This is a genomic window from Eoetvoesiella caeni (genome assembly GCF_003315175.1).
GTDB lineage: Bacteria > Pseudomonadota > Gammaproteobacteria > Burkholderiales > Burkholderiaceae_B > Eoetvoesia > Eoetvoesia caeni.
This window is the reverse complement of record NZ_QNRQ01000013.1, coordinates 1-56411: the sequence shown is the minus strand read 5'-3', so window position 1 is coordinate 56411 and position 56411 is coordinate 1. Positions and strand designations below refer to the sequence as shown.

Annotated in this window: 56 protein-coding genes and 1 riboswitch; of the genes, 26 read left to right on the top strand and 30 right to left on the bottom strand. The window is 60.0% G+C overall.

Translation table 11 applies throughout. From position 1 onward, the window contains the following. Window positions 1-120: 120 nt before the first annotated feature. Window positions 121-1263, bottom strand: coding sequence for an FAD-dependent monooxygenase (locus DFR37_RS18510; RefSeq protein ID WP_113934664.1), 1143 nt, complete (start codon window positions 1261-1263; stop codon window positions 121-123). 118 nt (window positions 1264-1381) lie between these two features. Between DFR37_RS18510 and DFR37_RS18505 the strand changes: the two genes are divergently transcribed. Then, entirely contained in the window at window positions 1382-2323 is a 942-nt protein-coding gene (locus DFR37_RS18505) for a LysR family transcriptional regulator (protein ID WP_113934663.1), read from the top strand. 64 nt (window positions 2324-2387) lie between these two features. Here the strand turns inward: DFR37_RS18505 and DFR37_RS18500 are convergent, their stop codons facing one another. The 14 genes from DFR37_RS18500 to DFR37_RS18435 form a co-directional block, all read right to left on the bottom strand. After that, entirely contained in the window at window positions 2388-3560 is a 1173-nt protein-coding gene (locus DFR37_RS18500) for an ABC transporter substrate-binding protein (protein ID WP_113934662.1), read from the bottom strand. 101 nt (window positions 3561-3661) lie between these two features. Continuing rightward, complete coding sequence (locus DFR37_RS18495; protein ID WP_113934661.1) at window positions 3662-4600, bottom strand: fumarylacetoacetate hydrolase family protein; 939 nt, start codon at window positions 4598-4600, stop codon at window positions 3662-3664. 65 nt (window positions 4601-4665) lie between these two features. Continuing rightward, entirely contained in the window at window positions 4666-5043 is a 378-nt protein-coding gene (locus DFR37_RS18490) for a YciI family protein (RefSeq protein WP_113934660.1), read from the bottom strand. 1 nt (window position 5044) lies between these two features. Next, window positions 5045-5965 carry a VOC family protein gene (locus tag DFR37_RS18485; RefSeq protein WP_113934659.1) on the bottom strand — a complete coding sequence of 307 codons (921 nt, stop codon included), beginning with the start codon at window positions 5963-5965 and terminating at the stop codon, window positions 5045-5047. 106 nt (window positions 5966-6071) lie between these two features. Then, entirely contained in the window at window positions 6072-6956 is an 885-nt protein-coding gene (locus DFR37_RS18480) for an NAD(P)-dependent oxidoreductase (protein WP_113934658.1), read from the bottom strand. A 184-nt stretch (window positions 6957-7140) separates the two neighbouring features. Beyond that, the gene (locus DFR37_RS18475; RefSeq protein WP_242341896.1) at window positions 7141-8007 is read right to left on the bottom strand and encodes a LysR family transcriptional regulator; all 867 of its coding nucleotides are present in this window, start codon (window positions 8005-8007) and stop codon (window positions 7141-7143) included. Between the two features lie 81 nt (window positions 8008-8088). Further along, window positions 8089-8805, bottom strand: coding sequence for an ABC transporter ATP-binding protein (locus DFR37_RS18470; protein WP_113934657.1), 717 nt, complete (start codon window positions 8803-8805; stop codon window positions 8089-8091). Between the two features lie 10 nt (window positions 8806-8815). Then, window positions 8816-9571, bottom strand: coding sequence for an ABC transporter ATP-binding protein (locus DFR37_RS18465; protein WP_113934656.1), 756 nt, complete (start codon window positions 9569-9571; stop codon window positions 8816-8818). Beyond that, entirely contained in the window at window positions 9568-10566 is a 999-nt protein-coding gene (locus tag DFR37_RS18460; protein WP_113934655.1) for a branched-chain amino acid ABC transporter permease, read from the bottom strand. Before DFR37_RS18460 ends, DFR37_RS18465 begins: the two co-directional genes overlap by 4 nt. Next, window positions 10566-11486 (bottom strand): branched-chain amino acid ABC transporter permease, encoded by a 921-nt coding sequence (locus DFR37_RS18455; RefSeq protein ID WP_113934654.1) that lies wholly within the window; start codon window positions 11484-11486, stop codon window positions 10566-10568. Before DFR37_RS18455 ends, DFR37_RS18460 begins: the two co-directional genes overlap by 1 nt. 382 nt (window positions 11487-11868) lie before the next feature. Next, the gene (locus tag DFR37_RS18450) at window positions 11869-12189 is read right to left on the bottom strand and encodes a non-heme iron oxygenase ferredoxin subunit (RefSeq protein WP_113934653.1); all 321 of its coding nucleotides are present in this window, start codon (window positions 12187-12189) and stop codon (window positions 11869-11871) included. A gap of 19 nt (window positions 12190-12208) precedes the next feature. Continuing rightward, complete coding sequence (locus DFR37_RS18445; RefSeq protein ID WP_113934652.1) at window positions 12209-12679, bottom strand: aromatic-ring-hydroxylating dioxygenase subunit beta; 471 nt, start codon at window positions 12677-12679, stop codon at window positions 12209-12211. Between the two features lie 4 nt (window positions 12680-12683). Beyond that, entirely contained in the window at window positions 12684-13946 is a 1263-nt protein-coding gene (locus DFR37_RS18440; protein WP_113934651.1) for an aromatic ring-hydroxylating dioxygenase subunit alpha, read from the bottom strand. A 48-nt stretch (window positions 13947-13994) separates the two neighbouring features. Continuing rightward, entirely contained in the window at window positions 13995-14981 is a 987-nt protein-coding gene (locus tag DFR37_RS18435; RefSeq protein WP_113934650.1) for a 2Fe-2S iron-sulfur cluster-binding protein, read from the bottom strand. A gap of 254 nt (window positions 14982-15235) precedes the next feature. On the opposite strand from DFR37_RS18435, the gene DFR37_RS18430 reads away from it, so the two are divergent. After that, on the top strand, window positions 15236-16147 hold the full coding sequence (locus DFR37_RS18430) for a LysR family transcriptional regulator (protein WP_113934649.1): 912 nt from the start codon (window positions 15236-15238) through the stop codon (window positions 16145-16147). 773 nt (window positions 16148-16920) lie between these two features. On the opposite strand, the gene DFR37_RS18420 is transcribed toward DFR37_RS18430, so the two are convergent. Genes DFR37_RS18420 through apaG form a run of 4 tightly spaced genes read right to left on the bottom strand, consistent with a single transcriptional unit; the run spans window position 16921 to window position 20648 of the window. Further along, window positions 16921-17760: a DsbC family protein gene (locus DFR37_RS18420; RefSeq protein WP_242341895.1), complete on the bottom strand. Its 840-nt coding sequence runs from the start codon at window positions 17758-17760 to the stop codon at window positions 16921-16923. A 27-nt stretch (window positions 17761-17787) separates the two neighbouring features. Next, a complete protein-coding gene (locus DFR37_RS18415) occupies window positions 17788-18960 on the bottom strand; it encodes an FAD-dependent monooxygenase (protein ID WP_113934732.1) in 1173 nt (390 codons plus the stop codon). Continuing rightward, the gene (mltA, locus tag DFR37_RS18410; protein ID WP_113934647.1) at window positions 18957-20243 is read right to left on the bottom strand and encodes a murein transglycosylase A; all 1287 of its coding nucleotides are present in this window, start codon (window positions 20241-20243) and stop codon (window positions 18957-18959) included. Before mltA ends, DFR37_RS18415 begins: the two co-directional genes overlap by 4 nt. A gap of 30 nt (window positions 20244-20273) precedes the next feature. Next, window positions 20274-20648, bottom strand: a complete 375-nt coding sequence (apaG, locus tag DFR37_RS18405) for a Co2+/Mg2+ efflux protein ApaG (protein WP_113934646.1) — start codon at window positions 20646-20648, stop codon at window positions 20274-20276. 83 nt (window positions 20649-20731) lie between these two features. Between apaG and rpe the strand changes: the two genes are divergently transcribed. The 11 genes from rpe (at window position 20732) to DFR37_RS18350 (ending at window position 31891) form a co-directional block, all read left to right on the top strand. After that, window positions 20732-21433 (top strand): ribulose-phosphate 3-epimerase, encoded by a 702-nt coding sequence (rpe, locus tag DFR37_RS18400; protein WP_113934645.1) that lies wholly within the window; start codon window positions 20732-20734, stop codon window positions 21431-21433. Window positions 21434-21514: 81 nt separating this feature from the next. Beyond that, window positions 21515-22201, top strand: coding sequence for a phosphoglycolate phosphatase (locus DFR37_RS18395; RefSeq protein ID WP_113934644.1), 687 nt, complete (start codon window positions 21515-21517; stop codon window positions 22199-22201). Between the two features lie 253 nt (window positions 22202-22454). Continuing rightward, window positions 22455-23978 carry an anthranilate synthase component I gene (trpE, locus tag DFR37_RS18390; protein ID WP_113934643.1) on the top strand — a complete coding sequence of 508 codons (1524 nt, stop codon included), beginning with the start codon at window positions 22455-22457 and terminating at the stop codon, window positions 23976-23978. 122 nt (window positions 23979-24100) lie between these two features. After that, on the top strand, window positions 24101-24664 hold the full coding sequence (locus DFR37_RS18385) for an anthranilate synthase component II (RefSeq protein WP_113934642.1): 564 nt from the start codon (window positions 24101-24103) through the stop codon (window positions 24662-24664). Window positions 24665-24682: 18 nt separating this feature from the next. Further along, a complete protein-coding gene (gene trpD, locus DFR37_RS18380) occupies window positions 24683-25720 on the top strand; it encodes an anthranilate phosphoribosyltransferase (protein ID WP_113934641.1) in 1038 nt (345 codons plus the stop codon). Beyond that, window positions 25717-26505, top strand: coding sequence for an indole-3-glycerol phosphate synthase TrpC (gene trpC, locus DFR37_RS18375; protein WP_113934640.1), 789 nt, complete (start codon window positions 25717-25719; stop codon window positions 26503-26505). Before trpD ends, trpC begins: the two co-directional genes overlap by 4 nt. A 13-nt stretch (window positions 26506-26518) precedes the next feature. Then, the gene (locus DFR37_RS18370; protein WP_113934639.1) at window positions 26519-26974 is read left to right on the top strand and encodes an HIT family protein; all 456 of its coding nucleotides are present in this window, start codon (window positions 26519-26521) and stop codon (window positions 26972-26974) included. Between the two features lie 35 nt (window positions 26975-27009). Beyond that, window positions 27010-27759, top strand: a complete 750-nt coding sequence (locus DFR37_RS18365; RefSeq protein WP_113934638.1) for a uracil-DNA glycosylase — start codon at window positions 27010-27012, stop codon at window positions 27757-27759. Window positions 27760-28068: 309 nt separating this feature from the next. Then, window positions 28069-29862 (top strand): DEAD/DEAH box helicase, encoded by a 1794-nt coding sequence (locus DFR37_RS18360; RefSeq protein ID WP_113934637.1) that lies wholly within the window; start codon window positions 28069-28071, stop codon window positions 29860-29862. Between the two features lie 271 nt (window positions 29863-30133). Next, complete coding sequence (locus tag DFR37_RS18355) at window positions 30134-30352, top strand: hypothetical protein (protein WP_242341894.1); 219 nt, start codon at window positions 30134-30136, stop codon at window positions 30350-30352. Between the two features lie 171 nt (window positions 30353-30523). Continuing rightward, window positions 30524-31891: a class I SAM-dependent methyltransferase gene (locus DFR37_RS18350; protein WP_113934730.1), complete on the top strand. Its 1368-nt coding sequence runs from the start codon at window positions 30524-30526 to the stop codon at window positions 31889-31891. Between the two features lie 51 nt (window positions 31892-31942). Here the strand turns inward: DFR37_RS18350 and DFR37_RS18345 are convergent, their stop codons facing one another. Together DFR37_RS18345 and DFR37_RS18340 are read right to left on the bottom strand one after the other, a co-directional pair. After that, window positions 31943-32362: a type II toxin-antitoxin system VapC family toxin gene (locus tag DFR37_RS18345; RefSeq protein WP_113934636.1), complete on the bottom strand. Its 420-nt coding sequence runs from the start codon at window positions 32360-32362 to the stop codon at window positions 31943-31945. Beyond that, the gene (locus DFR37_RS18340) at window positions 32359-32607 is read right to left on the bottom strand and encodes a FitA-like ribbon-helix-helix domain-containing protein (protein WP_113934635.1); all 249 of its coding nucleotides are present in this window, start codon (window positions 32605-32607) and stop codon (window positions 32359-32361) included. Before DFR37_RS18340 ends, DFR37_RS18345 begins: the two co-directional genes overlap by 4 nt. A 128-nt stretch (window positions 32608-32735) precedes the next feature. Here DFR37_RS18340 and DFR37_RS18335 point away from each other — a divergent pair, with 128 nt between their 5' ends. Beyond that, window positions 32736-33668: a DMT family transporter gene (locus DFR37_RS18335; protein ID WP_113934634.1), complete on the top strand. Its 933-nt coding sequence runs from the start codon at window positions 32736-32738 to the stop codon at window positions 33666-33668. Here the strand turns inward: DFR37_RS18335 and DFR37_RS18330 are convergent. Then, the gene (locus tag DFR37_RS18330; RefSeq protein WP_242341893.1) at window positions 33665-34354 is read right to left on the bottom strand and encodes a TetR/AcrR family transcriptional regulator; all 690 of its coding nucleotides are present in this window, start codon (window positions 34352-34354) and stop codon (window positions 33665-33667) included. The genes DFR37_RS18335 and DFR37_RS18330 overlap by 4 nt on opposite strands. A gap of 316 nt (window positions 34355-34670) precedes the next feature. On the opposite strand from DFR37_RS18330, the gene mhpA reads away from it, so the two are divergent. From mhpA to DFR37_RS18300, 6 genes are all read left to right on the top strand, one after another. Continuing rightward, window positions 34671-36275 carry a bifunctional 3-(3-hydroxy-phenyl)propionate/3-hydroxycinnamic acid hydroxylase MhpA gene (gene mhpA / locus DFR37_RS18325; protein WP_113934632.1) on the top strand — a complete coding sequence of 535 codons (1605 nt, stop codon included), beginning with the start codon at window positions 34671-34673 and terminating at the stop codon, window positions 36273-36275. Window positions 36276-36387: 112 nt separating this feature from the next. Beyond that, window positions 36388-37680, top strand: coding sequence for an ABC transporter substrate-binding protein (locus tag DFR37_RS18320; protein ID WP_113934729.1), 1293 nt, complete (start codon window positions 36388-36390; stop codon window positions 37678-37680). Between the two features lie 53 nt (window positions 37681-37733). Next, window positions 37734-38456 carry an ABC transporter ATP-binding protein gene (locus DFR37_RS18315; RefSeq protein ID WP_113934631.1) on the top strand — a complete coding sequence of 241 codons (723 nt, stop codon included), beginning with the start codon at window positions 37734-37736 and terminating at the stop codon, window positions 38454-38456. Between the two features lies 1 nt (window position 38457). Continuing rightward, entirely contained in the window at window positions 38458-39174 is a 717-nt protein-coding gene (locus DFR37_RS18310; protein ID WP_113934630.1) for an ABC transporter ATP-binding protein, read from the top strand. Next, window positions 39167-40033, top strand: coding sequence for a branched-chain amino acid ABC transporter permease (locus DFR37_RS18305; protein WP_113934629.1), 867 nt, complete (start codon window positions 39167-39169; stop codon window positions 40031-40033). Before DFR37_RS18310 ends, DFR37_RS18305 begins: the two co-directional genes overlap by 8 nt. Further along, window positions 40033-41091 (top strand): branched-chain amino acid ABC transporter permease, encoded by a 1059-nt coding sequence (locus DFR37_RS18300; protein ID WP_113934628.1) that lies wholly within the window; start codon window positions 40033-40035, stop codon window positions 41089-41091. The genes DFR37_RS18305 and DFR37_RS18300 overlap by 1 nt, the downstream gene beginning before the upstream one ends. On the opposite strand, the gene DFR37_RS18295 is transcribed toward DFR37_RS18300, so the two are convergent. Beyond that, the gene (locus tag DFR37_RS18295; RefSeq protein WP_113934728.1) at window positions 41039-42169 is read right to left on the bottom strand and encodes a tRNA nucleotidyltransferase/poly(A) polymerase-related protein; all 1131 of its coding nucleotides are present in this window, start codon (window positions 42167-42169) and stop codon (window positions 41039-41041) included. The two genes, DFR37_RS18300 and DFR37_RS18295, sit on opposite strands and share 53 nt — an antisense overlap. 18 nt (window positions 42170-42187) lie before the next feature. Then, complete coding sequence (locus DFR37_RS18290; RefSeq protein WP_113934627.1) at window positions 42188-44311, bottom strand: lytic transglycosylase domain-containing protein; 2124 nt, start codon at window positions 44309-44311, stop codon at window positions 42188-42190. Window positions 44312-44332: 21 nt separating this feature from the next. Between DFR37_RS18290 and DFR37_RS18285 the strand changes: the two genes are divergently transcribed. Next, a complete protein-coding gene (locus DFR37_RS18285; RefSeq protein WP_113934626.1) occupies window positions 44333-44965 on the top strand; it encodes a 5-formyltetrahydrofolate cyclo-ligase in 633 nt (210 codons plus the stop codon). 348 nt (window positions 44966-45313) lie between these two features. Here the strand turns inward: DFR37_RS18285 and metF are convergent, their stop codons facing one another. The 5 genes from metF to metK all read right to left on the bottom strand — a co-directional run bounded on the left by metF (window position 45314) and on the right by metK (window position 49859). Further along, complete coding sequence (gene metF / locus DFR37_RS18280; protein ID WP_113934625.1) at window positions 45314-46159, bottom strand: methylenetetrahydrofolate reductase [NAD(P)H]; 846 nt, start codon at window positions 46157-46159, stop codon at window positions 45314-45316. Continuing rightward, window positions 46160-46495 (bottom strand): phage holin family protein, encoded by a 336-nt coding sequence (locus tag DFR37_RS18275; RefSeq protein ID WP_113934624.1) that lies wholly within the window; start codon window positions 46493-46495, stop codon window positions 46160-46162. 83 nt (window positions 46496-46578) lie between these two features. Beyond that, complete coding sequence (gene ahcY, locus DFR37_RS18270; protein ID WP_113934623.1) at window positions 46579-47994, bottom strand: adenosylhomocysteinase; 1416 nt, start codon at window positions 47992-47994, stop codon at window positions 46579-46581. A gap of 69 nt (window positions 47995-48063) precedes the next feature. Further along, window positions 48064-48157: riboswitch (S-adenosyl-L-homocysteine riboswitch) on the bottom strand. Window positions 48158-48304: 147 nt separating this feature from the next. Next, a complete protein-coding gene (locus DFR37_RS18265) occupies window positions 48305-48517 on the bottom strand; it encodes a DUF1289 domain-containing protein (protein ID WP_113934622.1) in 213 nt (70 codons plus the stop codon). A gap of 178 nt (window positions 48518-48695) precedes the next feature. Continuing rightward, window positions 48696-49859, bottom strand: a complete 1164-nt coding sequence (gene metK / locus DFR37_RS18260; RefSeq protein WP_113934621.1) for a methionine adenosyltransferase — start codon at window positions 49857-49859, stop codon at window positions 48696-48698. A 360-nt stretch (window positions 49860-50219) separates the two neighbouring features. Here metK and DFR37_RS18255 point away from each other — a divergent pair, with 360 nt between their 5' ends. The 5 genes from DFR37_RS18255 to xerC all read left to right on the top strand — a co-directional run bounded on the left by DFR37_RS18255 (window position 50220) and on the right by xerC (window position 55201). Continuing rightward, window positions 50220-51089 carry a lysophospholipid acyltransferase family protein gene (locus DFR37_RS18255; protein ID WP_113934620.1) on the top strand — a complete coding sequence of 290 codons (870 nt, stop codon included), beginning with the start codon at window positions 50220-50222 and terminating at the stop codon, window positions 51087-51089. Further along, window positions 51076-51966 carry a lysophospholipid acyltransferase family protein gene (locus tag DFR37_RS18250; protein ID WP_113934619.1) on the top strand — a complete coding sequence of 297 codons (891 nt, stop codon included), beginning with the start codon at window positions 51076-51078 and terminating at the stop codon, window positions 51964-51966. Before DFR37_RS18255 ends, DFR37_RS18250 begins: the two co-directional genes overlap by 14 nt. A gap of 569 nt (window positions 51967-52535) precedes the next feature. Beyond that, window positions 52536-53429 (top strand): diaminopimelate epimerase, encoded by an 894-nt coding sequence (dapF, locus tag DFR37_RS18245; RefSeq protein ID WP_113934618.1) that lies wholly within the window; start codon window positions 52536-52538, stop codon window positions 53427-53429. Then, a complete protein-coding gene (locus DFR37_RS18240) occupies window positions 53426-54115 on the top strand; it encodes a DUF484 family protein (RefSeq protein ID WP_113934617.1) in 690 nt (229 codons plus the stop codon). Before dapF ends, DFR37_RS18240 begins: the two co-directional genes overlap by 4 nt. 138 nt (window positions 54116-54253) lie before the next feature. Then, window positions 54254-55201, top strand: coding sequence for a tyrosine recombinase XerC (gene xerC / locus DFR37_RS18235; protein WP_242341902.1), 948 nt, complete (start codon window positions 54254-54256; stop codon window positions 55199-55201). 36 nt (window positions 55202-55237) lie between these two features. Here the strand turns inward: xerC and DFR37_RS18230 are convergent, their stop codons facing one another. Then, window positions 55238-56251, bottom strand: coding sequence for a metal ABC transporter substrate-binding protein (locus DFR37_RS18230; protein ID WP_113934615.1), 1014 nt, complete (start codon window positions 56249-56251; stop codon window positions 55238-55240). Window positions 56252-56411 lie beyond the last annotated feature (160 nt).

Here is a 56411-nt window from a genome sequence, read left to right as displayed (position 1 = left end):
GGTCTGCCGCATAGCGGTCAGCAAATAGTTCAACATCATCGTAGCGGCCTGGGCGCCAACTGAATAATACGCTCAGGCTATATGCGTTATTCATTTTTCGATGTGCCAGGCACACCGCTTTTACTTCGCCGCTTCCGGGTGCAGGGCCTCGTATGCGGCGGCAAGACCGGGGTCCCGCTTGCGCATTTCCGCATGGTCGACCCTGCCCGTACGCGTCATATAACTATAGGCGAACTCCACCGGACTTAGCTTTGGAACGAGTTCGTCCATTTTTTCGTACCACTCAATGCTGGTATTGGCCGCCTGCCATATTTTTTTCATGGGCGGAAGACGCATTTCCTGGAATCGCTGCAGCGCGGCTGGAATATCGCCGCCCTTCTCTTTGAATGCCTTGAACAGCGCCACGGCATCTTCCATGGCAAGCCGGGTGCCCGAGCCGATGGAAAAATGCGCCGTGCGCAGCGCATCGCCAAGCAATACGACATTGCCGTTGCTCCAGCGCTCGTTCCAGATCACCGGGAAATTGCGCCAATAGGAATGGTTGCTGATGATCGGATGGCCTTCCAGGTCTTTGGCGAACACCTCTTCGCAATACTTGACGGTATCTTCGGGGCTCATGGTCTCGAAGCCGGCGCGTTTCCATGTTGCCTCTTCGACTTCCACCAGAAAGGTGCTCATGTCGGGCTTATAGCGGTAATGGTGGGCGCAGAATACGCCGGCGCCGGTTTCGCGAAAGGTAAGGGTCAGGCTGTTGAACGCTTTGGTGGTGCCGTACCAAATGAATTTATTGGGCCGCCAGTCGGTGGTGGTGCCGAATGCCGCTTCGTTTTCGGTGCGTATCCAGGAAGCCGCGCCGTTCGCGCCCACGACCAAGTCCGCCGCGCCAAGCTGCTCCAGGCTATTGATTTCAGTATCGAAGACTATGTTGACGCCCAGTTGCTCGACATAGGCATACAGCAGGGTCAATAGCTCGAGCCGGCCAATAGAGGCAAAACCATTGCCCGCAATCGGAATCCTGGTGTCGTTATGGACGATGGTGATCTCGGGCCAGTTTTCCAGGTGCGGATTCAAGTACTCGTACAACGCTTCGTCGTCGCCCTTCAGGAATTCCAGCGCGCGATCCGAAAACACCACTCCGAAACCCCAGGTGGCGCCGCGCGGATTGCGTTCATACAAGGTAATCTCATGGCTGGGATCAAGCTGCTTCATCAGCGCCGCAAAATACAGTCCGCCTGGACCGGCTCCAACAATCTTTATCTTCATTACCTTGTCTCGCTTGCGTGTAAATTAGAAAGCCACACGTAATGATAGGCGACCGGCGGTTATATGGATAATGTTCACATGATATAGTCGCTATTCATATTTTGTTTAATCGTTCGCCATGGATCTACGCTTACTTGAATATATGCTGCGAGTCGCCGAGCTTGGCAGCATCAACAAAGCCGCCGTCGATCTGCACTTGTCGCAACCGACCTTGTCGCGCCATATCGTTGCGCTAGAGCACGAAATGGGCACGAAGCTTTTTACCCGCAACCAAGGCGGCGTTACCCTGACCGAGCCGGGCAAGCTTTTGGCCGACAGGGCGCGCCCCTTGCTGCGCCAGCATGCCATCCTGAAAGAACAGGTGGGCGAAATGGCCGCGGGCCAATTGGCGATCGGGGTGCCGCCTTCCTGGCAACGGGTGTTTACCTCGCCGTTTGTAAAGACCCTGGTGGCGCAGTACCCCGAAATCAAATTAAGGGTGCACGAAGGCGTCAGCAATATCCTGCGCGACCATCTGCTGGCGGGGATCCTGGATTTATGCGTCATCCCGTTCGACCCCTCGCCGCCAACCGGATTCCGGCAAACGCCGCTGGTGCGGGAACCGCTGATTCTCATGGGCTGCGCCGACAAGAACCTGAATTCGTCGCAGGCCATCCCGCTTTCGTATCTGAACGGCGAAAAACTGGTTCTGCCGGGCCGCCCCAATGTTCTTAGCTCGCAAGTTGAACATATGCTCAAGCGCAAGGGCATGGTCTTCAAAGTGGCCGTGGAAACAGACACCCTGGGGCTATGCCTGGACTTGGCCAGGGAAGGCATCGGCTACACCATCATGCCGGCATGCACGCTGCACGACCACGCCCACATTACCGACACCATGAGCTGGGCCCCCATTCAAGGCCTGTACCTGACCTGGGCGCTGAACGAAAGCCTGGCCCGGTCTCATTCGCAGGCGGTGCACGAGGGCCGCAAAGTAGCCCTCAAGACCCTGGCCGCCTCGCTCGAAGCCAAAGTCTGGTTTGGCGCGGAAGGCATGAGCGGGCTTTTGCACGCAAGCGACTAAGCAAAAGCCCCACCCCAAAATGGGCAGAGCCGGCCCGAAACACGCCGGCCGGGCCGGCTTCATTTCAAGACATCGTGCACTTGGCCGCGTGCGGGTCGGCGTAATCCTTCAGCACGTTGGGCGCGACCATTTCGAATGCAATGGCTCCGTCAGCGTCCTTGGCTATGCGAAAGATATGATAGCTTTGCACCGGGTAGTTGTTGTTGCCGAAACGGAAGTCGCCGCGCACAGAGTCGAACTTGGCATTCTTTATAGCCTTGGACAAGGCCTTGCGGTCCGAGACATCGCCTTTCAGGGAAGCCACGGCGGCGTCCAGCAAAATGGCCGCGTCATAACTGAATGCGGCATAGGCCGAGGGCGAGCGCTTGTACTTCTCTTTGAAGGCGGCTACAAACTGCTTCGACTGCGGGTTGGTCATGCCCGGCGTCCAGGTATCGCCGGCGATGGCTCCGACCGCGGCATCGCCCATGGCGTCGGCCGACCCGCCCTCGATGGAGTTGGCCGAATAAAGCGGAAACTTGTCGCTAAGCCCCGCCTGCTTGTACTGGCGCACAAAACCCACGGCCAGCGCCCCGGGGTAGAACATAAAAACGGCTTCGGGCTTGGACGCGCTGACCTGGGTCAGCTCGGCCGAAAAGTCCAGCTGGCTTAGCGGCGTATATAGCTCGTTGACGATTTCACCTTTATAGAACTGCTTGAGCCCCGCAATCTTGTCCTTGCCGCCCACAAAATTGGGGGTCAAGGTACTGATGCGCTTGATTCCCTTGTCGTTCAAGTATTTGCCCACGGCTTCGGCCGGCATATCGCTTTGCCAGGAAGTAATGAACAAATTCGGCTTGCACAGCGCGCCGGCGGTTGGCGAAGGCCCCGCAACAGTGCCAATGAACGACACGTCCGTCGCGGCGATTTTGGGTTGCAAAGACATCAACACATTCGCAAACGTCAGCCCCACCACCACATCCACGTCTTCGCGCTCGACCAATTTGGAAAGCCCGCTTTGCGCAGCTTCGGGCTTTTGCTGGTCGTCCTCCGCAAAGAGCACGGCCTTGGCGCCGCCCAGCTTGCCCGAAAGCTGCTCCAGGGCCAGCTTGAATCCATCCAGCTGGTCCTGGCCGACCGCGGCCGAGGGGCCCGACAGCGTGCCAAGAAAGCCGACTTTGACATCGGCCGCCGCCAAGGACGGCAGCGCCGCCATCAACGCCAGCGTCATTGCTCCGAATCCAATTTCCTTTTTCATTGTCTTCCTCTTTTTGTGTGATTGATGAAACAAGCCTCCGCCTCCGCCTTGCCGGCCCCAAAACCCGCCTGGGCCGGCGCGCGGCCTACCGCCGCGGGACGTCAAACAATTCTGGTTTCAAGCTGCCCCAGTCCGTGTATGCCCACCCGCATGACATCGCCGCGCTTCAGGAATATGCCCGACTCCATGCCCACCCCCGCCGGCGTCCCCGTCAACAGAACATCGCCCGGCAGTAGATCCAGCCTATGGCTTAAATAGCTGATCTGGTCCGCCACACTGTATAAATGGTTGCTGGTATTGGAGTCCTGCTTGACTTCGCCGTTCAGCCAAAGCCTGATGCCAAGGTTCTCCGGCGAATCGACAAACTCGGCAGGCGTAATGAACGGCCCCATCGGGCATGCCCCGGTAAAGCACTTGTGGCCTATCCAGTCGAAACGGAAGGGCGAGCTTTCATCGACCTGGTCGCGCTTCAGGTTGTCGCGCGCCGACAGATCGTTCGCGCAGGAGTAGCCCGCGACGTAGTCGAGCGCATCGGCCACGGCTACCCGCGCGGCACGCCGGCCGATAACGACGGCCAGTTCGGCTTCCCAGTCCAGCATATGCGTGTGCGCCGGCATCGGAACATCTTGCTTGTGGCCGGCCAGCGTGGCCTGCCCGGCCTTGATGAAATGCCAGGGTTGCACACCCTCGGCCTTGGGATCCAGCACCAGCTTCATATTGAATGCGCGGCTCATGGCTTCGACGTGGTCGCGATAATTCGCTCCTGCCGCGTAAATGACGCCGCAACGCGTCAGTGGCGCCAGAAAGCGCATGTCGTCCGCAACCAGCGTCTGGACCGCAGCGTTCTGCGCAACGTCCTTGGCCAACTGACGCAACACAGTGCTTGCCTCGTCCCAGTCGCGCAGCAAGTCGTCGACGCACAGCCATTGCGCCCGTTCCGGCGGCAACAAGCGGCGCAGGTCGTACATGGCCTCGCCAACCAGAATCCCCGGGCGCGCAGTGCCCCCGGGTTCACAATACGTGAACACTTGATACTTCATCGGTGATATTTCCTGAGTAGTTGCGCCCTGCCCTGTCAGTACCGCAGTACTAACCGGGCGGAACACTATCGAAGCACATATGACTGGTCGGAAAAGCGCACTGACAAGGTCATGCCACCTTCCATCAGCACCCATTTTTTAATCTCGGCCGTATAGACGCCATGGCGAATGAAAGGGTCGTCGGCCAGGATTTTGCGCACCTGCGCTTCGGAGCTGGCCCGAAAAATGGACATCCCCCCCAAGGCGCCCGGCACCCCGCCCGCGGCGACGAACGGGCCGGAGGCGAACAGCTCGCCGCGCTGTTCGCACTGCGTGGCCCACTTGAGATGGTCGGCGAGATTTTCCGAGAACCCCGAAAGGTCGGCAGGTATGCGCAAGGCCACGAACAAGGGCTTGCCCAGCATTTTGACCATCATGGCCTGTGCATTGGCTGGCAGACTCATGTCAGGGCTCCTCGAAATTGACGACGAAATCTTCCGGAGGCGGGGTCGTTGCCCAGACCATCACAACTTTTTCCGGCGGCACGTTCAAGGGCACCCAATCGCTGTCGTCCTCGGGTATCACGTCGATGTCCCAGAAGTATTCGGCCATGCTGCCCCAGGGGTCGCGTATGTAGTGGAAGTAGTTCGAACCGCCTATGTGGCGCCCCAGTCCGAAGCCGTCCTTGTAGCCGGCGCGCAAAAGCGTCTGGGCTCCGATCTCGATCTCGTCGAGGTCGGCCACTTCGAAACTGATATGGTGCAAGCCGGTATGCGAGCTTTTGGCAAACGCCACCAGATGATGGTCGCCGCCGGCCGACCCATGCAGAAATGCCAGAATATCCATGCACCGGTCGGACATCCGCAAGCCAAGAACGTTGGTATAGAACTCCACCGAAGCATTGACGTCGGGCGAGAACTTGATCAAATGCCCAAGGCGCAGCGGCACCGCTTTCTTATTGACACTGCTGGGATCGCAGGCCCGCCCGACCCGCCGATAGCGGCCATGCGCATTGATTTCCGAAGGCAGAACGTCAGAGACCGGCGCCGGCTCGGCAATTTGTACATTTATCCAGTCGCCGTGCGGGTCCTGGAACCAGATGCCGCCAAACGGCACATCGAACGGCGCGGCAACCACCGGCACGGCGGCCTTTTCCAGGCGACGCTTAAGTTCGGCCATGCCTGTTTCATTGGTGCCGAACGCGGCGTAGGCAAGCTTTTTCTTTTCGCCTTGCATCAGCCGCACCTGGTCCTGGTCGCGCCCTGGGCAACGGAACACAAGGTCGCGCCCCGAGGCGACGGCATGAAGCCCGAACAATTCGTAGAAGGCGCGCCCCACTTCCAGATCGGGGACTATAAGGCCAATATGCAGGAGTGAACGTATCATAAAACCCTTCTTGATCTTGAGTAAAAGAACTGTGTCGGCCGCAATGGATGGGCGCTACACCTTTGAACGCGGGCAGGCCGGCTGGCAAACCAGATGGCCTGCCCGTTCAAGGCCTGGAGCCGGCTTCGATCAGCTTGATCACCGCCGCAATATCTTCGTCGCCCATGCCGCTGGCAAGCGCCCGCTCGAAATACGGCGAGGCCGTTGAAAACAAAGGCGTTGCGCAGCCGAGTTCGTCGGCCATTTCCCGGCCCAGATGAAGATATTTTTCCAGCGTGCTGAATGGGCCCGGCGCGGGAGAGAACGCACGCGAGGCCATCATGGGCGCACGCACGCCGAACATGGCCGAACCGCCCGCGCCCTTTTGTATGACTTCCGCAACCAGCGCCGGATCGAAGCCCGCCTTCGCTCCCATGTTCATGGCCTCGGCCGCGGCGAGCGTGTGAATGGCCAGCAGGTAGTTGGCTATCAGCTTCATGGATACGGCCTTGCCGTACTCGCCCAAATGAAACAAGTTGGGGCTGATGGCCTGCAATATGGACGTACAGGCGCTTAATACCGTTGGGTCGCCGCCGACGTACACGGCGGCCTTGCGGTTGGCCACCATGGGCGGCGAACCGCTTATTTCGGCCTCTAGTACTTTTGCGCCCAGGGCGGCGATTTTTGCGGCCTGCTCGAGCTTGAAGGCCTTTCGGTAAGTGCCCATTTCCACAACGATATGCCGCGGCCCCAGCGCTTTGCGCATGCCGTTGTCGCCTTCCAGCACCTGTTGCGAAGCGGTCTCGGACGGCAAGCACAGGAGTATGACATCGGCCTCTTGCACCACCGCCTCGGGCGATTCCAGGGGGTTGCCGCCCAGCCGCGCGAACTCTTCAAGATCGTGCCGCCGGTAGCCCACTACCCGAAATCCGGCCTGGAGCAAATTGGCCGCAACGGGAATGCCCAATTGCCCAATACCTATAAGCCCCACTATCTGGCTCTGTTCGGCCACACTGCCTCCTTATGTCTTTTGTATTTTTTCTTATTCTATCGGCGGCGACACCTTTAAACTATGGCAATTCATTAATAGCAATGTATTAATAGAATTAATACTTGGCGCATTCGGATGCGCCTGCCGATGCTGGCGCCTGGGCGGGCGCGCTATGCGCCGGCAACGCCGTCGCACGCCGCAACAATCAGTTCACGCAGCCAGATATTGGCGGGGTCGCGATGAAAGCGATCATGCCAGTACAAGGGATCTCGAATGGCGGCAGTTCAAGCGGAATGGGCTTGATGATAAGGGGATAGTGTTCGGACAGGGTCTGGGCCAGGTCCACCGGCGCGCACCAGACCAGGTCGGAAGAAATAATCAGATGCGGCGCCGAAAGATACTGCGGCAGACGTATCTTGATTTGGTTGCGGGCCCCCGCGTCGATAAGCGCACGCTCGATGACCAGGTGGCCGCTGCCCGAATACTCCACCAGAAGGTGGTCCAGATCGCGCAGCATTTCCCGGGTAAGCCGCCGCTTGGCCAACGGATGCTGCGCCCGCATGACGCAGACATAGTGCTGCACAAAAAGGGATCGGCGGTGAATGGATGTCTCGAGAGACGGCAAAAAACCCAGCGCCAGGTCCATGCGCCCGCTGGCCAGGCCGCCTATAGTGTCCTCGATGGGCTGAAACGCCGTGCGCAGCCGCACCGACGGTGCCTCATGTGCGACTTTACGGAATATTTTTGGAAAGCAGACGACCTCGCCCACGTCCCGCGTGCGTATGGTGAACTGGCGGCGCGATGTGGCGGGATCGAACGGAGTGTGCGTGTTCGAGGCCGTGCGTATCATGGCCAATGCCGTCAGAAGCTGGTGCGAAACCCCAACGGCGTAGGGTGTCGGTTCCATGCGCCGCCCCACCTGGGCAAACATCTTGTCGTTGTGCTCTTGCCGCAATCTTTTCAGGGCGCTGCTAACCGCCGCCTGGGTCAGGCCCAGGTTCTCGGCCGCCAACGTAACAGAGCGATCACGCCACATTGCTTCAAACACATACAGCAGATTCAAGTCTTTCATGTGTTCTGGTGCCCTGCCTTAGAGGCGAAAGCGCGAGCGCGATGCACTCTGTGTGGCTGGCTGAGTCAGCCACACAGCACACTACACGCCCAGATACTGATGCATGACACGAGGATCGGCGCGCAAGTCGTCCGAGTTGCCGTCCCAGACGACCCGGCCTTTTTCCAGCACATAGTGGCGGTCGGCGAACTCGAGCAGCGCGCCCACGTTCTTGTCGATCACGATCTGCGACAGGCCTTCGGCCTTGAGCGCGGTCAGCGACTGCCAGATCTCGGCCCGGATCAGCGGCGCCAGGCCCTCGGTGGCCTCGTCCAGCACCAGCAGGCGCGGGTTGGTCATGAGCGCGCGCCCAATGGCCAGCATCTGCTGCTCGCCGCCCGAGAGCTGCGCGCCCAGGTTGGTGCGGCGCTCTTTGAGGCGCGGAAAGAACTGGTACACGCGTTGTAAGGTCCAGGGCTGGGCGCTGGCGCCGGCCGCCTGGGGGCGGGCCGTGGCCACCAGGTTCTCTTCCACGGTCAGGTTGGGAAACACCTGCCGGCCCTCGGGCACCAGCCCCAGGCCCAGGCGCGCAATGCTGTACGAGGGCAAGGCGCTGGTAATCTGGCCGCCGAAGGCGATCTGGCCGTGCCCGACCGGCAGCAGCCCGAACAGGCACTTGATGGTGGTCGAGCGGCCCATGCCGTTGCGCCCCAGCAAGGTCACGACCTGGCCTTGCTGGACCTGGAACGAGACGCCGAACAAGGCCTGGGCGCGGCCGTAGGAGGCGTGAATATCGTGAACATCGAGTAATGCGGTCATCGTCTTTTCCTTACACCTTGGCCTCGTCGCCCAGATACACCGCCCGCACTTCGGGGTCGTTGCGGATCTGGTCCGGGGTGCCCGAAAACAGGGCTTTGCCGTACACCAGCACGGTAATGCGGTCGGCCAGCGCAAAGACCGCGTCCATATCGTGCTCGATCAGCAAGATGGAGTACGTGCCCTTGAGTTTCTTGAGCAACTGCACCACGCCGGCCGACTCCTGCACGCTCATGCCGGCCATGGGCTCGTCCAGCAGCAGCACCTGGGGCTGGGCGGCCAGCGCCATGGCCAGCTCCAGCTGGCGCCGCTCGCCGTAGGCCAGCTCGGAGGCCAGCGTATCGGCCCGGGCCAGCAGGTTCGTGACGCCCAGGGCCTCGCGCGCGATGGCGACCAGGTCTTCGCGCGCCAGCATGGGCTTCCAGAACTGAAAGGCATGGCCCTTGGCGCCCATGGCGGCAAAGACGGTGTTCTCCAGGACCGTGAAGTCTTCGAACACGGAGGTGATCTGGTACGAGCGCAGCAAGCCGCGCCGCGCGCGCTGGTGGATGGGCAAGGCGGTGACGCGCTGGCCGCTGAACAGGACCTCGCCCGCGTCGGCCTGCAGCTCGCCCGAGAGCTGGTTGATCAGCGTGGTCTTGCCGGCGCCGTTGGGGCCGATGATGGCGTGCAGTTCGCCGGGGCGCACGTCGATGGACACCGAGTCGGTGACCAGCAGCCCGCCAAAGCGCTTGGTCAGGGTGGTGGTTTGAAGCAGGGATCCGGTCATGGTGCGGCCTCCTTGTGCGCGGCCTGGGCCGCTTTGCCAAAACGCGCCTGGCTTACCGACTGCAGCAAGCCGACCAGGCCGGCCTTGCCCATCAGCCCGATCACTACGATGGCCAGGCCGAACACCGCCATCCAGTGGTCGGTGATCGACTTCATGATTTCTTCAAGCCCCATGAAGGCCATGGCGCCCAGCAAGGGGCCAAACACCGTGCCCATGCCGCCCAGCACGATCATGACCACCAGGTCGCCCGAGACAATCCAGGACAAGGTGCTGGGCGAGGCAAAGGCGGTTAAATTGGCGAGCAGCATGCCGGCGATGCCGCACAAGATGGCCGAGATCACATAGGCGGTCAGCAGGTACTTGCGGGCGGGCAAGCCCACGGCGTTGACGCGCCGGGCGTTTTGCCGGGCGCCGCGCAAGGCCATGCCAAAGGGGGCCACGCGCAGGCGCGCCATCCACCAGGTGGCCAGCACCAGCACCACAAAGGCGGTGATGTACAGCGCGTACACGCCGCCCAGGTCCAGCCCAAAAAAGCGGCTGGTGTGTTCGATGCCGGTGCCGTCGTCGCCGCCGTACTGCTTCAGGCTTACGAACAGGAAGTAGCCCATTTGGGCGAACGCCAGGGTAATCATGATAAAGCCGATGCCCGAGGTGCGCAGGCTGATGGCGCCGGTGATGTAGCCCACGATGCCGCAGGCCACGATGCACACCAGCAGGTGCACCCAGCCGCTGTCGATGCCGTAGAAGGCGGGCAGCGCCACGCTGTAGGCGCCCAGGCCGAAGAACAGCGCATGGCCCAGGCTGATCAGGCCGCCATAGCCCAGGGCCAGGTTCAGCGCCAACGCCGCGATGGCGTAGATGATCATGCGCGCAAAGAACGCCACATAAAAGGTCTCGCCGGCCCAATAGCCCCACGCGGGCACCAGGGCCAGCAAGACCAGCAGCAACAGCGGCACCCAGGTCGAGGCGCCCCACTTGGTGGTGATACGAGCCATTATTTCTTTCCTCCGACAAACAGGCCTTGCGGCCGAATGGCCAGCACCACGGCCATCAGCACGTAGATCAGCATGGAGGCGATGGCCGGGCCGGCGGCGTTGGCCAGGTCCCGGGCCATGAATTCGCGCAACAGCGTGGGCAAGAAGGCGCGCCCCAGGGTATCGGCCACGCCCACGACCAGCGCGGCGTAGAAGGCGCCGCTGACCGAGCCGATGCCGCCGATGACGATGACCACCAGTGTGGTGATGAGCACGGGCTCGCCCATGCCCGACTGCACCGACAGGATGGGCCCCGCCATGGCCCCGGCCAGGCCGGCCAGCACCGCGCCCAGGGCAAACAGCAGCGCATTGAGCAGCTTGATGTTCACACCCAGCGCGCCGACCATTTGCGGGTTCACGGAGCCGGCGCGTATCAGCATGCCCAGCCGTGTTTTATGAATGAGCCAGTGCGCGCCCACCGCCACCAGCAGGCCGACCACGATAATGGCGATGCGGTACGACGGATAGGTCATGCCCAGGATGCTGACGGTGCTGTCCAGCCAGGACGGCACGGGCAGGAACAGGGGCTGAGTGCCCCACAGGATCTGCACCATTTCGTTGAAGAACAGCACCATGCCGAAGGTAACCAGCACGTGGTCCAGGTGATCGCGCCGGTACAGGCGCGAGACGGCCACGCGTTCCAGGATGACGCCGACCACCAGGCAGCCGACCAAAGCGCCCAGCACGGCCAGCACGAACGAGTTGGTCAAATTGAACGTGGTGGCGGCAAAGTAAGCGCCCAGCATGTACAAGGAGCCATGCGCCAAGTTCACAAAGCTCATGATGCCAAACACCAGCGTCAGCCCCGCGGCCAGCAAAAACAACAGAACACCGTACTGCAAACCATTGAGCAATTGCGACAGGATTAGTGTCAGGCTCATAAACTACCCTCCTCGTTGTATGTCTTTAATCTTCTGGTGGACAGGGTTTACCCGCTCTTTTTTATCGGCAGGGTGACACAGCACCTGCCAGGTCGTCATGATATTGGAGTCGTGCCTTGATCAACCGCAGCGGCAAATCGGCAACAGCCGCCAATACCGTATGTTTGGCACAGCCTCCCATACTAAATGACGGTCATCTCAAGTCAAGAAAAATCTGGGCATAGTGGCTACTCGCATCGTGAATAGCCATGCCGCATCGTCGAAATAGTAGATGAAAACGCCATGGCCTTAAAAGCGCTTTATGGTTATACATGACGACCGATTGGGAATAGCTCGATAGCCGGACCGCCTTTTTCGGGGCGTCCCGGCTGGCCGGCGCGGCTCATGCCGCGTCCAGCTCTACCCAAACCCGGCCGCCTTCGATTTTCACGGGGTAGCTGCGAATGTCTTCGGTCAGTGGCTCGCACAAAGCCTTGCCGCTGCGCACGTCGAAGCGTCCCTGGTGCAGCGGGCATTCAATTTCGAAGCCTTCAAGGAAACCGTCGCACAGGCGCGCATGGCCGTGCGTACAGATATTGTCGGTGACGAAAAACTCGCCTTCCACGCTGTAGATGGCCAATTGCTTGCCGGCCGCGTCCACGCCGATTACGTCGTCCTCGGGCACGTCTTCCGATGCCAGCACGTCTATCCAGTTAGTTGCCATATTGCTTTCTTCGCTCGTATCAAATGGGGTAAATAATGGAATTGGGGATCATCTCGGAATCGTAGATGCAATGCCGCGACTCGAATTTCAGCCCTTCAGGGGTAACCCGTATACGGTCGATATAGCGGCCCACATTAAAGACCGTCGACTCGCCGTCGTATTTGGTCCGAAACACCGCATAGTTGGCCTCGGCCTCGATCAGGTCGCCTTCATGCGATATGACGCGCGGCGCGCCGACCACGTGGCGCTGATAATAAGGATCATGGAAGAGCGTTTCGCGTATGCCGTAGGCGCGGTCTTTAAGCATCTTGCGGCTGATGAACCACATGGTCGACAACGGAAAGCCCCGCTCATGGTTCTCGCGCGGCTGCAATTTATATTCGCAGTCTTCCAGGAAGTACTCCGTCCAGCCGTCCCAATCGTACCTGTCTACCGTCGCCGCGTAATCGGCATACAGCTTGGTCAATTCAAAATAAGTCTGAAATTCCATTTCTCTAGCCCTCCATGACTTTGCGCCAGTAATCGTACATGCCGCGTATCAGCGTCTCGGTCACCATATGCTCGGTGTTCTCGGCAGTGTGGCCGCCTAGCTCGGCCAAAGCACGGTGATAAGGCTTTTGCTCGAAACCGTCTTGCGAGAACTCGATGACTTCGCCGTCGTCGGCCGACACGAATCCCGCGGGCCCGAACAGGTTCGCCTGCACCAGGCGGCGCTGCGTCATTTCGGGCGTGTCGTCCTCAAAGCCGAAGTGCGTCCACACAAAGTCGAAGCTGCCGTTGCCATTGGGCTGGATATGGCGGGTGGACACGCTATTGACTTGCTGCTGGAAAATCACGCTGGGGAAGATAGTAAGCATGACGGCGGTGGGCTCGCCCCACCAGTCTTCGTGCACGATGTCCAGCAAACGCTTGTCCTGGATTTCCATGCCCTCTTTGAAGCTGGTTACGCCGCTGGTCACTTCGTTTTTATTGCCGCTGTTGCCGCGCGTGGAAATCATGGCCGCATGCCGGAACTTGTCGTCCATGCGCAGCGCCGATTTATTGTCGGCACGCCACAGGCCGTAAGTAATGAACCACGTATGCAGCAGGCCCGGGTGATAAGGGTCTTTGATATTTTCCTGCATCAGCTTCCAGTTGCCCGGAATGCACTGGCGGTTGTAGCCCAGAATGGTCAGCTTGCGGCCATTGAACAGGCGGTCGAAATAGCCAAGGATCTCTGGCCCAATGTAGTCTTCAAAGCTTTCGACCTCGTGGTCGAACGAAGCAAACACCACCCCGCCGCGCACCGCCACCTTCAGCTTGTTCAGGCCGTTCTCGCTGGTCTTGAAATCCTTGGGGAAGCCGCCCAGCACCTTGCCGTTTTGCTTCACGCCGCGCAAGAAAGGCACGCCCTGCAAGTCGCCCTTCAGGCTGTAGTTCCATTGGTGATAAGGGCACACCAATTCTTTTTTATTGCCATGGCGCTCGCGGCAAAACTGCATGCCGCGGTGCGCACAGACGTTTTCAACAACGTTGATGCCACCTTCCAGGTCGCGCGTCAGGATCACCGAACGTTCGCCGATAAGCGTGCGCTTGAAGTCGCCCGGATTCGGTATCTCGGCCTCCAGGCCTACATAACACCAATGCCCGTGATAGAACAGCCGTTCCAGTTCTTTCTTGTACACATCTTCGTCGGTGTAGGCCCAGAACGGAATACGGCTGGTGCCCTCTTCCCGCCACGTCGGGTCTTTGGGAAATACAACAGGAATGTCGCTCATGACTCGTCTCCTTGCTTTGAACTTTTGCCCCCGCGGGCGAAACCTGGCTTATGTTGCACTGGCGTAAAACGCGTCCGCGTATATATGTTCGGCCGGCAAACCCTTGCCCGTCAGCAGCATGACCGCCGCCTCGACCATGGGCGGCGCACCGCAGACATAAGCGCGAAACCCTTCCAGGCCTTGCCAGTCCTGCGCCACCGCGTCCGTCACCAACCCCGAGCGCAGGCCAGCCTTGACAGGGCCCGACGCCACCACAAAATGAACCTTCACTTGACTATACTGCGAGGCCATTTGCGCAAGCACGTCGGCCTTGTAGATATCCTGGGCTGAACGCACGCCGAAATAAATATGAATCGGATTGCCCATGCCGCCGGCCAGCGCGCCGCGCACAATCGATAGCACCGGCGCCAGGCCAGTGCCGCCCGCAATACACAAAATAGGCCCTTCATGCTTGCGGCGCAAGTACGCCGTGCCCAAAGGACCGCTGATGCGCACCGCATCGCCCTCTTTAAGTTCGCTGTTCACATAGCCGCTGACGCGCCCGTCCGGCACAACCCGCACATGAAATTCCAGTTCGCCGTCCTCCGCCAGGCCGGCCATCGAATACGGGCGAATATGATCCGGACTGAATTGCAGCGTAGCGTACTGCCCAGGGGAATACTCCAACGGCTTGGAAGGCTTGAGGCGCACGCACTTGATATCGTGCGTCATATCCTGCACCGCAACGACCTTCGCCTTGATAATGCGTGCCGGATGCGTCACCACCTCGTCCGGCTCGGGGATTTCCACCGTACAGGCCTCGGTCAGCACGCTCATGCACGCCAGCACGTAAGCGCCATCGTTCAGCCCCGTGCGCTTGATCTCGCGGCCCGACTCCAGCACCTGGCCATCAAGAACCTTGCAGCGGCACGTGCCGCAACGGCCCGCCATGCAGCTATACGAAATAGGCACATCGTTCGAGCGCAAAACTTCAAGCAGGTTCGCGCCGGATTCCACCGACAACTTCTGGTCCAGCGGCTGAACTAATAATTCCATGATTCGCCCCGTCTGCGGCTGAAGCCCTCAGACCATTTGCTTGATTAAAACTGGGCTTAGTATAGGCAAGCGAATATAATTGATAAATAGAATACGGTGAATTCAATGTATAGACGCCGTGAATATCACTGTCACTGCCTCCATTCCCTTGACCAGCACCTGCCTTTCAGAATCGACCGCCTTGCAACAGCAATGCCGGTCCGCAGCATTACCGCCAGGCGTGACATTGGAAGGGGATCAAAAGGACTACAGCCATGGACCTAAAAGACATCGATCTGAATCTGCTCGTCATCTACCATCACTTGCTGATGGAGCGCAGCGTTTCCGGCGCCGCCGCCAAACTCGGCCTGACCCAGCCCACCGTCAGCAACGCCCTGAAGCGGCTGCGCACCCTGCTGGGCGACGAACTATTCCTGCGAACCTCCCGCGGCATGGAGCCCACCCCCTATGCCAGCCAGCTGGCCGAACCCATCGCCTACGCACTCAGCACCATACACAACACCCTGAACCAGCAAACCACCTTCGACCCCACCACCAGCGACCGCAAATTCGTCCTTGGCATGACCGACCTGGGAGAAATCGAACTTCTGCCCAAACTCATGCAACGGCTTGAAAACATCGCCCCCGGCGTAACCCTGAGCACCGTGCGCAGCAATTCCGACAGCCTGCGCAACGAAATGGAGGCCGGCCACGTAGACCTGGCCATAGGCCTGCTGCCCCAGCTCAAGACCGGCTTCTTCCAACAGCGGCTCTTCATGCAAAGCTACGTCTGCCTTTTTCGCACAGGCCACCCCTTGGCCAAAGGAAAAATAACCCAACGCCAATTTTTCGACGCCGACCACGCCGTAGTCGTATCCGCCGGAACCGGCCACGCGCAAATAGACGACATCATCGAAAGCAAAGGACCAGGCCGCCGCATCCGCCTGCTGGTACCCCACTTCGTCGCGGTAGGTCACATCCTCGCCGCCACCGACATGATCTCCACCGTCCCCGAACTCTACGCCCGCCGCTACGCCGAACCCTTCAAACTAAGCTACGCACCCCATCCCATAACCCTGCCAAAAATCGGCATCAACCTGTTCTGGCACGCCAAATACCACAAAGAGCCAGGCAACCAATGGCTGCGCAACATCATCTTCAACCTGTTCTCCACCCCATCCAGCTAACCCGGAACGCCGCCTTCGTCGCAACCCGACGGTGGGCACCGCCACATCGCAAGCAAGCCGATTTAGTCCAACTGGTTTTGAAGTTGAAGCACGCGGCGCCGCAGCGCCCATGGCCGGCTACCCACACCCCACCCCGCCTCCAGGCCGTTTTAGCCCAGCCGGTTTTGCGAAGCTAAAACAAGTCGCGCCGCCTGCCGTTTTCGAAAGCAAGCGAGCATCTGTATGAGTACCGCATTCAAGAAAGTTAGAAGCGACATCCAAAGCCCCCCGCCGCCCGATGACCAGCCGCAGCCCAAACCCGCCCCTAGGCCGGTCCGCCCAGCCGGTTTTGCGAAGTTGGAGCAAGCCGCGGTGCCTGCCGTTTTCGGGATGCAAGCAAGCATCAGTATGAGTACCGCATTCAAGAAAGTTAGAAGCGACACCCAAAGCCCCCCCGCCGCCCCATGACCAGCCGCAGCCCAAACCCGTCCCTAGGTCGTTTTAGCCCAGCCGGTTTTGTGAAGTTGGAGCAAGCCGCGCTGCCTGCCGTTTTCGGGGTGCAAGTGAGCAGCTGTTTGAGCGCGGCGTTTATGGGCAGCCGGGGGCTGCCCATTCGCGCGAGTTTTGCGAACGCCCGAAAACGGCTGGCGGCGCGGGTAGCCTCGGCGCAGCCGAGGCCGCAGCGACCTGAGCAAAATCGGCTGGGCTAAAACGGCCGATTAAGAACTCAAACCAGCAACCGAGGCAAAACACCACAGCCGCTCAAGAACTCAAGAACTCAAGAACTCAAGAACTCAATCAACCTTAACGCTAGCCAGCTTCTTATTCAAAGCGTCCAAAGGCAAAGCCCCATTCACCCGTGACCCATCCGCAAAAAAGATGGCCGGCGTCCCCTGCACCCTAAGCTTGCGGCCAAAAGCCAAAAGCTCGTCGATAGGCGTATCGCACTGAGCCTCCGCCGGCGTCTTCGCATTCACCATCCAGTCCCGCCACGTCGCCGCCTTATCCTTCGCGCACCAAATATTGCGCGCCTTCACATTCGAATCAGGCGAAAGAATCGGGAACAACAACGTATAAATCGTAATATTGTCCACACTTTCCAGCGTACGATGCAGCTGCTTGCAATACCCGCAATTAGGATCTTCGAACACCGCAATCTTGCGCTCGCCATTGCCCCGAACCTGCTTGATAGCCTTATCCAGCGGCAAAGAATCAAAAGGAACCTCGGACAGCTTCGCCAAACGCTGCGCAGTCAAATCCACCCGCGCACGCGCATCGATCAGCGAACCCTGCAAAACATAATTGGCGTCAATATCCGTATACATCAAGTCGGATTCCACCTGAACCTCGAACAGCCCAGGAAGCGGAGTAGGATTCACCGCCGCGACCTTGATACCCTCGAAACGATGCTCGAACGCCTGCTTCACCTGCGCCAGCGTCTCGGGCGTCACAGGCTGCGCCGCAGCCGCCTGCTGTGTAGACACAACCGCCGGAGCCGACGTTTGCGCCACCGCGGCCCCCATGCCAGCCGCCAGAATACCGCCAGCAAAAGCCGCTAAAAACAAACCCGAAAAAGGCCGGACCATAGTGAAACCTTTGAATTTTGAATGCCCGATTATAAAGGCAGCGATCAAGCCCCGCTTGCCGCGCCGCAAGCGTCGTCAGCCGCCCGACGCCCCGCTGATAAGAAAACGCTTGAGCATGGGCAGCTTGTCCACCAGCCGCATGCCCACATTGCGCGCCAGCACCACCGGCGCCGCTTGCGACGCAAACAGACGATACAGCCCGTCTGTAGCCAAACCCATGGCCATCACAGCCTCGGCACGCGCGCGGCGATAACGGTTAAGCACCCGCGGCTCGCCTATCCCGCGATAAGGCTCGCAGTCGCGCACCACATCGATCAGCTTCTCCACATCGCCCAAACCCAGATTCAAACCCTGGCCGGCCAAAGGATGAACGCGGTGAGCCGCATCGCCGACCAAGGCAACGCCCGCCGCCACCATGCCGCTTTTTTCCAGGAACAGCGGAAAGCCCAGCAAAGGACTGCGCACCGTCAAGCGTCCCAGCCGTCCACCGGTTGCCTCCAGCAGACGCAGCTCGAGCGCCGCGTTGCGTTCGTTCTCGGGCATGGACTGCAACTGGGCGGCATGCGCCTCGGGCATCGACCACACCATGGAAACCTGGTGCCCTTGCGCCGTGTCCGGCAGGGGCAGCAAAGCCAGCACACCGTCGGCGGTAAACCATTGCAACGCCGTATTCTGGTGAGGATACTGCGCAGTCAAATGCACAACCAGGCCAGTATCGGAATACGCTTTCGACTCATGGCTAATGCCTGCGGCCGCACGCACCGGGGAGTTTGCCCCGTCGGCGCCCACCAGCAAATCGGCTTCCAGCCGCTTGCCCGATTCGGTGATCGCCACGCCCGCTTGCAGCTCGCGGAACTTGTCCGCCTGCCGGCTTATCCCGAACACCTGCACCGCCTGCCGCAAAACGCGCTCCAGTTCGCTGGACTCGACTATCCAGGCCAGTATCGGAAGCGCCGCCTGCCAGGCGCGCAAAACAACTTTCCCGCTGGCATCGCCATAAACCTCCATGGCTTCGACCGGCGTCAGCCGCGACGCATCCATCATGGCCCAGACGCCCAGCCCCTCCAGAAACTGCTGGCTGGCGGGCGAAATAGCATAAACACGCGGGCAATATTCGTCGTCGCGGACTGGCGGCACGGGCATGTCGGGCCCCAGCAGCGTGACCTGGCCTCCCGCCTTGGTCAGGCCCAGCGCGGCGGCCAGGCCGACAATACCGGTACCGCATACGACAATGCGCCGGGTGTTCATCGCGCTGACGGCGTGCCGCCCTGTTTCGGCCACAACACCCACATTTCGCCTTGCTGCTTCATGCGGCCGGCTTGGGCGCCGGCGTCATCGCCAAAGCCCCAGTAGTAATCAGTGCGCGCGGCGCCGCGGATTGCCGCGCCCGTATCCTGGGCGAACACCAGGTGCTGCAAAGGCTTGTTCGAAGCCGGGTACTGGGTGGACAGGAACAAAGGCGTGCCCAACGGCACGAAAGTGGTGTCCACGGCAACGGAGCGCTGCCCGATCAAAGGAATGCCGTAGGCACCTTTAGGGCCAAGCTCGACATCGGTAATCGGCTCTTCCGAAAAAAACACCATGGCTGGATTGGCGTTAAGCATTTCTTGCACGCGGGCGGGATTTTGCCGCGCCCATGCCTTGATGTTTTGCATTGACGCTTGCGACAGCGGCAGCAGGCCCTTGTCGGCCAGCCATTTGCCGATCGATGCATAGGGGCGGCCGTTGTGGTCGGCATAGGCCAGGCGCACGACTTCGCCGCCCGGCAGCTGCGCGCGGCCCGAGCCCTGGATTTGCAGGAAAAACGCCTCGACGGGATCGTCGGCCCAGACTATGACAGGGGGCTGATTCGGCGAAGCGGCGATTTGCGCCCGCGTGTCGTAAGGCACCACGCGCTTGCCGTTAAGCTTGCCGCGTATCCGCTTGCCGGCCAGCTCGGGGTACACCGAACCCAGGTCAATGGTGAGCAAATCGGCGGGCGCCGCATATAAGGGCCACTGGTAGGCACCCTGGCGTGTACGCGATGCCCGGATCAAGGGCTCGTAATAGCCCGTGACGGTATTTTTGGCCGGATGCCCGCCGGCGTCCAGCAGGCGCCATGGCTGCAACTGCGCCTGCAAGAATTGACGCACCTGAGCCGGGTCGGGATTGCTTGAAGGAATGCCCGACTGCTGCGCCGCCAGGCAAACCGGCTGCCACGCGCGCGGCGTGGCCCGAGCCTGCATTGCCAGCGAACCCGACACAGGCCGCATCAGACCCTTGCAATTATTGATGAACGCTTTCCATACCGAATGCAGGTCGTCGTTTTGCCAGCCCGGCAGCGTCGCCCAATTGACCGCCTGGAACTTGCCGGCCAAAACACGCGGCGCCGTATCGCGCATGGCGCTCAGGGCCGGCACCCGCAGGGGCTGTTCCGCTATGTTTTCGGCGGCCGGGCCGCCGGGGACCACTGCCGTTTCAGGTTGGGGAGGCACACTGCTGCACGCCGCCAGGACAGCAAGCAGCGTGCAGGAAAGCAGGATTTTCTTCATGGACTTCAATTTATGAAAGATGGTTTCATATCAATGTAAAGTGCGCGGCATCGCCAACACGAACTCTCCGATGGGCACCTCGAAAGGAATGCCATTATCCCCCACGCAATGATAGGTACCCCGCATTGTGCCGATAGGCGTGGACAATGGGCAACCACTGGTGTATTCAAATGTTTCGCCCGGCCCCAGCAAAGGCTGCTGGCCGACGACTCCCAGCCCGCGCACTTCTTGAACCTTTTGCTGGCCGTCGGTGATGATCCAGTGGCGGCTGATGACCTGGGCCGGATGCTGGCCGTTATTAGTAATGCAAACCGTGTAGGCAAACACAAACTGCTGTTCGCCCGGGTCGGATTGCTCGGGCAGATACTGCGGCGTTACGGTTACTGACAAGTCGTACGGCTTCATGTGAACCCCGTCAAAACAGACTACGTTTACTCGATCGAGTCTTTAATCTGCAATAATGATTTTTTAAAACATAGTTTACGTCCATGACCACATCCGCCCCCACCCGCATAGCCCCAAGCCTGTTGGCCGCCGACTTCGCCCGCCTGGGCGACGAAGTGCGCGACGTAGTCGCCGCCGGGGCCGACTGGATACACTTCGATGTCATGGACAACCACTATGTTCCCAACCTGACCATGGGGCCCATGGTGTGCGAAGCCCTGCGCCCGCATACCCAGGTGCCTATCGATGTTCACCTGATGGTCGAGCCCGTCGACGCTATTATCCCGCAATTCGCCAAGGCCGGCGCCGACATCATTACCTTTCACCCCGAGGCGTCCCGGCACCCCGACCGCACACTGGGCCTGATCAAAGAGCACGGCTGCAAGGCCGGCCTGGTCTTCAACCCCGCCAGCTCGCTGGACTGGATGGATTACGTCATGGACAAGCTCGACGTCGTGCTCCTTATGTCGGTCAATCCGGGCTTCGGCGGCCAAAGCTTCATTCCGGCCACCTTGACCAAGCTGGCGCAAGCCCGCAAGAAAATCGACGCCTGGGTCAGCCAGGGAGGCCAGCCCATTGCCCTGGAAGTGGACGGCGGCGTCAAGGTCGACAACATCGCCGCCATACGCGCGGCGGGCGCCGACACCTTCGTGGCCGGCTCGGCCATATTCGGACAAAAAAGCTACCAGGAAGTCATCAGCGCCATGCGCAGCGAAATCGTGCGCGGCGAATCCATTTCCGTGTAAGGCCATTTGCATTTTTCGGAACATGTCCCGAAGCGGCCCGCGGCCACTTGTTCCCCTAGACAATACTTGCCATTCACCGCCATGACGTTTTCCGCCGTACTCCTGGACCTTGACGGTACTTTGCTCAATACCGTTCCCGACCTGACGCTTGCCGTCAACGCCATGCGGGCCGATATCAACCTGGCCCCGCTGCCGCTGGAAACCATTGCCACCTACGTCGGCAAAGGCGTACGCCAACTGATAGTGCGCAGCCTCCAAGGCGACGGCATCGAACCGGACCATGATCTGGTCGAACGCTGCCGTGACCTGTTCAATAGGCATTACCATCCCGTCAATGGCCTGCATGCCACGCTTTATCCGGGCGTCATAGAAGGACTCGATGCCTTCCGGCGCCTGGGCCTGAAACTGGCCGTCGTTACCAACAAACCCACTGAATTCACGCTGCCGCTGCTTGAGCGCACTGGGCTGGCTCCTTATTTCGAACAGGTCGTTTGCGGCGACACCTGCGCCCGGCACAAGCCCGACCCCATGCCGCTGCTGCACGCTTGCGGCCTGCTGCAAGTGCCGCCCGCGCAAACCGTAATGGTGGGCGATTCGATCAACGACGCACAGGCGGCCCGGGCGGCCGGCATGGCGGTGCTGGCGGTACCCTACGGCTATAACGAAGGCCTGGATGTGCAAAATCTGAAAGTCGATGATATAGTTATGTCCATTGATGCCGCCGCGCAATGGATCAGTGCCCGTGGAACCAGTCCGGTTCCCGCCTGAACCCAAAGCCTTCGGCAAACCAAAAAAACCAATACCATGACCTCTGCCCTGTATTACTACACAACACCCCGCGCTACCTGGCGCTGGTGGCGCTTGTGTTCTGGGTGGCGGTAATTCCTCCCGGCATTTAAGACTCCGTCTTTTCCTGCCGACTGCATTACCAAACAGCTAAGCCCGGAACCATAAACACCATGGCCGGGCTTTTTTGATGACTGTCCGGCCTCGTGCACCAACAAAGCCCACCGAGACCTCCATGACAGAAATCGAATTCAACGCACTCGCCGCACAAGGGTACAACCGCATCCCCCTGATGGCGGAAACCTATGCCGATCTCGACACCCCGCTTTCCATCTACCTGAAGCTGGCTCACGGCGGCCCCGAAGGCGGGCGCAACAGCTGCCTGCTGGAGTCGGTAGTCGGCGGCGAACGGTTCGGCCGCTATTCCTTCATAGGCCTGCCCGCCAAAACCGTCATCCGCGCCAGCGGCACGCTGACCGAAGTCGTCCACCAGGGCCAGGTCGTTGAAACCCATGAGGGCGATCCGCTAAGCTTCATCGAGGCCTATCAAAAGCGCTTCAAAGTAGCCTTGCGCCCCGGCATGCCCCGCTTTGCGGGCGGCCTGGCCGGCTATTTCGGCTACGACACCGTGCGCCACATGGAGCCCAAGCTGGGCCCTGCCGTAAAGCCCTTCCCCTCGGGCCAGGACGAAGGCACGCCCGACATCATGCTGCTGCATGTCGACGAACTGGTGGTGGTCGACAATCTGGCCGGGCGCACTTACCTGGTGGTGTATGCTGACCCGCAGCAGCCCGAAAGCTATGCCGGCGCACGGCGGCGCATCAAAGAGCTGCGCGAGAAGCTACGCATGCCTGTGGTCATTCCCTATGCCTACGCCAGCCTGCAAACCGAAAGCCGGCGCGACTTCAAGAAAGAAGACTACATTGCCGCCGTCCTCAAGGCCAAGGAATACATCGCCGCGGGCGACCTGATGCAAGTGCAGATCGGCCAAGTCATCGCCAAGCCTTACCGCGACTCGCCGCTTTCGCTGTACCGCTCGCTGCGTTCTCTCAACCCTTCGCCCTATATGTACTACTGGAACTTCGACAGCTTCCATGTGGTGGGCTCTTCGCCGGAGATCCTGGTGCGCCAGGAAAAAACGGCCGCCGACGGCACCGACGAACAAACCGTGGTGACCATCCGGCCCCTGGCCGGCACTCGCAAGCGCGGCGCCACCCCGGCCGAAGACGCCGCATTGGCTGCCGAGCTGCAGGCCGATCCCAAAGAGCGCGCCGAACACGTCATGCTGATCGACCTGGCACGCAACGATGTGGGCCGGGTTGCGCAGACCGGCTCCGTCAAAGTCACCGACACCATGAGCATCGAGCGCTATTCGCATGTGCAGCACCTGGTTTCGAATGTCAGCGGCGTGCTGGACGAAGGCATGAGCAATATGGATGTGCTGCGCGCCACCTTCCCGGCCGGCACCTTGACGGGCGCGCCCAAAGTGCGCGCCATGGAGCTTATCGACGAGCTTGAGCCCGTGCGCCGCGGCATCTACGGCGGCGCGGCGGGCTACCTTAGCTACAACGGCGAAATGGACGTTGCCATCGCCATCCGCACCGGCATCGTCAAGGACGGCATGCTTTACGTCCAGGCGGCGGCCGGTATTGTGGCCGACTCCGACCCCGAAAAAGAATGGCAGGAAACCGAGGCCAAGGCGCGCGCCGTGCTGCGCGCCGCCGAAAAAGTCCAGTTCGGCCTTGACGAACCCATTTAATCAACTCCGTTTCCAGATCAAGCGTGAACGCGAAGGTGAAGCGCAGACATTACTCTTGTAAGGCAAGCGAAGCCGACAAAGTGCACGTTTGATATGGGAATGGAATAAAGTCGGAGACCACTATGCTGCTAATGCTCGATAACTACGACTCCTTTACCTACAACCTGGTTCAGTATTTCGGCGAACTGGGCGAACAGGTCAAGGTACTGCGTAACGACCAGACCAGCGTCGATGAAATCGCCGCGCTAAAGCCCGCCCGTATCTGCATCTCGCCCGGTCCGCGCACGCCCTCCGAGGCCGGGATTTCGATTGAGCTGATCCGGGCCTTTGCCGGGCAAGTGCCTATCCTGGGCGTATGCCTGGGCCATCAAGCCATAGGCGCGGCCTACGGCGGCAAAATCGTCCGGGCCAAAACCCAGATGCACGGCAAGACCTCGGCCATCACGCATACCGGCGCAGACGTTTTCAAGGACTTGCCCTCGCCCTACACCGTTACGCGCTACCACTCTTTGGTAATAGAGCGCCAATCCCTGCCCGACTGCCTGGCCATAACCGCCGAAAGCGACGACGGCGAGATCATGGGCGTACGGCATAAATCGCTGCCGGTCTACGGCGTGCAGTTCCACCCTGAATCCATCCTGAGCGAGCACGGCCACTCGTTGCTGCGTAATTTTCTGACCCTTTAAGAACAGGAATAAATCATCATGACTTCCGCCATTACCCCCACCGAAGCCCTGGCCCGATGTATCGAGCACCGCGAAATTTTCCACGACGAGATGCTGCACCTGATGCGCATGCTGATGCGCGGCGAGCTTTCCCCGCAAATCGCCACCGCCCTGATCATGGGCTTGCGCGTCAAAAAGGAAACGATCGGAGAAATCACCGCGGCCGCGCAGGTCATGCGCGAATTTGCCCTGCAGGTCACTACCCCCTACCCCGATGAATTGCTTGACATGTGCGGCACCGGCGGCGACGGCTCGCATACCTTCAATATTTCGACCGCGTCCATGTTTGTGGCCGCGGCCGCCGGCGTCAAGGTCGCCAAACATGGCGGCCGCAGCGCCTCGTCCTCTTCGGGCAGCGCCGACGTCGTCGAAGCCCTGGGCGTGAACATCAACCTGACGCCCGAGCAGATTACCGAGAGCATCACGCAAACCGGCATCGGCTTCATGTTTGCCCCGGCCCACCACGCCGCCATGAAGAACGTGGCCGCCATCCGCAAGGAATTGGCCGTAAAGACCATTTTCAATATCCTGGGCCCCCTGACCAACCCCGCCAACGCGGCCAATCAGCTCATGGGCGTGTTCCATTCCGACCTGGTCGGCATCCAGGTTCGCGCCATGGAGCGCCTGGGTTCCAAGCACGTTCTCATCGTGCACGGCAAGGACGGCATGGACGAAGCCTCTTTGGGCGCGCCGACCCTGGTGGGCGAGCTCAAGGACGGCACAATCCGCGAATATGAAATCCACCCCGAAGACTTCGGCATGTCCATGATGTCGAACCGTTCAATCAAGGTGAGCAATCGCGACGAGTCGGCTACACTGATCAAGCAGGCGCTGGAGAACGTTCCCGGCGCCGCACGAGACATTGTGGCGCTCAATGCGGGCCTGGCCATTTATGCCGGCAACAAGGCCGATTCCATACGTGAAGGCCTGAACCAGGCATTCGAGCTCATTTCCAACGGAGCTGCGCGAGCCAAGCTCGACGAGTTCTGCACCTACACACAAAAATTGCGACCATGAACGACATACTGAAAAAAATACTCGACACCAAAAAGGTAGAGGTTGCCACCGCCCGCCAGATGCGCAGCGAGGCCGACCTGCTGCGCGAAGCCAAGAACCGCAAGGACGTGCGCGGCTTTATCCGGGCCATTGAAGACAAGATCGCGCAGGGCAAGCCGGGCGTCATTGCCGAGATAAAAAAAGCTTCGCCCTCCAAGGGCGTGATTCGCGAAAATTTCAACCCGACCGAGATTGCCACCTCGTACGCCGCCCACGGCGCGGCCTGCCTGTCGGTGCTTACCGATGTGCAGTTCTTCCAGGGTTCGTACGACTACTTGCGCCAGGCCCGCGCCGCCTGCGCCTTGCCGGTGCTGCGCAAAGACTTCATCATCGACCCTTATCAAATCGTACATGCGCGCGCGCTGGGGGCCGACTGCATCTTGCTGATCGCCGCGGCGCTTGGCAAGAACCAAATGCTCGAACTGGAAAACCTTTCTATCGAACTGGGCATGGACGTGCTGGTTGAAGTGCACGACAGCCAGGAGCTGGAAGTTGCACTGCAACTCAAGACCAAGCTTCTGGGCATCAACAACCGCAATTTGCGTACGTTCGAGACCTCTTTGCAGAACACCATCGACATGCTGCCGCTGGTTCCGCAAGGCAAGCTGGTTGTCACTGAAAGCGCCATCGTTAGCCGCGAAGATGTGGCGCTTATGCGCTCGCATAACGTCAATGCCTTCCTGGTGGGCGAACGCTTCATGCGGGCGGACGAGCCAGGCCAGGCCTTGCAAGAGCTATTCTATTAAGCAGGCTATCTTCATGCACTCTGCCAATTGCCCTTTATGCCAAGACCAGGACGCGCACAATGTACTTTGGCGCAACGACAAGCTGCGCGTCATCGACGCCGGCGAACCGGACTTTCCCGGATTCACGCGCGTTATCTGGAACGAACACGCGGCTGAAATGACCGATCTGGCTCCACAAGACCGCAGCCATATCATGGACATTGTCTGGCTGGTGGAAAGCGTCATGCGCCACGAGATCATGCCGGCCAAGGTCAACATCGCCCAGTTGGGCAATTACGTACCGCACGTCCACTGGCATGTCATTCCGCGCTGGCCGCTGGACAGCCGCTACCCGGACGCCATCTGGGCCGCCCCGCACGAGCGCAGCCCGGAACAACAACTGGCCTGGGATGTATTCCGCGAGCAGCAATGGAATCTGCAAACCGACTACCATGCCGCCTTGCGCAGCGCGCTCGATTCACTGGGATGATCCCACGGCAACACAGTCTATTTACGGGGATGGGAATGGCCAATTCCAACAGCGCTCTCAATGTGTTTCGCGACGACTTGGCGCACTGTGTACAACAGCTTCCGAAAATATGGCAAGACGCGTTCAATACGCCCAGCGCACAAGCGGCACTGACGCGCCTGCGCGTTTTTCTGGCCGAACAGCTGGAGGCTGGCGCCGAGATCTACCCCGCCACCCCGTTTCGGGCCCTGCATACGCTGAATCCTGATACCGTCAAAGTCATTATTCTTGGACAAGACCCATACCATGGGGCAAATCAGGCGCAGGGCCTGGCGTTCTCCGTGCCCGATATTTGCCCCTGCCCGCCCAGCCTGCGCAATATTTTCAAAGAGCTGGCCCTGGAATACCCAGACAGCTATACACCGCAAACACACGAATTATCGCGCTGGGCGGAACAAGGAGTATTGCTGCTTAACACCGTGCTGACAGTCCAGTCCGGCTTGCCCGCGTCGCACGCAAAAAAAGGCTGGGAGTCCATCACCGACGCCATCATCGCGAACGTCGCCAATTCACCCCAGCCCAAGGTCTTCATGTTGTGGGGCGCTCACGCCCAGTCCAAGCAGGTTCTGATACCCACTGGCCCAGGCAGGCCCCCAAGCCTGATACTGACATCCAACCACCCTTCCCCCTTGTCCGCGCAACGCCCCCCCAAGCCGTTTATTGGTTGCGGACACTTCATGCAAGCCAATGATTGGCTGGCGCGGCACGGTGTATCGGGCATAGACTGGCTTGGCGACGATCAATAAATGTGGCCTCGTTACAACATAGTACTTTCCCTAATCGGGGAAAACTGCTTATAATTGCTGCACTGCATTTTCAATGCGTCGACATTTTCATACAGCACATGCTGTGTTCTAGCAGTTGACTGATACTTCAGCACCCATGTCGAACGCCATCGCTCCCTGACCCCCGAGCCTTTTCAGTTGTCCATGTGCCACGCACATGGCTGCACGTAAGGTTGATTGGTCGGCACGATGCTCCAATCAACCAGCGCATGAGCTCACTACTCACGCCTTGCGCTAGTGCACGCCGTTTTCTACGGCAAAGGATCACGCATGTCTTTTGAAAACCTGGGTCTTGACCCCGCTCTGTTGTCGGCCATTACCAAGACCGGTTTCACCACCCCCACCCCAGTTCAGTTGGCTGCCATTCCCAAAGCCTTGAAAGGCCAGGATCTTATGGTTTCGGCGCAAACCGGCAGCGGCAAAACCGCCGCCTTCATGCTGCCCGCCCTGAACCGCATTTCCGGCATGCCCGCCAACAAGGGCACCGGCGTGCAAGTACTGGTGCTGACGCCCACCCGCGAACTGGCTATGCAAGTAGCCGACGCCACCAAAGCCTACGGCTCGCATCTTAAAGACCTGCGTATTGCCGTTGTTGTCGGCGGCATGCCTTATGGCGCGCAGCTAAAAGCCCTGTCGCGCCGCGTCGACGTGCTTGTTGCCACGCCCGGCCGTCTTATCGACCACCTGCAGGCGCGCCGCGTCAATCTTTCTACCGTACACACTTTGGTGCTGGACGAAGCCGACCGCATGCTGGACATGGGCTTTATCGAAGATATTGAAACCATCGTCTCCAGCACGCCCGAAAGCCGCCAGACGCTGTTGTTCTCGGCCACGCTGGACGGCTCGATTGCCCGCCTGGCCGGCAAGATGATGCGCGAACCCGAGCAGATTGAAGTTTCGGGCCACAAACAGAAACACACCAACATTACGCAAAGCCTGCTGTACGCGGACGACAACGGCCACAAGATGCGTTTGCTCGACCACCTGCTGCGCGACACCAACCTGGACCAAGCTATTGTCTTTACCGCCACCAAGCGCGGCGCGGACGATCTGGCAGACCGCCTGTCCGATCAGGGCTTTTCGGCCGCCGCGCTGCATGGCGACATGAACCAGCGCCAGCGCACACGTACGCTTGGCCTGATGCAAAAACGCCAGTTGCGCATTCTGGTTGCCACCGACGTTGCCGCCCGCGGTATCGACGTGCAAGGCATCAGCCATGCCATCAACTACGACCTGCCCATGCAGCCCGAAGACTACACCCACCGCATCGGCCGTACCGGCCGTGCCGGCAACAGCGGTTTGGCCTTCACGTTGGCCGTTCATTCCGAACGCCACAAGATTCGCCGCATCGAACACTTCATCGGCCAGCCCATTCCTTCGAACGTTATCGAAGGCCTGGAACCCAAGAAGACAGTGCGCCCGACCTACACCGACCGTAAGGGCGGGAACGGCGGCGGCAAGAGCTTCGGCGGCGGCGCAGGCCGTGGCGGATACGCCGGTGGCGGCAAACCCAGCTACGGGCGCAAGCCCAACGGCGGGTTCGGCGACAAGCCGGCCTATGCGGGCAGCAAGCCGCGCTTTGGCGACAAGCCGGCCTTTGAAGGCCGCCCCGCCAGCGGCGAGCGCTTCAACGACGAGCGTCCTGCACGCTCGCGCTTTGAAGACCGCGGCAGCTTTGCCGGCCGCAGCGACGACCGCGGTGGATTCGCCGGTCGCAACGAAGAGCGCGGCGGTTTTGCTGGTCGCAGCGAAGAACGTGGTGGGTTTGCCAGCCGCAACGAAGATCGCGGTACCGGTGGCTACAAGGGCCGCAGCAGCTTCGGCGACCGTGCATCCGCCCCGCGCAGCGACCGTCCTGCATCGGCCAAGCCTTTTGGCGACCGCGCCCCGCGCGCAGACCGCCCCGCATTCGGCGACAAGCCCCGCAGCTCGTTCAGCGACCGTCCTTCGGCCCCCCGCGGCGACTTCGCCCGCAAGGCACCCGCCAAGTTCGGCGACCGCCCTGCCCGCCCCAGCTTCGGCGCCAAGCCGACTGGCAACCGCAGCGACGTAAACGCCTCGTAAGCTAATACGCAGCAAGCAAAAGGCCGCCTTCGGGCGGCCTTTTGCATTAGGCCCGCCACACGTCTTTTCGCCTTTGGCATCTAGCCGATCCGATTTGCTTGCACACTTGTTGACCTTGCGCATGCGAGATTGCCCCACTGGATCGCCCGCTCGTCGCTCTTGCCCCATCCCGTGCCGCTTTGCCCACCGTCTCATTAGCCTTGCGCCTATACTCTGGGTGCGTACCCGCTTTATTTGATGACCCAGTGCCGCACGGCCACATTGCAATACCATGCCTTCTCCATTCGCCGCTATGAAGCAACTTGCCAATAAACCCCTGTTTCTGACTGCCATACTGGCGATCCCTTTGTGGGCGGTTTTCGGAAACTTCCTGGTCGGCGTCATGGTGGCGCTATTCGCCGCTTTCTTTATAGCCATGTGCCGTTCGCTATATGTGCTGAAGCAATCCCAAAATTCAAGGCAGTCCAAAGAAGACAACACGAAGCCGTAAGGCCGGATTGGGCAGCGGCCATGACTGTGCCGCAACACTGCCGCGACGCCTTGATCGCTTTCGCTGCGCTTGCTCGCTGCGCCCAAGCCTCTTGAAACAGCCGGCTGATAAACTATGCCTTGACACGCATGCAGGCACACGGCCTGCATGCATACCGATTGCGATCCCTCCATGTCTTCCCGTACCTCCATACCCACCGGCTTGCCGTCACTTGACCCCGATTCCACCGCGCACGCCAAAGCTGTAGAGCGCTATTTGGTGGAACAAATAGAACAAGCTCCATGGGGATTCATGCCGTTCGAGCAATGGATGAGTTTGGCGCTTTACGCGCCTGGTCTGGGGTATTACGCCGCCGGCAATACGAAGTTTGGGGGCGCGAGTTTGGGCGCAGCACCCCAGCCGCCTGACGGCGACTTCACCACGGCCCAACCAACTAGGAAGAGTTTGGGTTCAGTAGTGCAGCCGCCTGACGGCGACTTCACTACTGCCCCCGAACTAACACCATTGTTTGCCCGGGTGGTGGGGGGGCAGGTGGGGCAGGTGTTGCGGGCTTGCGGGTCGCTGCGGGTGCTGGAGTTTGGTGCCGGGTCGGGGGCTATGGCGGCGGGGCTTATTCCTGCGCTGCGCGAACAGGGCATTGAGCCCGAGTATCAAATACTTGAAGTGTCGGCCGATTTGCGGGCTCGCCAGCAGCAGCGCTTGGAACAGTTCGGTTCGGCCGTGACCTGGCTGGACGAACTGCCCACCAGTTTTGTGGGCTGCGTGCTGGCCAATGAAGTGCTCGACGCCATGCCGGTAACGCTGTTTCGCTGGGACGATACCGGCAATGTGCTGGAACTGGGCGTTACCCTGGGCCACAGTCATACTCAGGAAGACGACATCAGCCTGCGCCACCGCCGCGCCGGCGGCGTTGAAGCCAGCCAGGGGCATGCCCACCTGGAAGACGGCTTGAACACAGACAATGCAACGCCCTTCCTGCTTGCCGAGCGCCTTGCCCGGCCCGAACTGGCGCAGGCCGTGGCAAAACGCATGCCGCCATTGCCTGAATACCAGTCCGAAATCAATCTGCAGGCCGAGGCCTGGGTGCGGCAACTGGGGTCCTGGCTTGAAAAAGGGGCTGCCCTGCTGATCGACTACGGCTTCCCCCAAGGCGAGTACTACCACCCCCAGCGCACCGCCGGCACGCTGATGTGCCACTTCAGGCATCACGCGCACACCCAGCCGCTGATCTATCCGGGCCTGCAAGACATCACCGCCCACGTCGACTTCACCGCCATGGCCGACGCCGCGCTGGAAGGCGGGCTGGACGTGCTGGGCTACACCTCGCAGGCGCGCTTCCTGATGAACGCCGGCCTGCCCGAATTGCTGGCCCAGCTTGATCCCGAAGATATCGCCAACTACGCCCCCACGGTTTCAGCCGTACAAAAACTTATCTCGGAAGCCGAAATGGGCGAACTGTTCAAGGTGCTGGCCATTGGCAAAGATATCGATGTCCCGCTGATAGGCTTTGCCAGCGGCGACCGCCGACATAGGCTTTAGGTTCGCCCCCAAAGAGCTGCGAAGAAACTCAGGCCGCCTGGCCGGACTTCATCACTCATCCCAAGGGTTAATTACAGTAACCCCACATTCGGTGAAGTCCTTGACGTTGCGCGTAGCCAGGCTTGCACCCCTGGACTTGGCCACTGCGGCAATCATCGCGTCGAACTGGCTAATGGGTTTGCCCATTACCTTGCGGCCCGCGGCAATTTCCGCATAAACGTCCGCCGCATCGTTGTCGAAACTCAAAACCTGCCCCGCCAGGTCTTTATCAAAGATGGCTTGCACCGCATCCAACAACAGCGACTTGCGCTGGCCATCTGGCAATAAGCGAATTCCATAGAAAAGCTCACCGCGCGTAACCGTGGTGGTGAACAGTGCAGAACGCGGCTGTGCAGCCAACCATGCCAAAGCACGCGCATCGGGTTCAGGGCGCAGAGCCTCCGACAGGACATTCGTGTCCAGAATGATCACGAACCGAGTTCCAAAGGATCACGGATGGCTTCACGCTTGGGAAGTTTAAGATCAATGCCCCCAAAAGGCTTTACGCGAGCCCGAATCGCCTCTACCAATGAAGGCGTGCGTACCGGCTCTACAGAAAGCGCCGCACGCAAGATATTCCGTGCCTCGTCTTCCATTGAATGGCCGTGAATCGCTGCCTGCACACGCAGTCTGGCTTTAAGTTGATCATCGATGTTACGGATAGTCATAGTCGCCACGGAGCACCTCCTTTAATCATTGACTGCATTTTAATCATTGACTTACGCCTAAGCAAGACTGGGCCGACCTTAGGTAACCGCTTTCGATGCTAAAGTTGGCCTGAAAATAAAATAAAAGGGGTATGAGGATGAGCGATCGTAAAGCCGTCGACGGCCTGGCATTCGGGTTGATGGCGATCTTGTGCATGATCTGGGGATTCCAGCAAATCGCCATCAAGGCGGCGGCTGTCGATATTTCCCCCATCATGCAAATCGGCCTGCGCTCGGGCATGGCCGCGGTCCTGGTTTGGCTGCTGATGCTGTGGCGGCGCGAACCGCTTGCCCTGCACGACGGCACATGGCGCCCCGGCCTGCTTATTGGCTTGATGTTTGCGCTGGAGTTCCTGCTGTTGGGCGAAGGCCTGCGCTACACCACGGCTTCGCACATGGCGGTTTTTTTATACACCGCGCCATTCTTCGCAGCCATCGGGCTGCACTGGAAGCTGCCCGAAGAAAAACTGGCGCTGGCGCAATGGCTGGGAATAGGATTGGCCTTCGTGGGCGTTGTGATTGCATTTTTCGGGCCCGATGCCAAAATCGCCACCAAAGAAGCGCCCAATGTTCTGCTCGGCGACTTCCTGGGGCTATTGGCCGGCGCGGCATGGGGCGCCACAACGGTCGTCATTCGATGCACCCGCTTGTCCAATAACTCCGTGACCAAGACCTTGCTGTACCAGTTGGTCGCCGCCTTCATCGTGCTGATGATCGCAGCGGTAATGCTTGGACAAACCTCCATCAGCTTCACGCCCCTGGCCTGGAGCAGCGTGCTGTTCCAGGCGGTCATCGTCTCGTTCGCCACGTTTCTTGCCTGGTTCTGGCTATTGCGCAATTACCTGGCCTCGCGCCTGGGTGTCTTCTCTTTCATGACGCCCCTGTTCGGCATTGTCTTTGGCGTCTGGCTGCTGGACGAACCCTTGGACGCCAGCTTTCTTACCGGCGCGGGGTTCGTGACCGCGGGCATCATCCTGGTCAGCGGCCATGACTGGCTGCGCCAAACCTTGAGCCGCGCACAGAAAGGCTAAATAGAAGCCCGCCCGATACCGGTTTCCTTGAGCGTCGACAAAATAGGTCCGAACACCGTCCCGGTTTCAGGCAAAGGCATGAAAGCGATTGCCCGGGCCTCTTCTTTAGACAGCCCTATGCCGTGCAGGACCACGTACATCATTTCTTCAACATGATTTTCAATGCTGGGCTCGGTCAGTATGGTCTCCAGGCCGAAGAAAATCGAACCCAAAATAATGTCCCGGACAACAACGGCATTGGGAACGGCAAAGCGCTTGGCTTGCACGCCGGTTTCTATGTCGCGCGTCAAGTAAGTGTCCAGCAGCTTTCCGCGCACCGCGTGGCGAGAGCCGATCCGCGCCAGAAACATGCCCCATATCGGATAGCGGCATGCCATGCCGACATATAGGCGCGTGCCGGTACAGATTCGCACAGCTGGGTCATCGAACTTCAATACTTCGGCATCGACGACCGCCAGGACCTCGTCGCTCATGGCGCCGGTCAGAGCGGCCAGCAATTCGCCGGTTGTACGGAAATAATTGTAAAAAGTACCGCGCGCTACTCCCGCGGCTGCAATGAAGTCTTCAATAACAGGAAGATCGGGACCTTTTTCGGCAAAAACCGCCAACGCGCTTTTCATCAACAAGGCGCGAGTTTTCTCTCGCCGGGCGAGCCCGGCTCGGGTGCGGTGGTCTTCCAATTTCACGGTCAATTTACTTTAAGTAATGAAAACTGGAATTGTACTGCGCGCAAATCACGCCCCCCCCCCTCGATTCCTCTTCTGCCTCACAGGCCGGCCTATTAGCCCGGCGAACGTCGCAACAGTCCGGCCCCTGCAGCAGCTTGCAACATGGTGCGACACCACTCAACCGCTATTGCCAGCCCTCTAAACCTAGTATTTCTACCATATTGACACAAGTGTCACTATGTTAAAGAATTTCATAATGACAATATCGTCAATATACCGGCAACCTGCACACGACGCTATCGACCCGAACAAAGCAGGACCCCAGGAGCATGCAATGAACGAAGACACACAAACAATCTACGACGTTTTGCAAATAGGCTACGGACCTGTCAGTCAGGTAATGGCCTTGACGCTGGCCCGGCAAGGACATTCGGTCTGCGTATTTGAACTGTGGGCCAAGCGCTTCCCGCTGCCCCGGGCAGTGTGCATCGACCACGAAATGTACCGGATGCTGTCGGCCATCGGCTTGCGCGATCAGCTTCCTACTGTCAGCCACCCTGCTCCGCAGTACCGCTGGTTCAATGCCGAATGGAAGGAGCTATTGCATATCGACTGGTCGGCTGAGTCCATTTCGGGCGGCTCCGAAGTCAACTTCATCCACCAGCCCACCCTGGAAGGCATGTTCGACGCGACCGTCGGCTGCTACCGGGAAGTCGAGCTGAACCTGGGCTGGGAAGTCATTGAAATCCGGCAGACTGCCGACTACGCGGAGGTCCTTGCCCGCGAAGTTTCAACAGGCAACACCCGCAGCGTACGCGCCAAGTACCTGGTCGGCGTTGACGGCGCCAACAGCCTGGCCCGCAAAACCATAGGATCGACACAAGAGGACCTGGGCTTTGAGGCCGACTGGCTGGTTATCGACATCCTGCCCAATGAAGGCGTCGAGCTGGACATCCCCCCTGCCGCCCAATACTGCAATCCAGCCCGCCCTACAACGATAGTTCCAGCCGGCATACGCGATGGCCGCTACTACCGGCGCTGGGAATTCATGCGCTTGCCCAACGAGTCGCGCGAATCCCTTGAAACCGAAGAAATGGCGTGGCAGCTGCTGGAGCCCTGGGTAAAACCTGATCAGGCCGTCATTCAGCGCGCCAAAGTCTATAACTTTCGCTCGTTGATTGCGCACAACTGGCGCGACGGCCGCATTCTATTGGCCGGCGACGCGGCGCACGTCATGCCTCCGTTCATGGGACAAGGCATGTGCGCCGGCCTGCGCGACGACTGGAACCTGGCCTGGAAGCTGGATCTGGTTTTGCGCGGCCAAGCCAGCGACAGCCTGCTTGACACCTACCAGACCGAACGCCGGCCTCATGCCAAGGACGTCATCGAACTTTCCATGTACCTGGGCAAGGTCATTTGCATTCCCGACCCGGCCAAAGCCGCCGAACGCGACAAGGCATTCTTTGACGGCACTGTCGCGCCTCCGCCGCCCTTCCCTTCTTTGGTTGACGGCATTCTGTACGGCGCGGCAAGCGGCGGTATCCGGCCGTCGGCCGGTCTGTTAAGCCCGCATGGAACCATACGCTACCAGAACCGGACCGGCCGGTTCGACGATTTGGTAGGCCTGGGATTTGTGCTGGTGCTGCGCGGCACGGATGAAGCGCAAGCCGTATCTGCCACCAACCTGAGCTTCCTGGAAAAACTCAACACCAAGGTCGTACACCTGGCATCGGACGACACAGCCACAGGAAGCTTCGTCGACCTTGACGGCAAATTCACCAGCTACATGGATCAACATGGACTCTGCGCCATGCTGGTGCGTCCGGATTTCTATCTTTACGGCGGCGTAAGCAGCAAGGCGCAGATTGCCGATCTCGTCCAAAACCTGGCCGCCGACTTGAAACGCCACGAAGTGCTCGCAACAGCGGACATCGAATAAGAAGCGAATTACGGGTTTAGCCGAAAACGGGGCCGGTATGCAAAAGCCGGTACTCCAAGAAATCAAAAGCAATGCCAAGACTATGGCAGTAAACCACAGCAAGGAGACATGCATGACATACACAACAGACAGGCTGAATCAAACACGGCGCACTCTCATCAAAGCATCCGCCCTGGGCGGCGCGCTTGGCTTGGCCGGCATTGGCACTTTGGCTTTCGCCAAGGCCGGCCGTGCGATAAAAATAGGCTATGTAACCCCGCAAACCGGCCCCCTGGCTGGCTTTGGCGAAGTAGACCGGTTCGTTCTGAATGAAATTGCCGCAATGCTCAAGACCGGCGTAACCATTAACGGCGTCAGCCACCCTATCGAAGTCATCATCAAGGACAGCCAGTCCAGCCCCAATCGGGCCTCTGAGGTAGCGGCCGAACTGATATTGAAAAACAAAGTCGACCTCATGGTGGTCGGTTCGACGCCCGAGAATTCCAACCCGGTATCGGACCAATGCGAGCTGAACGAAATACCTTGCATCTCCACCACCACGCCATGGCAACCCTGGTACTTTACCCGCGGCGGCACTCCGCAAAAAGGCTTCGACTGGACCTACCATTACTTCTGGGGCCTGGAGGACATTATTGCCGTCTTCTCCAATATGTGGAAAAGCATCGAAACCAATAAAGTCATCGGCCTGCTTTGCGCCAACGATGCCGACGGCAACGCCTGGGCTGACCCGAAACTGGGCATAGGCCCACCGCTGCAAAAAATGGGCTTTACCGTCGTCGACGCGGGCCGCTTCCAGCCCGGCCAGACCGATTTCACGGCACTGCTCTCGGAATACAAAAAAGCCAATGTCGAAATCATTGCCGGGGTGCCGACGCCGCCCGACTTCAAGAATTTCTGGACTCAAGCCAAACAGCAGGGCTTTCATCCTAAAGTCGTCACCGTCGGCAAAGCGCTGGCATTCCCCTCCGCGGTCGAGGCGCTGGGCAATGAAGGCGATGGCCTTACGCAAGAATGCTGGTGGAGCCCCAATCGTCCATTCAAATCATCATTGACAGGACAAAGCGCGCAGGAATTGGCCAAGGCCTATGAAACCGCAAGCAAGCGGCAATGGAGCCAGCCGCTGGGCTATGCCCACTCGCTCTTCGAAGTGGCCATCGATGTCTTGAAGCGCACCAAGGATCTGGATTCCGCCGAGTCCATACGCGACGCCATACCCCAGACCAACCTGGACACGGTCATCGGCCATGTGCAATGGGGCGGCGGGCCAGTCAAGAACGTTGCCAAGACTCCGCTGGTCGGCGGCCAATGGGTCAAAGGCGCAGATCACCCCTACGACTTGCTGGTGGTCAACAACGAAACGGCGCCCAACATTCCCACCCAGGCAAAAACCAAACCGCTTAGCTAACCGCCGGACGACTCCATCCGCCCCTGATGCGGGCCGGATGGAAGGACATCATCATGACCCAACTTCTATCGGTCGAGAACGTCTCCAAGGCATTCGGCCAGCTCAAAGTCACCGACAAACTCAGTTTCCAGCTCGCTCAGGGAGAAGCTCTGGGCATACTCGGTCCCAACGGCGCGGGGAAGACCACGCTGTTCAATCTGATCAGCGGCGACATCAAGGCAGACTCGGGCCGCATATCGCTAAAAGGCATTGACATCACCCACCAGCCGGCACACCGGCGCTGCCGGCAAGGCATAGGCCGCTCATACCAAATTGCGCTGCCCTTTGGCGGCATGACGGTCTTCGAAAACCTGCTGGTTGCCGCAAGCTTCGGAGCAGGCCGTTCAGGGACAAGCGCCAACGATATTTGCATGGCCATCCTGGCGCAGACAGGCTTGCTCGACAAGGCAAACCGCCTGGCCGGAACCCTTACCTTGCTCGACCGCAAGAGGCTGGAGCTGGCCCGCGCGCTGGCCACCCAACCGCAAGTGCTGCTGTTGGACGAGATCGCGGGCGGGCTGACCGAACAAGAGGCGTTGCAGCTTATTGAAATGGTCAACGGCATTCGCCGGCAAGGCGTCTCCATCATCTGGATCGAACATGTCGTGCACGCTCTAATGGCCGTCGCCACGCGACTGATGGTCATTGATTTCGGCCGGAAACTGGCCGATGGCGATCCCCAGGCGGTCATGAACAGTCCCGACGTCAAACGCGTTTATATGGGAATAGAGGCTTAATATGCTTAATGCCCAGAATCTTGAGGCCTTTTACGGCGACTTCCAGGCGCTGTTCGGCATCGACTTTTCTGTACAAGAAGGCGAATCGGTTGCCATCATCGGCGCCAATGGCGCAGGAAAATCAACCTTCCTGAAGTCGGTTTGCGGACAAATCAAAGTCCAGCCCCACGCCGTGCAGTTCGGCGGCCAGCCTATCGGCGGAGCTCATCCTTACGACATCGTAGCCATGGGCATCGCCATGGTTCCGGAAGGCCGGCGGCTGTTTCCCAGCCTTACGGTCGAAGAAAACCTGATAGCCGGCACACTCTCCAAACGCACCGGCTCGTGGAATCTTCGACGCGTATATGAGCTTTTCCCCAGCCTGCACGAAAAGAGAAATAACCCCGCAATGACGTTGTCGGGCGGCCAACAACAAATGGCGGCCATCGGCCGCGCCTTGATGTCCAATCCACGGCTCTTGATATGCGACGAAATCTCGCTCGGGCTGGCGCCGGTCATTGTCAAGGATATTTATTCCGCTCTGCCCAGCATCATCGCTGACGGCATATCGGTCTTGATCGTCGAGCAGGATATCGACACAGCCAAGCGCATGACAGATCGGCTGTACTGCTTCATGCACGGCAAAGTCGCGCTATGCGGTCCATCGGCGGGCCTGAGCAAAAAGCAAATATCAGACGCCTACTTCGGTCTTTCGACGGCAGGAGACACACATGCTTGAATGGGCCAACACCCTGCTGCAGGGCATACTGACCGGAGGCGTATATGCGCTGTTCGCCATCGGGCTTTCGCTGGCCTACGGCGTGATGAAGCTGGTCAACATCGCCCATGGCGACTTCATCGCGCTTGCCGCCTATATTGCCTTGCTTGCCATGAGCGGCACCGGCTTGAATCCTTTTATAATCCTGCCCTTTGTCGTTGTCGTCATGTTCGGGCTGGGCTATCTGCTGCAACGAACCACGCTTAACCGGGCGCTGGGACATGACATCCTGCCCCCTTTGCTGATCACCTTCGGCATGTCCGTCATCATCCAGAACGGCCTGCTGGAACTTTTCTCGGCCGATGCCAAGGTCCTGCCCATCGGCGACCTGGCCACCGCCAGCTTGAATGTGGCCGACGAAATCACTCTTGGGGTATTTCCCCTTATTACCTTTATTACCGCCATAGCCATTACCGCGGGCCTGTCGCAGCTATTCAAAAAAACCACGCTGGGAATCGCCCTGCGGGCGACCTCCGACGACCAGGGAACCGCCCGCCTGATGGGCATCAAAGACCTGCACATTTACGGCCTGGCCATGGGTATTGCATTTGCCGTCATGGCCGTGGGCGGCGTCTTCATGGGCATGAAAAACTCCTTCACACCCGACGTGGGGCCGCAATTCCTGATCTATGCCTTCGAGTCGGTCGTCATCGGCGGCATGGGGTCGATCTGGGGCACATTCGCAGGCGCCCTGTTGCTGGGCGTGGCGCAAGGGCTGGGCTACATGATAGGCCCGGGGTGGGGCCTGCTGACCGGGCATCTGGTGTTTTTGGCCGTCTTGCTGTTCAAGCCCAACGGCCTGTTCTCGAGGACATCATAATGAAATCACCTATCAACTACGTCGTCGAACGCAAAACCAGAGCCAGCCAAACAGGCATGCTCATTGCCCTGCTCGGCAGCGCCTTGTTGGTCTCACTGCCCTTTTGGGCCGAAGCCAGCCTGCTGCGATTTCTGGTGGAAGCCATGTGCTACCTGGTTCTCGCACAGATGTGGAATTTGCTGGCCGGATACGGCGGCCTGATCTCGATCGGCCAACAGGCTTTTGTCGGCATCGGCGCCTACGGTTTGTTTCTAGCCGCCAACCATCTGGGCATAAATCCTTTCATTTCCATTTTTCTGGGCGGCCTCATAGCCGCCATCATTGCCGTCCCTACCGCCGCCGTCGTCTTTCGCCTAAAAGGCGGATACTTCGCGGTCGGTACTTGGGTAGTGGCCGAAGTCTACCGCCTGGGTGCCTCCAACATCACCTTACTGGGCGGCGGATCGGGACAAAGCCTGACCGCCATGCGCGGCATCCCCAAAGCCACCCGGGAATCGGTCACCTTCTGGATCGCCGTGGCCATTACTATCGGCTTCATAGGATTAATGTATTGGCTGCTGCGTTCACGCTTCGGCATGGCTTTGACCGCCATCCGCGACAGCGAAGCGGCATCGGAAAGCCAGGGCATCAACGTCAACAAAGTCAAATTCTACGTCTTTATCCTGGCTGCCTTCGGCACAGGCCTGGTCGGAGCTCTGTATTACCTGAATGCGCTACGTATTTCCCCAACGGCCGCATTCGACCTGAACTGGGTCGTCTTCCCCATTTTCATCGTCGTTATCGGCGGCATAGGCACCATTGAAGGACCCATTATCGGCACACTGGTATTTTTCGGCATGCGCAGCCTGCTGGCCGATTACGGCAGCTGGTACCTGATGGTGCTGGGGCTGGTGGCCATCGTCATCATGATGAAATGGCCCAAAGGCATCTGGGGAACCATACAGCAGCGCTACAACCTGCGTTTTTTTCCAGTGCAGCGGCGCGTGGTGCTGACGGATCAAAGCCTCAAGCCAGACTCGACAATGCCCGCAGCCGAGCCTCTTTCAAAGCCGCTTTGATCTGTTCCGGCCGACCCTGTTGCGCCTTGGCGATGGCGCCGGCATCCACCGAGCGCACGGCATCCAGCCGGGTGCGCCATAGCTCGGTGTCGAGTTGGCCTACGCAGGCGGCCGTCCGCAAAAGGTCCATATAGCGGTCGGGTTTGCGCAGGCCGTCGCAGCGTTCAATCAAGTCCAACTGCGCGGCTGCGCCTGCCGGTGCCGCGCCGCTATCGGCGGACTGGACCTCGGCGGCCGGCAGGGCCGCTACAACCTGCGGCAGCAAGCGCGCGTAGTCGATGCATTCGCTTGAAGCGCGCACACGCCGGCCTACGTCCTCGGGTTGAGTCGAGAGGCGGCACAGCAGCGCAAAACGTCCCGCCAGGCTAAGGCCGCAACGCACGCCGCAAGCCAGTTGCTGTGCTATTTCGTCGTTGAACACCAGGCCGGGCATCACGCGTTCCAGCGCGCCGGCCTTCTGCAAGACTTCGAACATGCGGCCGGGCTGGGCCGCGTCAAGGCCTTTGGTGACTTCGCGCCATACACGCTCGGGCACGAGGGCGTCCACTTCGCCATCCTCCACCAGGCGGCGCGCCAATTCCATGGTTTCGGGCGCAACCGAGAAGTCATGAAAGCGCGCGGCAAACCTGGCCAGGCGCAGCAGGCGCACAGGGTCTTCCACAAAAGCATCGCCGACATGGCGCAAAACCTTGGCCTTTACATCGGCCTGGCCGCCCAGCGGATCGATAAGCCGGCCGTCGGGTGCGCGGGCAATGGCGTTGACAGTAAGGTCGCGCCGCTTCAGGTCCTCTTCCAGCGTAACGTCCACGCCCGTATAAAACGTGAACCCCTGGTAGCCGCGCCCGGACTTGCGTTCGGTGCGGGCCAGCGCATATTCTTCTTTGGTTTGGGGATGCAAGAAAACGGGAAAGTCGCCACCTACCGGTATGAAGCCGCGCTTGGACATGGATTCGGGCGTGGCGCCCACCACGACCCAGTCGCGGTCGCCTGCGGGCAGGCCCAGCAAGGCGTCGCGCACAGCGCCGCCCACGACATAGACATCCAGCCCTTGCGTTGCCGCATCGCCGTCCGAAGGCACGATGGCCACGCCGCGCGCCTAAGGCAAGGCCACGCGCGTTGCGGGCTCGGGCGAAATGGTTCCCAACCGCTTTTTAAGCGACTGCGGCTGGCCGCTGAACAGCATGTCGTAATACACGGCGTTGGAAAGCACATGCTTCACGTACAGGCGCGTTTCAGTGAACGGGATGGTTTCGGCGAAAATTGCGCCTTCTACGGGGCCGCTGAGCTTGGAGCGCCACTGCACCGACCGCCCCGGCCCCGCGTTATAGCCAGCCGTGGCCAGCACCTGCGAACCGTTCAACTGCCCCAGCACCATGCTTAGATAATTCGTGCCTAAAACAGTGTTGGTGTCGAAGTCGTTGACCGATGAGGGTGAAAAGTCTTTCATGCCCAGCTTGCGCGCTACCCAGCGCGCCGTGGCGGGCATCAACTGCATAAGCCCGGACGCGCCAACGTGCGAGCGCGCATCAGTGATGAACCGCGACTCTTGCCGTATAAGCCCATAAACCCAAGCCGGATCCAGGGCGATCAATTTCGCTTTCTCGGTGACCCGGCCTTCGAAAGGCGCAATAAAACGCTGGCGGAAATCGATTTCCGTCTTGGTTTTCAAGGAGGTGTTCACCACACGGTCGAAAATCTGCTCTTGCCTGGCCATTTCGGCCGCAGCCAGCAACTGGCGGTCGTTCATGCCGCGCAGGCTGAAGTTCCATTCAGGCACGGCTTCGGGGCGCCAGCCCAGGTCGAACAAACGTACGGCGCGCTGCAAGCCCGCATTGGAACGCGCTTGCGCCAGTTCGGCCGCAGTGACCGGCGCCGGGGCGGGCGGCATGGGAATACTGCGTCCAAGTTCTTCGTTGGCTAACTGGCCATAGAAGTCGAATTCGCCGGCAATGGATTCGAAGTGCTTTTTGGCGGCCTCGCCGCGCCCTTGCGCGGCCATGGCACGGCCATGCCAATACACCCAAACCGGTTCGGCTTGCTGGGCCGCCGACATTTTCTGGATGGTCTTGGCTACCCAGGCCCAGTCGATCTTGCCCTGGCGCAATTCGGAACGGACCTGCCAGGCATGGTTGTAGTCGGTCATGGGCGCATTGCCCGAACGGCGATACCAATTGATGGCTTGCGATTCGACATTCAGCGCCGAAACCAGGCCGAACTGCCCCCACACCCATTGCATATTGGCCTTGGGCAGGCTGGCTGCCCAGGTGCTTTCTATGTAGGCGGCGGCATCGTTGCGGTCGTCGCTGCGTGCCAGGCGCGACAAGGCCAAAGTAACCAGCTCGGTCTGCTCGCGCGTTTTAGGCGCCGACTGCTTGGCCAGCCATGCCTTGGGCGACTTCATGAGCGCCGCGTACGAAGTCATTTCGCCGGCGCTGAACATCAATGCCGCAATGCGTTGCGCATTGCCTGTTTTATTGGTTTCAAGCGTAGCGCGCAGCAAAGGCTCTAGCTGCTTCCAGCCCACGATATTACGGTCGACAAGCTCATTAAGCAGGCTCCAGCATGCGCTGGCTGGCTGGAAAGCGTCCATGGCCTGGTCGGCGCTAACTACCTGGCCGGTCATGTGCTGCGCCATAAGGCGCGAACAATCCACCTGCGCATTACTGTTGATGACCGGACCCAAGCGATTGACGGTAGCGTAATCCCCCGCGCGCGCGGCGGCATTGATCCAGTCGGCCTTGACCCGGTCGGCCAGGTAGTCGTCTTGGTTGGTGGCCATGAACTGCTGCAATTGCGCCGTAGGCACCGGCACGGTGGGGTCTTGCACCTGCTGGCGCAACAGCCAGTATTCGGCGTACTGGCCCAGCAACGGATCGGCCTTGGCTTGCGGCACCAGGCTGGCCAGCAGCGACCATTGCTTTTTCTGCATGGCTTCGCGCGCCTGCGTCAGCGTCTGCACCGCCTGCGGCGACGGTGGCGGGTACACCACGCCGGGCTTGGAGGCGGCAACCGGCACGGTGGGAACCAAGGTGTTCTGTACCAGCGCCGGCGCGTCGGCCGCTATCGTCGGCTTGGGCACGGGCGGCTCGGCGCCTGCGCCCGCGCAACCGACCAACCCGACCGATAACGCCATCCATATGCCGGCGTGGCGCAAGGTGCCCATGCCCATGCCGGAAAGATTCCCCGTTTTCTGATACCGTTGACTGTGCTTCATTAACATTGTGCCCCGCAGATATCCACCATGACCAACAGTATAGATAATAAAACAGCGCCTTTACGCGCGCGATTAAAAGAACTTCGTAACGCGCAGGACCCGGCCGACCGCCGCAGGGGCGCGCTGCTGATACGCGGGCGCCTGTTTACCTGGCTTGCAACCATGCGTGCGCAATGCCTGGAGTCTGGCCAGACCGCACCTCAACATATTGCCGCCTTCTGGTCCATGGACGACGAACCCGAGCTGCAGCCCCTGCTGGCCCAATGGGTCGAAGACGACGGAATAGATATTTCCCTGCCGGTAGTTGCCCAGCCCGACAGCCCGCTGCAGTTTCGCCTATGGACGCCCGAGACACCTATGCATGCAGGAGCGTACGGCATCCAGGAACCCCAAGGGCCAGCCGCGCCCCTGCCCGATGTCGTCCTGGTTCCCACCCTGGGCTATACCCGCCAGGGCGACCGCGTCGGCTACGGCAAAGGCTATTACGACCGCACCCTGGCCGCGCTCAAGAAGCAAAACCACAAGTTCACCACCATAGGCATAGCCTGGGCTTGCGGCGACCTGAGCGAAGAAAACTACATCCCGGCCGCCCACGACATCAAGCTGGACTCCATCCTGACCGACAAAGGCTGGGCCGTGCCCGCGCCCAAGCTGGTATAAAAGCCCCCACGCTACGCCCCTTACGCGGCTTGCTGCCCCTTCACCCTACATCCCGCTGCCAGGCTGTTTTAGCCCGGCTAATTTTGTGAAGTTGGAGCAAGCCATTTCGATGCTTGTTTTCAGGGTACAAGCGAACAGCTGTGTGAGCGCGACGTTTACGGATAGCCGGGGGCTATCCGTTTGCGCGAGTTCTGTGAGCGCCTGAAAACAAGCGTTGAAATGGGAAGCCACGGCGCAGCCGGGGCCGCAGCGACCTGAGCAAAATTAGCCGGGCTAAAACAGCCGTTTAAAAACGAACAGCCGTTTAAGAACGCGAAAACCGGGCAAGCAACTGCCCCAAAGCATCCCCTACCTCGTAAGCGCCTTCGAAATCGACATAGTGACGTCGGCGTTATTCAGCGTGTAGAAATGCAAGCCAGGGGCGCCCTGGTCGAGCAAGTTCTGGCACAGCCGAGTAATAACGTCGATGCCGAACGCCTTGATGGACGCCTTGTCGTCGCCGAATTCAGCCAGGCGCTGGCGTATCCAGCGCGGGATTTCAGCCCCGCACATGTCCGAAAAGCGCACCAACTGCGAATGATTGGTAATGGGCATAATGCCCGGCACGATGGGCAGGCTAACGCCTTTGGCATGCGCCCTGCCCACGAAATCGAAGTATGCGTCGGCGTTGAAAAAATATTGCGTGATAGCGCTGTTGGCGCCCGCGTTGACCTTGGCCACGAAATGCTCCAGGTCGTTGGCGGCAGTATCAGCCTGCGGATGCTTTTCTGGATAAGCAGCCACCTCTATCTGAAACCAGTCCCCGCTGTGTTCACGAATGAAACGCACCAGGTCGCTGGCGTAATGCAAGTCGCCCCGGTCTGCGCCCATGCCCGAAGGCACATCGCCCCGCAACGCCACAATGCGGCGTACACCCTGCTGGCGATAGCCGTCCAGGATTTCAGCCAGCATGGCGCGGGTAGCGCCTATGCAGGACAAATGCGGCGCGGCGTCGAAACCCAGGTTCTGCATCATGCGCACCGTATCGACCGTGCCCGAGCGGGTCGAGCCGCCGGCACCGAACGTAACACTGACGTACTCTGGCTGCAAGGCCAGCAACTGCTTGGCCGAGCGCACCAGTTTTTCCTGGGCGGCGATATCGCGCGGAGGAAAGAATTCTAAACTTATTGCCTTTGCTTTACCGTTTGTTGTCATTTAAGCAATTAACCTGGATAACAGCCCTGAAACGATGCTGTAGATGAAGGCGCCCAACAATGCCCACCAGAACCCGTTGACCTGGAAGCCCTTCAGGACAGAACCGGCAAACCAGAACACCAGTGCATTAAGCACCAGCAAGAACAAGCCCAGCGTGACTATCGTAATAGGCAGCGTCAAAAGAACAAGAAGAGGCTTGACCAATGTATTGAGCAGCCCCAGCACCAGGGCGGCAATCAGCGCCGACCCGAAGGAGGCCACCGTAATGCCCGGCAAAATATAAGCCACGATCAACAGAGCAACGGCGTTCAGAATCCAAATCAGCAGCAGTTCCATGGTCTATCTCTCCTAGTGATTGCACCGCGGCAAAGGAAAGGCGAAAACCGCCCATCCCGCCGCAGCATTAAACAACGCTTAGATCAATAACGATAGGTTTCGGGCTTGTAAGGACCCGACACAGGCACATTAATGTAATTGGCCTGATCCGGACGCAGCTGGCTCAAGTTGACGCCAAGTTTCTTCAAGTGCAGGCGCGCCACTTTTTCGTCCAGATGCTTGGGCAGCACATAGACCTTGCCCGTTTCATAAGCTTCGCCGCGAGTGTAAAGCTCGATCTGAGCGATGGTCTGGTTGGTGAACGACGCCGACATCACAAACGAAGGATGGCCGGTTGCGCAACCCAGGTTAACCAGGCGGCCCTTGGCCAGCAGGATCACGCGCTTGCCGTCCGGGAAAATGATGTGGTCGACTTGCGGCTTGATCTCTTCCCATTGCAGGTCTTCGACCGAAGCAACGTCGATTTCGTTGTCGAAGTGGCCGATATTGCAGACAATGGCCTGGTCTTTCATGGCGTACAGGTGGTCGCGCGTAATCACGTGGTAGTTGCCGGTAGCGGTAACGAAGATGTCGGCCTTGTCGGCGGCCTCTTCCATCGTCACGACCCGGAAGCCCTCCATCGAGGCTTGCAGTGCGCAAATAGGATCGACTTCAGTAACCCAGACCTGGGCGCGCAGTGCGGCCAGCGCCTGGGCGCAACCCTTGCCCACATCGCCAAAACCGGCGACCACGGCAATCTTGCCGGCAACCATCACGTCGGTGGCGCGCTTGATACCGTCGACCAGCGACTCGCGGCAGCCGTACAGATTGTCGAACTTGGACTTGGTGACGGAGTCGTTGACGTTGATGGCGGGGAAAGCCAGTTCGCCCTTTTTCGACATCTGATACAGACGATGCACGCCTGTGGTGGTTTCTTCAGTGACGCCCTTGATCTGAGCCAGGCGCACGGAATACCACTTGGGGTCGCGTGCCAGCGTAGCCTTGATGGAAGCGAACAAAACGCGCTCTTCTTCGCTGGTGGGCTTGGCCAGCACGGAAAGATCTTTTTCCGCCTTGGTGCCCAGGTGCAGCAAAGTCGTGGCATCGCCGCCGTCGTCCAGAATCATGTTGGCCTGTTCGCCGGGCCATTCAAAAATCTGGTGCGTGTAGTTCCAGTAGTCTTCCAGGGTTTCGCCCTTAATGGCGAACACGGGTGTGCCCGAAGCGGCAATAGCTGCGGCAGCATGGTCTTGGGTGGAAAAAATATTGCACGAAGCCCAGCGCACTTCAGCGCCCAGCGCAACCAGCGTCTCGATGAGCACGGCGGTCTGGATAGTCATGTGCAGGCTGCCTGCAATGCGGGCGCCTTTCAGGGGCTGAGTAGCGGCGTACTCTTCGCGCGTGGCCATCAAGCCGGGCATTTCGGTTTCGGCGATCGCGATTTCGCGGCGGCCCCAGCCTGCCAGGGCGATATCGGCAATTTTGTAGTCAGAGAAGTTTGTGTCGGCAACAGTGTTCATGGTGGTGTCCCAATAAACCTGCGCGAGCGGAAGCGGTAACGGTTTTGCCCACCTTCGCCTGCACGCAGGAGATGATGAGCGCCGTTGAAACAAAAACTGTCCTGAGCCTGGCGGGCGGTGGCGCGTGGCCTACCTGTGTCCCGGTGCAGCGCTCCTCAGGAAAGCACAAATTGTAGCGTAATTCCGCAAGGAAATTCCGGCGCGCCCAGGCATTGGCCTGGCCAAGCAATTAAGCGCGAACAGCAAGGACACTTAGAAGCCGGGGCAGCGTTGCCGTGGCGGATACCCTGCCCTAAAGCCGTCGCCGGCGTTAGCGGCGTGGATAGCCCTGTGACTTGATGCGGGCCCAGATGGACAGTTTTTCTTCTTCAGACAAAAAAACCCAATTGGCCACTTCCATTGTGGTGCGCCCGCAACCCCGGCAAATCTCGTCATAAAGCGTAGAGCAAACCGCCACGCACGGCGAGTCGCTGGGCAGCAGACTGCGGCTTTGATCGCTGGTAAGGTCGGAAGCGTCTTTCATGGTTGCTTATATTAACCCCTGGCAGGCGTCCTGTGTGGTCTGCTGCCAACGAATCCGACAAACAGCAAACAGGCCGCCATGAAAAGCATAGCGGCCTGCAAACAACACTTCGCGTGCGTCGGCCCCGATGGGCACGGCGCCGCGGCAATCATCACCGCATTATTCTGCGGCGTGCTGCTTACGCCGTTTTTCTCAGTGCGGCGGCCTTGTCGGTCGCTTCCCAGGTGAATTCCGGCTCGGCGCGGCCAAAGTGGCCATAGGCGGCCGTCTTGGCGTAGATGGGACGCAGCAGGTCCAGCATATTGATGATGCCCTTGGGACGCAGGTCGAAATGCTCGCGCACCAGCATGGCGATCTTGTCGTCGCCGATGACGCCGGTGTTTTCAGTGTTGACCGTGATATTGATGGGCTCGGCCACGCCAATGGCATAGCTGATCTGCACCTGGCACTTGCGCGCAAGGCCGGCAGCCACAATGTTCTTGGCCACATAACGCGCGGCATAGGCGGCCGAACGGTCCACCTTGGAAGGATCCTTGCCCGAGAATGCGCCGCCGCCGTGGGGGCATGCGCCGCCGTAGGTGTCGACAATGATCTTGCGCCCTGTCAGGCCGCAATCGCCCTGCGGGCCGCCAATGACGAACACGCCAGTGGGGTTGACCAGGAACTTGGTCTTGGGCGTGATCAGGCCTTCAGCGAAGCTGGGCTTGATAATTTGCTCGATGACTTCAACGCGGATGTCGGCTTGCGAAATCTCGGGCGCGTGCTGGGTGGACAGCACCACGGTATCTACTTCGACCGGCTTGCCATCGACATAGCGGAAGGTGACTTGCGACTTGGCGTCGGGACGCAGCCAAGGCAGGCGGCCGTCCTTGCGCAATTCGCTTTGGCGCTGCACCAGGCGGTGTGCGTACCAGATAGGCGCTGGCATCAAGTCGGGGGTTTCATCGCAGGCATAGCCGAACATCAGGCCCTGGTCGCCGGCGCCCTGGTCCATGTTTTCTTCAGGATTGCGGTCGACGCCCTGGGCGATGTCGGGCGACTGCTTGTCGTACGCAACCAGAACCGCGCAGCCTTTGTAGTCGATGCCGTATTCGGTATTGTCGTAGCCGATGCGCTTGATGGTGTCGCGCGCTACCTGGATGTAGTCGACATTGGCCGTGGTGGTGATTTCACCGGCCAGGACCACCAGGCCGGTGTTGCACAGCGTTTCGGCGGCAACACGGGCGTGCGGGTCTTGCGTAAAAATTGCGTCGAGGATGGAATCGGAGATTTGGTCGGAGACCTTGTCGGGATGGCCTTCGGAGACCGATTCGGAAGTGAAGAGAAAATCGTTATTTACCACAGCGATACGTCCTTTAAGCTGGATTCCAGCCAATGAGGTTGAACGAAACGCGTTGCACCTCGGGACATAAATGCCATGTAATGCGGGGCGCGACGCTTTAGCAGTTTTAGGCAGCGCCGCAGCTTAAGCACGGTACTGTCATCGCTCCGCAAGTTGTCGGTTTAACTCAGCGATACTTTCCATTTTAAGCGAAAATACCCTTTAATGCTTTTTAATACTGCTTTTCGCTTAGACAAATTGCTGCTTTATACATTTTTTATTTGACGTCGGGCTTGAACGAATCTTCTCTTGTGTTCCCTTTTATTCTATTGCCCGGCAAGCGCATTACCGCGCAATAGATGGCTGATAAATGGTTATTCCATGCTTTTAACCTTGTTTCGCCTGCTTGCCTGGCTGCCACTGCCCGTGTTGCATGGTGTGGGCCGTATCGGCGGGCGCATCGCCTACGCCTGGCCCGGCAAGTATCGCCGGCGCCTGCGCGCCAACGCTATCCAGGCCGGCTATCCGCAAGCGTCTTTTGCGCGCCGTGCCGCCGCCCAGGCCGGAGCCATGGTCATGGAAATGCCCAAAGTCTGGCTGCGCAACGAACAAAGCCTGGAGAAAGTCGTTTCCAGCGACAACGCCGTCGTCGAAGCCGCGCTGGCTGAAGGGCGCGGCATTCTTTACCTGACGCCGCACCTGGGCTGCTTCGAGATCACTGCGCGCTATCTGACGCGCCACGGCCCCATCACAGTCATGTTCCGCCCGCCGCGCAAAGCCGTTCTGGCGCCCGTCATGGACGCCGCGCGCAACACTTCGGCGCTGCGCGCCGTGCCGGCCACCATGCAGGGCGTACGCGAATTCGTACGCGCCCTCAAGCGCGGCGAAGCGGTCGGCATGCTGCCCGACCAGGCGCCCGGCCAGGGCGACGGCGTCTGGGCGCCATTTTTCGGCCGCCCCGCCTACACCATGACTCTGCCCGGCAAACTGGCGGCCCAAACCGGCGTTGCCATTATCCTGACCGCCGGCGAACGCCTGCCCTTGGGGCGCGGCTGGCGCGTACACTACCTGCGCCTGCCCGAACCCCTGCCAACCGACCCACTGGCCCAGGCAACCCTTATAAATCAAACCATGGAAGCCCTGATACGCCGCTTTCCCACGCAGTATCTATGGAGCTACAACCGCTACAAGACGCCGGCCGGAGCCCCGCCCCCGCCCGCCGACACCAGACCGACACATGAAATTCAGTAAAGAACGCCTCCTGACAGCAGTCTTCTCTTATTTCGGCCGCTGCCCCACGCCCACGCGCCTGCGCTGGGCCCGCGTGCTGGGCTGGCTTACCCCCAGGCTGCTGCGCTCGCGCGCCCACATCGTGCGCACCAATCTGGCCCTGTGCTTTCCCGATCTCTCCGAAAAAGAGCGCCAGGCCATCCTGGCCCGCCACTTCCGGTTGCTGGCCCTGTCCGTGCTGGACCGCGGCGTCATCTGGTTCGCCCCGCCCGAACGCCTGCTCGAAACCGTCCAGATCACCGGCATGGATCACCTGCACACCCTCATCGCCGCCAAGCGCCCCGTCATCATGCTGGCCCCGCACTTCATCGCCCTGGACGCCGCCGCTTCCCGCGTTACCTATTCCCTGGACGCCGCCGCCACCATCTATTCACAACAAAGCGACCCCGACTTCGACGCCATGATGCGCAAAGGCCGCAGCCGCTTCAACACCATCTACCTGATCAGCCGGCGCGAAGGCGTGCGCGGCCTCATCCGCCTGCTGCGCAAGGGCGTGCCGCTTTACTACCTGCCCGACATGGACTTCGGCCGCGAAGGCGCCGTCTTCGTGCCTTTCTTCGGCGTCCAGGCCGCCACCCTGCTCGCCACCGCCCAGATCGCCAAAAACTGGGACGCCGCCGTCGTCCCCATCGTCAGCCGCCTGGACCCCGAAACCGGCCAATACCAAGTACAAGTCCTACCCGCCCTGGAAGACTTCCCCGGCGAACAATCCCTGGAAGACGCCACCGCGCGCCTCAACCAGCTGATCGAATCCTGGGTCCGCCCCGACCCCGCCCAATACTACTGGGTCCACCGCCGCTTCAAAACCCGCCCCGAAGGCGAGCCCAGGCCGTATTAGGCAGAACACCTAGGACAGCCGGACGGTCAAATAGGGGCAGGTATTACCAATCGCACCCACCACGCCGCCGCCAGGCTGTTTTAGCTCCGCTAATTTTGTGAAGTTGGAGCAAGCCATTTCGACGCTTGTTTTCAGGGTGCAAGCGAACAGCTGTGTGAGCGCGACGTTTACGGGCAGCCAGTGGCTGCCCGTTTGCGCGAGTTCTGTGAGCGCCTGAAAACAAGCATTGAAATGGGAAGCCTCGGCGCAGCCGGGGCCGCAGCGACCTGAGCAAAATTAGCGGAGCTAAAACGGCCGCTTAAGAACTAAAAAAAGCGATCCAAGTGAAAAACAGCTCCGGCGCCGCCCGCCTGGACGAAGAAGATGCGGAAACAAGCACGCCGTGCCGGAACCGCGCACCTGCCCCCAGCCGGCGTCAAAAGAACCCACACGGAATTTGCGTTCAAGACCACGGTCAACGTTAGCAAACACCAGCGAAACAACAACAAAACAACCCAATAAACCCCGCCCCCTGTTAAGCTTATAGAATCGCGCAAGCTAGCAAAAGCAGCGCATCACCACACCGCACCATGATCTGGAACTTCACCAAAATGCACGGCGCAGGCAACGACTTCGTCGTCCTGGACGGCGTGCGACAAGCCATAGAAATGACGCCCGAGCGCGCCAGAGCCCTCGCCGACCGGCATTTCGGCGTCGGCGCCGACCAGCTCCTGGTCGTTGAAAACCCACTGCACCCCGAAGCCGACTTCCGCTACCGCGTCTTCAACGCCGACGGCGGCGAAGTCGAACACTGCGGCAACGGCGCCCGCTGTTTCGTCCGCTTCGTCCACGACCAAGGCCTGTCCCGGCGCAACCCCTTGCGCGCCGAAATCTGCACCGGCCTGATCACCCTGTTCGAATCCGAATCCGGCGAAGTCGCCGTCGACATGGGCTCGACCCGCTACGACCCCGCCGCCGTCCACTTCGACACCCAGGGCTTGCAATCGCACACAAAGGGCCAGGACACCCTGTGGCAACTGCCCCTGCCTGACGGCAGCACGCCCGAACTGTCCCTCGTCGCCATTTCCAATCCGCACGCCGTCCAGATCGTGACCGACATAGAAACCGCCCCCGTGGCGCAAACCGGCCCCCTGATAGAATCGAACCCTCGCTTTGCCCAGCGCGTCAATGCCGGCTTCATGCAAGTGCTCGACCGCCACAGCATCAAGCTGCGCGTCTTCGAGCGCGGCGCCGGCGAAACCCTGGCCTGCGGCACCGGCGCCTGCGCGGCCACCGTCGCCGGCATACGCCAAGGCTTGCTCGACAGCCCCGTCCTGGTCCATACTCGCGGGGGCCCGCTCAACATAGAATGGGACGGCACAGCCCTGCGCATGAGCGGCCCCGCCGTTTCCGTATTCTCGGGCCAGATCGACATCGACGCCCTGACTCATTCATTCAACTCCAAGGACGCAAACCACCCATGAGCGCCAGCCTTACCGCCGAAGACATTGCCGCTTTCCTCACCGAGAACCCAGACTTCTTCCAGCGGCACGCCGACCTGTTCGCCAGCCTGCGCATACCGCATCCCAACGAAACACGCGCCATTTCGCTGGGCGAGCGGCAAATCCTGACTTTGCGGACCAAGGCCAAAGAACTCGAATGGAAGCTCTCCAGCCTTGTGCACAACGCCTCGGGCAACGAAAAAATCAGCAAGACGCTTACCTCCTGGTGCGGCCGCATGCTGGCCGAACCCGACCCCCAAAAACTGCCCGGCCATATCGTACGCAGCCTTAGCGACCTGTTCGACCTTCCCGCCATTGCCTTGCGGCTCTGGGATTTACCGGCGCTGGCCAGCGACGACGAATTCAGCCAGGATGTCACCGACAACATCCGGCAATACGCGCAAGCCTTGGCAAAACCCTATTGCGGCCCCCTGCAAGACCAGGAAGCCGCAACCTGGCTGGGCAGCAAGCCGGCTTCGCTGGCCATCGTGGCGCTTAAACCACACAATCGCAACCAGCCTTTCGGCTTGCTGGTACTGGGTTCCGACGATCCCGAGCGCTTCACCGCGGACATGGGCACGACCTTTCTTGAAACCATCAACGAACTGGCCAGCGCCAGCCTGTCGCGCCTGGACAGCACCGAAGACGACGAACCTGAACGGGCCTGAACAGCCCGTCAACACCGGCCAAGGAGCCGCAAGGCCATGAAGAATCCGACCGGCCCAGGCGCCGGGCATAGCGTTCATGTCGATACGCGCAAAACCGGCAATGCCGAACAAACCGATTCTTCACGGCTTCCCGCCCCGATGGAGCAGTGGCTGGCCCATTTGCAAACCCATCTGCGCTATTCGCCCCACACCCTGCAAGGCTACCGCCAGGACCTGCGCCATTTGGTGCAACTGCAAGCCGACACACCCTTGGACGGTTTTACTGAAAGCCATATCCGCCAGGCCATTGCCCGGCTGCATGGCCAAGGGCTCAAGCCGCGCAGCCTGGCACGGGCGCTGGCCGCCTGGCGAGGTTTTTTTCAATGGTGGGCGCCAGTCGCCGGCATGGACAGCAACCCGGCCATGGGCGTACGCGCCCCGAAAGTACCGCGCAGCCTGCCCAAGGCCCTGTCGGTGGAACAAGCCCAGGTGCTGCTGGACCGGCCCGGGCTGCCCGCACCCAAGTCCCCGGTTGAATGCCGCGACCAGGCCATGTTCGAAGTCTTGTATTCCAGCGGCCTGCGCCTGGCCGAGCTTGTCAGCCTGGACTGGCGCTACACCCGCCAGGACGGGTACGAGTCGCAAAGCTGGATCCTGCTGGACCAGGCCGAAGCCACCGTGCGCGGCAAGGGCAACAAAACGCGCAGCGTCCCCTTGGGCGCCAAAGCCGTACAGGCCGTAAGCCGCTGGCTTGAAGAACGCCCTCGTTTCGCTTCCGCAATAGGCCAGGACGGACCGGACGCTCTTGACTCATCCGCCGCCCTGTTCCTGGGCACGCGCGGCAAGCGCATCTCGCCGCGCGTAGTGCAGTTGCAACTGAACAAACTGGCTGCTCTGACAGGCCTGCCCGTGCACGTACATCCGCACAGCCTGCGCCACAGCTTTGCCAGCCACATGCTGCAATCAGCCCAGGACCTGCGCGCCGTCCAGGAAATGCTGGGGCATGCCAATATTTCCACCACGCAAATCTATACCCGCCTGGACTTCCAGCATCTGGCCAAAGCCTACGACCAGGCCCATCCGCGCGCCGCGCGCAAAACAAAATAAAAAGCGGCAAAGCACGGCCTTGCTAGGGAAGCGGAATCAAGGCTTGGCGCCTTCGCCCGGCTTCAATGCATAGATCAGTTGACCCGCATTCCACTTGAACATGCCCAAGTAAGTTCCCGCCGGCTTGTCCGGCTGGTCCAGGGCGTCGGAATACAGGCTGCCGCCCAGCTTGGCATCCGTTTCACGTGCAATCTGCTTGATCAGCTTGGGATTGCTGACGTTTTCCAGGAACACCGCCGGACTGTGCGTGGCCTTTACCTGCTTGATCAACAGCGCCAGTCCTTTCGCCGACGGCTCGGCGTCGCTGGAAATGCCCATGGCCGAGATAAACTGCACGCCATAGTCGCGGGCAAAATAGCCGAAAGCGTCGTGCGAAGTGACCACCTTGCGCCGGTCTGAAGGAATAGTCGCCAGCACCTGGCGGATCTCTTCGTCCAGCTTTTTCATTTCCGAGATATACAGCTCGGCGCGGGCGCGATAATCCTCAGCATTGGCGGGATCGGCCTTGATCAGGGCGCTGGCAATATTGCGCGCATAAATCATGCCGTTGCCCAAGCTTTGCCATGCGTGCGGATCGATCTCGCCTGGATGGGCCTCGTCAAGATGGCCGCCTGTTTTGCCGTGGCCGTGGCTCTCGGCCACGCTGGCAAGTTCTGCTTCGCTAAGTTGGCGAACGGTAACACCTCGGGAAGCGACCACCTCGGTTCCCTTGAAGCCCGAGGCTTTCTCCAGCCGCGGCAGCCAGCCTTCGAAATTCAGGCCATTGACCACCAGCAACTGCGCCTGAGCCAATGCCTTGGCATCGCTGGGCCTGGGCTCGAATGAATGCACATTGCCGTTAGGCCCCACGATAGTCGTAAGAGCGATGTGGTCGCCCCCGATCTGTCCGACCATGTCGCCCAATATCGAGAAACTGGCCACCACATTAAGCGGCGCTTTGGCCGCAGCCGCGGCGCCAGCCGCCGGACTTGCCGGCAAACCAGCCACTGTCGCCAGGACCAAAGCCGCCAAGCTCCGCGCAAAAGCGGACTGCTTTATCTTCTTTAACATAATGTCACCCAAAAGAAGCGTTGATTGAAACCGCGTTGCGCAGCAAACAATACCGATGGATACCTCCCGAGTTCGACAGTTGAAGCCGCAACTCATTGATTTATAAGGAGACGGTCGTAAACCGCTCCACTACAAATTGGCGTAGGGTTGACGAGCGGCG

Bases quoted from the DNA above. Each gene is read 5' to 3' on its own strand.
- DFR37_RS18370 (WP_113934639.1), top strand. From the start codon at position 26,519: ATGCACTCTGCCAATTGCCCTTTATGCCAAGACCAGGACGCGCACAAT.
- DFR37_RS18310 (WP_113934630.1), top strand. From the start codon at position 38,458: ATGCTTAATGCCCAGAATCTTGAGGCCTTTTACGGCGACTTCCAGGCG.
- metF (WP_113934625.1), bottom strand. From the start codon at position 46,159: ATGACAACAAACGGTAAAGCAAAGGCAATAAGTTTAGAATTCTTTCCT.
- DFR37_RS18505 (WP_113934663.1), top strand. From the start codon at position 1,382: ATGGATCTACGCTTACTTGAATATATGCTGCGAGTCGCCGAGCTTGGC.
- DFR37_RS18285 (WP_113934626.1), top strand. From the start codon at position 44,333: ATGACCAACAGTATAGATAATAAAACAGCGCCTTTACGCGCGCGATTA.
- mltA (WP_113934647.1), bottom strand. From the start codon at position 20,243: ATGAAGAAAATCCTGCTTTCCTGCACGCTGCTTGCTGTCCTGGCGGCG.
- apaG (WP_113934646.1), bottom strand. From the start codon at position 20,648: ATGAAGCCGTACGACTTGTCAGTAACCGTAACGCCGCAGTATCTGCCC.
- DFR37_RS18475 (WP_242341896.1), bottom strand. From the start codon at position 8,007: ATGAAAGACTTGAATCTGCTGTATGTGTTTGAAGCAATGTGGCGTGAT.
- DFR37_RS18385 (WP_113934642.1), top strand. From the start codon at position 24,101: ATGCTGCTAATGCTCGATAACTACGACTCCTTTACCTACAACCTGGTT.
- trpC (WP_113934640.1), top strand. From the start codon at position 25,717: ATGAACGACATACTGAAAAAAATACTCGACACCAAAAAGGTAGAGGTT.
- DFR37_RS18435 (WP_113934650.1), bottom strand. From the start codon at position 14,981: ATGGAATTATTAGTTCAGCCGCTGGACCAGAAGTTGTCGGTGGAATCC.
- DFR37_RS18415 (WP_113934732.1), bottom strand. From the start codon at position 18,960: ATGAACACCCGGCGCATTGTCGTATGCGGTACCGGTATTGTCGGCCTG.
- DFR37_RS18360 (WP_113934637.1), top strand. From the start codon at position 28,069: ATGTCTTTTGAAAACCTGGGTCTTGACCCCGCTCTGTTGTCGGCCATT.
- DFR37_RS18255 (WP_113934620.1), top strand. From the start codon at position 50,220: ATGCTTTTAACCTTGTTTCGCCTGCTTGCCTGGCTGCCACTGCCCGTG.
- DFR37_RS18495 (WP_113934661.1), bottom strand. From the start codon at position 4,600: ATGAAGTATCAAGTGTTCACGTATTGTGAACCCGGGGGCACTGCGCGC.
- DFR37_RS18290 (WP_113934627.1), bottom strand. From the start codon at position 44,311: ATGTTAATGAAGCACAGTCAACGGTATCAGAAAACGGGGAATCTTTCC.
- DFR37_RS18305 (WP_113934629.1), top strand. From the start codon at position 39,167: ATGCTTGAATGGGCCAACACCCTGCTGCAGGGCATACTGACCGGAGGC.
- DFR37_RS18450 (WP_113934653.1), bottom strand. From the start codon at position 12,189: ATGGCAACTAACTGGATAGACGTGCTGGCATCGGAAGACGTGCCCGAG.
- mhpA (WP_113934632.1), top strand. From the start codon at position 34,671: ATGAACGAAGACACACAAACAATCTACGACGTTTTGCAAATAGGCTAC.
- DFR37_RS18265 (WP_113934622.1), bottom strand. From the start codon at position 48,517: ATGAAAGACGCTTCCGACCTTACCAGCGATCAAAGCCGCAGTCTGCTG.
- DFR37_RS18430 (WP_113934649.1), top strand. From the start codon at position 15,236: ATGGACCTAAAAGACATCGATCTGAATCTGCTCGTCATCTACCATCAC.
- DFR37_RS18510 (WP_113934664.1), bottom strand. From the start codon at position 1,263: ATGAAGATAAAGATTGTTGGAGCCGGTCCAGGCGGACTGTATTTTGCG.
- DFR37_RS18320 (WP_113934729.1), top strand. From the start codon at position 36,388: ATGACATACACAACAGACAGGCTGAATCAAACACGGCGCACTCTCATC.
- DFR37_RS18315 (WP_113934631.1), top strand. From the start codon at position 37,734: ATGACCCAACTTCTATCGGTCGAGAACGTCTCCAAGGCATTCGGCCAG.
- dapF (WP_113934618.1), top strand. From the start codon at position 52,536: ATGATCTGGAACTTCACCAAAATGCACGGCGCAGGCAACGACTTCGTC.
- DFR37_RS18440 (WP_113934651.1), bottom strand. From the start codon at position 13,946: ATGAGCGACATTCCTGTTGTATTTCCCAAAGACCCGACGTGGCGGGAA.
- DFR37_RS18460 (WP_113934655.1), bottom strand. From the start codon at position 10,566: ATGGCTCGTATCACCACCAAGTGGGGCGCCTCGACCTGGGTGCCGCTG.
- DFR37_RS18470 (WP_113934657.1), bottom strand. From the start codon at position 8,805: ATGACCGCATTACTCGATGTTCACGATATTCACGCCTCCTACGGCCGC.
- DFR37_RS18350 (WP_113934730.1), top strand. From the start codon at position 30,524: ATGTCTTCCCGTACCTCCATACCCACCGGCTTGCCGTCACTTGACCCC.
- DFR37_RS18240 (WP_113934617.1), top strand. From the start codon at position 53,426: ATGAGCGCCAGCCTTACCGCCGAAGACATTGCCGCTTTCCTCACCGAG.
- DFR37_RS18485 (WP_113934659.1), bottom strand. From the start codon at position 5,965: ATGATACGTTCACTCCTGCATATTGGCCTTATAGTCCCCGATCTGGAA.
- DFR37_RS18300 (WP_113934628.1), top strand. From the start codon at position 40,033: ATGAAATCACCTATCAACTACGTCGTCGAACGCAAAACCAGAGCCAGC.
- DFR37_RS18465 (WP_113934656.1), bottom strand. From the start codon at position 9,571: ATGACCGGATCCCTGCTTCAAACCACCACCCTGACCAAGCGCTTTGGC.
- rpe (WP_113934645.1), top strand. From the start codon at position 20,732: ATGACCACATCCGCCCCCACCCGCATAGCCCCAAGCCTGTTGGCCGCC.
- DFR37_RS18455 (WP_113934654.1), bottom strand. From the start codon at position 11,486: ATGAGCCTGACACTAATCCTGTCGCAATTGCTCAATGGTTTGCAGTAC.
- DFR37_RS18275 (WP_113934624.1), bottom strand. From the start codon at position 46,495: ATGGAACTGCTGCTGATTTGGATTCTGAACGCCGTTGCTCTGTTGATC.
- DFR37_RS18250 (WP_113934619.1), top strand. From the start codon at position 51,076: ATGAAATTCAGTAAAGAACGCCTCCTGACAGCAGTCTTCTCTTATTTC.
- DFR37_RS18500 (WP_113934662.1), bottom strand. From the start codon at position 3,560: ATGAAAAAGGAAATTGGATTCGGAGCAATGACGCTGGCGTTGATGGCG.
- xerC (WP_242341902.1), top strand. From the start codon at position 54,254: ATGGAGCAGTGGCTGGCCCATTTGCAAACCCATCTGCGCTATTCGCCC.
- DFR37_RS18395 (WP_113934644.1), top strand. From the start codon at position 21,515: ATGACGTTTTCCGCCGTACTCCTGGACCTTGACGGTACTTTGCTCAAT.
- DFR37_RS18230 (WP_113934615.1), bottom strand. From the start codon at position 56,251: ATGTTAAAGAAGATAAAGCAGTCCGCTTTTGCGCGGAGCTTGGCGGCT.
- ahcY (WP_113934623.1), bottom strand. From the start codon at position 47,994: ATGAACACTGTTGCCGACACAAACTTCTCTGACTACAAAATTGCCGAT.
- trpE (WP_113934643.1), top strand. From the start codon at position 22,455: ATGACAGAAATCGAATTCAACGCACTCGCCGCACAAGGGTACAACCGC.
- DFR37_RS18365 (WP_113934638.1), top strand. From the start codon at position 27,010: ATGGCCAATTCCAACAGCGCTCTCAATGTGTTTCGCGACGACTTGGCG.
- DFR37_RS18445 (WP_113934652.1), bottom strand. From the start codon at position 12,679: ATGGAATTTCAGACTTATTTTGAATTGACCAAGCTGTATGCCGATTAC.
- DFR37_RS18335 (WP_113934634.1), top strand. From the start codon at position 32,736: ATGAGCGATCGTAAAGCCGTCGACGGCCTGGCATTCGGGTTGATGGCG.
- DFR37_RS18490 (WP_113934660.1), bottom strand. From the start codon at position 5,043: ATGAGTCTGCCAGCCAATGCACAGGCCATGATGGTCAAAATGCTGGGC.
- trpD (WP_113934641.1), top strand. From the start codon at position 24,683: ATGACTTCCGCCATTACCCCCACCGAAGCCCTGGCCCGATGTATCGAG.
- DFR37_RS18355 (WP_242341894.1), top strand. From the start codon at position 30,134: ATGCCTTCTCCATTCGCCGCTATGAAGCAACTTGCCAATAAACCCCTG.